Here is a 54,333-nt window from a genome sequence, read left to right on the forward strand (position 1 = left end):
AGCCGAAGCTGGTGCTGGCCGATACCGAGGTGCTCGACACGCTGCCGATCCGCGAATTCCGCGCCGGCTATGCCGAGCTTGCCAAATATGGGCTCATCGACCGGCCGGGGTTTTTCACCTGGCTGGAAGAGAACTGGTCCCACGTGTTCGCCGGCGGGCCGGAGAGGGCGCAGGCCGTTGCCGAGGCCTGCCGCGCCAAGGCCGATGTGGTTGCTCGCGACGAGTTCGAGACCGGCGACCGTGCGCTGCTCAATCTCGGCCACACTTTCGGCCACGCGCTGGAAGCCGCCACCCAGTATGACGGAACCCGGCTCGTCCATGGCGAGGGTGTCGCCATCGGCATGGCGCTGGCGCACCGGTTCTCGTCGCGGCTCAACCTCGCCAGCCCCGACGATGCGGCACGCGTCGAGGCGCATCTGCGCGCCGTCGGGCTGCCGTGGCGGATGGCCGATATTCCTGGTGATTTGCCCGATGCCGAGGCGCTGCTTTCCTTCATTGCCCAGGACAAGAAGGTGTCGCGCGGTGCGCTGACCTTCATCCTGACGCGCGGTATCGGCCAGGCCTTCATCGCCAAGGATGTGCCGGCTTCGGAAGTGCTGTCGTTCCTGAAGGAGAGCCATCCGGGCGAGCAGGAAAGCCGGCCGGGCCAGCAGAAGATGCGGCCGAGCCAGCAGAAGAGCCGGCCGAGATGACCAACGAGACCGGCTGGATCGTCGTCGCTGTCCTTGCCGTCCTCGTCCTGCTGGCCGTTGCGTTGCGTGCGCGCCTGCTTGCCGCTTTCGGCTACGAATTATCGCGCATCGGGCCGCAGCGCTCGAGTGAGGCCGAGTTGCGCGGCGCGGTCGACGATTTCCGCCGCGACGGGCAGGTGGTGCGCGAGGATCGCGATCGCGTCGGCGGCCTGTTCGATCTCGCCGAGCTCGAAGTGTCGGATATCATGGTCCACCGTACCAACATGCGCTCGGTCAATGCCGACAATGCGCCGGAGGCGGTGGTCCGCGAGATACTGCAGAGCCCGCACACCCGCATGCCGTTGTGGAAGGGCTCGCTCGACAACATTGTCGGCGTGCTGCACGCCAAGGACCTGCTGCGGGCGCTCAACGACGTCGGCAACGACTTTTCCAAGATCGACGTGATGAAGATCGCCTCGAAACCCTGGTTCGTGCCGGACACCACGACCTTGCAGGAACAGCTCAACGCCTTCCTGCGCCGCAAGGCGCATTTCGCCGTTGTCGTCGACGAATATGGCGAGGTCGAAGGGCTGGTGACGCTGGAGGACATCATCGAGGAGATCGTCGGCGAGATCGCCGACGAGCACGACGTCGACATCCAGGGCGTCAAGCAGGAGGCCGACGGTTCCGTCGTCGTCGATGGCACGGTGCCGATCCGCGACCTGAACCGGGCGCTCGACTGGAACCTGCCGGATGAGGAGGCCACCACCATTGCCGGTCTCGTCATCCATGAGACGCAGTCTATCCCCGAGGAAAAACAGGCTTTCACGTTCCACGGCAAACGCTTCGTCGTAATGAAGCGCGACAAGAACCGGATCGCAAGGTTGAGAATACGGCCAGCCGGCGACGCTTAGAACAGTTCACCGTTTCACGGAAACGGCGAACGGCTCTAACTCTTTGTTTCGACGCAATTCCGGACGGAAAACCGTTTCCCACTTTCCTGGAATTGCTCCAGGGCGTGTCGCGTTGAAACGAATTCAGGCGACGTGCTTCAAGCCCCTGTTTTGATGCATGTCGCCCAAGACCGGCGCGCACTTTTTGACGCCATGAGAACCAGCGCAACTGCGCAGCTTCATTCTGTGATCTGGCTCGTCGAGCGTTCGTGGATCGTTGCCCCCGTTTCAGCGTCGACGGCGGCCAAGCTGACCTCATAACCCCAAAGCCTGCGGATGTGACGAAGCGTGGCGTCGCGGCTGGCATCCTCGAGAAGGACGCCGTCATTGACCTTGTGCTGCAGTCGCAAATGCCGGTCGCCGAGCAGATCGACATCCACCACCTGGATGTCCGGTCGCTTCGCGCCAACGTCGTAGCTGTGAGCGAGCGCGGCGCGTATCTTGGCATAGCCGCGCTCGTTGTGAATCGAGGCGACCTGGCAATGCGGTTGGTCGGCGACGTCGCCGAGCACAAAGAACCGCCATTTTCGGATCAAGGTCGGACTGAGGTACTGGCGGATAAAGGATTCGTCGCGGTGATCCGCCCAGGCGTCGAGCAGGATCTCGCGCCAGTTGCCGCGGCCGGCAATGTCGGGAAACCAGTCCCGGTCCTCGGCCGTCGGCTCTGTCGACATACGCTGGATGTCCTGCATCATGTCGAGGCCGAGAGCGTAGGGGTTGATGCCGGAAAAGCGTGGATCGTCGAACGCCGGCTGGAAGACCACGTTGGAATGATTGCGCAGGATTTCGAGCATGGCGCCTTCGCTAATCAGGCCGCGATCGAACAGCATGTTCATCAGAGTATAGTGCACGAAAGTGGCGCAGCCCTCGTTCATCACCTGTGTCTGCCCCTGCGGATAAAAATACTGTGCTATGACACGAACGATCCGGACGATCTCCCGCTGCCAAGGCTCCAGGACCAGGCTGTTCTTTTCCAGGAAATAAAGCAGGTTTTCCTCGGGCAGGTTGAGCGATTTCTTCCGCTCCGGCTCTTGCTCCTTATCGCTGACCCTTTGCTGAGAAGGCGGCAGCGTGCGCCACAGATCGTTGTAGGAGCGCTCCTCGTATTCGAGCCGCTCGCGAAGCCCTTCGCGCTGCCGCTCCGACGACAGCTTCGGCGGCCGGTGATAGCGGAACACGCCCTGCGCCATCAGCGCGTGGGCGGAATCAAGAACAGCCTCGACGGCGGTGAGGCCGTGCCGCTCCTCGCAACGGGCAATGTAGCCTTTGGCGAAGTCCAGGTAGCCGAGGATCGCCCCGGCGTCCGTCCACTGCTTGAACAACTGATTGTTCTTGAAGAAATGGTTGTGCCCGAGCGCAGCATGGGCCGTCACCAAGGCCTGCAGGGCCATGGTGTTTTCCTCCATCAGATAGACGATGCAGGGATTGGAATTGATGACCAGTTCATAGGCAAGCCCTCGCGCGCCTTTGCGATAGAGCAGATCCTGGTAGAGGAAATGTTTGCCGAAAGACCAGTGACGGTACATCAGCGGCATGCCGACCGACGAATAGGCGTCGAGCATCTGTTGGGAGGAGATGATCTCCATCTGCACGGGGTAGGTATCGAGATGAAGCTCTTCGACCGCGATTGCCTCGATCGCGTCATAGGCCCGCGACAATGTCTTGAAATCCCAGTCGGACCCTGAAAAAAGCAGGCTGGATTTACTGGCTTGTCTGGCCATCGTACCCTTCACGCTCTCTTAAGGGGAGCCAGCTGTCTGCCGAAGAGCTGGCGAAAGACCGGGTAGATATCGGCGGGCGTGGCGATGCGGCTCATCTGGAAGTTCGGCCATCTCAGGTCGATTTCGCTGTAGGCACGCCATAGCGATGTCCCGTTTTCGGTTGTGCGGAAGATATGGGCCTCACGCTCGTCGATGATCTCCACATAGGCAAAATACTGGCACAGCCGCATGAGCTTGCCGTTGAGCAAGGCTTTGCATCGCTCGGAATCGCCGGCGAAATTGTCGCCGTCCGAGGCCTGGGCGGCATAGATATTCCATTCGCGGGCCGGGTAACGTTCTTCAATAATGCGATGCATTTCCTCCAGCGCGGTGGAAACGACAGTGCCGCCGCTTTGCGTGTTGTAGAAGAATGTGTCCTCATCGACCTCCTGTGCCAAGTGCGTGTGGCGGATGAAGACGATCTCGATGCGGTCGTAGCGCCGTTTCAAGAACAGGTGCAGCAGCACGAAGAAGCGCTTGGCCAGATCCTTTTCGCGCTCGCCCATCGAGCCGGACACATCCATCAGGCAGAACATGACGGCGTTGGCGTTCGGCACAGGCTGGGGATCGAAGCGGTTGAAGCGGATGTCGACCGGATCGACATAGGCAATTCGCCGGCGGCGGCGTTCCAGCCGGTCGAGATCCTCGCGCAATGCCGCAATGCGCTGGCTTGCCGCTGCGCTGGATGGCACCAACTCAAGCGTAGCGATTTCCTGGAGGACCGCGTCCAGTTCCGCCTGCTTGGGACGCCTCAGCGCAATGCGGCGGCCATGGCTGTTGCGCATTGTGCGCCCAACATTGATGTTGGTCGGTGAACCGGTAGCGGCGAAACCAGCCCGGCGTGGTTTGAAGGCAAGGATTTCCTTGAGGTTGAGCTTGACCATGTCCGGAAGTTCGAGATCCTCGAAAAAAAGATCGAGCACCTCTTCGCGTGACAGCACGAAACGAAAGTCGTCTTCAGACGCCGTGTTTCCGGGGGACGACGCTCCCGCGCCGCCACCCTGGGCGGGCTTGGGGATCAGGTCTCCAGGGGAGAAATGCTTGTTGCCCGGCAGGATGTGCTGGCGCCTGCCGCTGTTGCGTGCGTTGTTGAAGCTCGGCTCGGCTGTGCCTCTTTCGGGCATGGGCACGGTGTGCTCGGCATCCGCGTCTGCGATCCTGCCAGCGCGGATCTGATCTCGTATGCTCCGCTTCAGTTCCTCGCGGGCACGCTTGAGGAAGCGCTGGCGATTGCCGAGGCTCTTGTCCTTTGGATTCAGGCGACGGTCGATGAAGATCGGCATGGAACCATCGGGCTCCCTCAGCCCGCCTTGTTCACCCGCATGTACCAGTCCACCAGGCGGCGCACCTGCCGCTGGGTGTAGCCGCGCTCGACCATGCGTTGAACGAATTCGTTGTGCCGTTTTTCCGTAACGCTGTCCTGCTTGGAGCCGAAGCTGATGACCGGCAAGAGGTCCTCGACCTGACCGAACATCCGCTTCTCGATGACCTCGCGGAGCTTTTCATAACTCGTCCATGACGGGTTGCGGTCGTGGTTCCTTGCGCGCGCGCGCAGCGTGAACTTCACCACCTCGTTGCGGAAGTCCTTGGGATTGGCGATGCCGGCCGGCTTTTCGACCTGCGACAATTCATTTTCCAAAACCTCGCGTTTCAAGATCTGGCCGGTGTCGGGGTCCTTGTAGTCCTGATCCTCGATCCAGGCATCGGCATAAGCGATGTAACGGTCGAAAAGATTCTGGCCATATTCGCTATAGGATTCGAGATAGGCTTTCTGGATCTCGTGGCCGATGAACTCGGCATACCGCGTGGCGATCTCCGACTTGATGAAATCGAGATAGGCTGCTTCCGATTCCTTGGGAAACTGCTCGCGCTTGATCGCCTCCTCCAGAATGTACATCAGGTGCACAGGATCGGCAGCCACTTCCTTGGTGTCGTAGTTGAAGGTCTGCGACAGGATCTTGAAGGCGAAGCGCGTGCTGACGCCCCTCATGCCCTCATCGACCCCGGCGGCATCGCGATATTCCTGGACCGACTTCGCCTTGGGGTCGACGTCCTTCAGGTTCTCGCCGTCATAGGCACGCATCTTGGTGTAGAGTGGCGAATTGTCATGCTCGGCCAGGCGGGTCGAGACGGTGAACCGGCTGAGAATGTCCAGCACCTCGGGCGCGCACGGGCTGGCGGCCAATTCGCTCTCTCGCAGCAGCTTTTCGTAGATCTGCCTCTCTTCGGTGATCCGCAGACAATAAGGCACCTTGACCACGAGGATGCGGTCGAGAAAGGCCTCATTGTTCTTGTTGTTCTTGAACTGCTGCCACTCCGACTCGTTGGAATGGGCCACGATGATCCCCTGGTAGGGAAAGGCGCCGAAATTTTCGGTACCGTTGTAGCTGCCCTCCTGGGTGGCGGTCAGCAGCGGATGCAGGACCTTGATGGGCGCCTTGAACATTTCCACGAATTCAAGCAGGCCCTGGGTGGTCCGGTTCAGTCCGCCGCTATAGGAATAGGCGTCCGGATCGGACTGGCTGAAATTTTCCAATAGCCGGATGTCGACCTTGCCGACCAGGGCCGAGACGTCCTGATTGTTCTCATCGCCCGGCTCGGTCTTGGCGATGCCGATCTGGCGCAACCGCGAAGGCATCAGCTTGACGACGCTGAACTTGGAAATGTCGCCAGAGAGTTCGTCGAGGCGCTTGGCCGCCCATGGCGAGATGAGCCCGTTCAGCCGGCGTCGGGCTATGCCGTATTTATCCTGCAGCAGGTCGCCCATGCGATCGGGATGGAAGAGGCCAAGCGGCGATTCGAAAACCGGGCTGACCTGGTTGCCGACCTTCAGCGTGTAGATCGGGCGCTGCTCCATCAATTTCTTCAGCCGTTCGGCAAGCGAGGATTTGCCGCCGCCAACCGGGCCAAGGAGATAAAGGATCTGCTTGCGCTCCTCGAGCCCCTGGGAAGCGTAGCGAAAATAGCCAGCAATGCGTTCGATCGTGTCCTCCATTCCGTAGAAATCGGAGAAGGAGGGATAGATCTTAACGGTGCGGTTCGAGAAAATGCGACCGAGCCGTTCGTCCTTGCTGGTGTCGACCAGGTTCGGCTCGCCGATAGCCTCGACCATCCGTTCAGGTGCCGAGGCATACATCGATCTGTCCTCTCGGCAGGCAAGGAGATATTGCTGGAGGCTGATTTCTTCCTGAGCCGCGTTCGCATAAATCTCCGAAAACAGGTCGAAGACGTCGGATTGATTCTCGCGCATGATACTCTGCCCTCAGAGCCGTTTTGGCCGCCTGCCGGCTCATCATGTATTCAACTGCCGGAATGCATTGTGGTTCCCTTCACACGAAGGAGAGCGCGTGCATCTGGCATTGAAACCCGGGACACCACCCATGTGGCAAAAATGCTTGCCAAATACTTAGGTGGTGATGGCCAGATGAGACCGTCAAGGGGCAGATATTGATTTCGTGAGCTGAACTGCAAGACAGTGCATTTGATACGGCCTGATGCTGCGACATTTGCGACCCGATGCGAGTTCGGCAAAGCCGGTGGATCCGGCCCCTCTACAGCGGATGAGCCCCCAAAAACTCGAGTGCCGTTCGAGATTCGGATCGATGATAGCGCGCCGACCCAGACCACTCGGGTATTAACAATCCTTAACTGGACGCTCGCTGCGCCTGCGGGCACTGTTGGCCTACACGGTCGGGAGACCATGATGATCGATAGACGAAGCCTCATTCTGGCCTCCGTGGCGGCGATGCTGCCATTGGGAGCATCGGCCGCGCGGCGCCCGCGCCAACCCGCGCCAAAAACCTTCGACTACGGGCCGGCCAAGCTCGATATCTATGCGCCTGACGGTGCAACCGGCCTGCCGGTCGTCTTTTTCGTCCATGGGGGCACCTGGCAGTTCGGCAAACGCAGCCAGGTCAACGCCAAGCCGGCCTTCCTGCTGGCCAATGGGTTCTGCTTCGTCTCCATCGACTATCGCATGTTGCCCGAGGCCGACGTCGCCACCCAGGCCGGCGACGTCGAAAAGGCCTATGCCTATGTGCGCGCCAATATCGCGCAGCATGGCGGCGATCCCGATCGCATTGTCGGCATGGGCCACTCGGCCGGCTGCCATCTGATTGCGCTGACCGGTATGCGCGGTGGCCTGCCTGGCGTCGCGGCACTCATCCTCGACGATACCAGGGCCTATGATCTTGCAGCGCTTTCCAGCAATGGCGGCATGGTCCGGGCCTATGCCCGCGTCTTTTCCGACCCCACGCAATGGGCCGCGCTGTCGCCCGCCAGCTATGTCGACGGCCACAAGCATCCGCCGACCTTCATCGCCTATTCAAGCGCCGCGGGCCGTGGCGAGGCCTCGAAGGCCTTCGCCGCGCGCCTGCGGGCGACCGGCACCAAGGTCACTGTGTTCGACGGCAGTGCCTATACGCACATGTCGATCAATCGCGATTTCGGCGAGGATGGCGACGCGCTGACCGCCGCCGCGCTGGAATTTCTGAAATCGACCGTCAGCTGACCCCAACGCGGCACAGGCATCGGAGGGACTGGATCAGATCAAAAGTGCCGACGGGATATTGCTGCGCGGGCGTTTGCCGGTGCAACTGCTCTCTTCGATCGTCAAGCGGGAGAGAATTCCATGAACGGCGCCGATGTCCTGTGTGATGTGCTTCTGGCCAATGATGTGACGGTCTGCTTCGCCAACCCCGGCACATCCGAAATGCATTTCGTCGCAGCGCTCGACCGGAAACCTCAGATGCGTTGCGTGCTCGGCCTGTTCGAGGGCGTGGTGACCGGTGCCGCCGACGGCTATGCCCGGATGACCGATCGGCCGGCCGCGACGCTGCTGCATACCGGTCCGGGTTTGGCCAACGGCCTGGCCAACATGCACAATGCGCGGCGCGCGCTGAGCCCGATGATCAACATTGTCGGCGACCATGCAGCCTACCATCTGCCGCTCGATGCTCCGCTGACCAGCGATATCGAGAGCCTTGCCAAGCCGATGTCGAACTGGGTGCGCCGCATCGCCGGCCCAGACGATGTCGCGCCGGCGACCGAGGCCGCCTTCCGCGCCTCGCTGACGCCTCCCGGCGTAACCACCCTGATCCTGCCCGCGGATGCCGCCTGGAGCGAAGTTGGCGCGGCCTCAGTCGGCAAGGCGACGCTGGCGCCGCAGCCCGCCGTCGACATGGGCGCCGTGCGCACGGTCGCCGCGGCCATCCGTGCCGCTCCGGGTCGGGCCGGCATCATCGTTCGCGGACAGGCGGCAAGAGCCGATGCGCTTGCTGTCGCCGGGCAGATCTCGACGGGCAGCGATGTCCGTGTGTTCAGCGACGTGCTGATCGCCCGGATGCAGCGCGGGCGCGGGCGTGTCGCGCCGACGCGCATCCCCTATCCGATCGATGCGGCGACGGCACTGCTCAGGGATATCGATGTTCTGGTGCTGGTCGGCGCGCGGGAGCCGGTTGCCTTCTTCGCCTATCCGGGAAAGCCGGGGCGGCTTGTGCGGGAAGGCTGCCAGGTGCTGACGCTGGCCGCGCATGGCGAGGATCTCAATGCGGCTCTGGAAGCGCTCCGCGACGAACTCGGCGTCAAGCCGTCGCAACAGACGGTGTTCGCAACCGCCTTTCCCGACGAGGCGACGCCGAGCGGCCAACTCACGGAGGATGCGATCGCGCTGTCGGTGGCGCGCAAGCTGCCGGCCGATGCGATCGTCTGCGACGAGGCGGTGACCTCGGCACGGCGTTTCTTCGCGCTGTCGGCCTTTGCCGCTCCGCACGATTACATGATGACCACAGGCGGATCGATCGGTGGAGGCATTCCGCTTGCAACCGGGGCGGCGATCGCCTGTCCCGACCGCAAGGTGATCAATCTGGAGGCTGACGGCAGCGGAATGTACACGGTGCAGGGGCTGTGGACGCAGGCCAGGGAAAATCTCGACGTGGTGACGATCGTCTTTTCCAACCGGACCTATGCGATCCTGCATGGCGAGATGCGCAATGTCGGCGTCGGCGCGATCGGCGAGAACGCCAGGCGCATGCTCGACCTCGACCAGCCGTCGCTGGACTGGGTTTGCCTGGCGAAAGGCATGGGCGTGGAGGCGGCCCGCGCCGATACCTGCGAGCGGTTCGACGCGCTGCTGGAGAGCGCCTTGTCGCGGCGCGGACCGTTCCTCATCGAAGCGGTGCTCTGAGCACAGCGAAGGCGGAACCGGCCTACCAGCGGGTCTTTTCGCCGGGAGCCGCCGGTTCGATCGCCAGCGCATGCACGCCGGCCTTCAGTTCGTCGGCAAGCAATTCGTTGACGGCGCGGTGGCGGTCGATGCGGCTCATGCCAGCAAAGGCCGAAGAGACGACGCGGACGCGAAAATGCGTCTCGCCGGTGCCGTCATAGGCGCCGTGATGGTCGGAGCCGTGATGGTGATGGCCGGCATGGAGATGGCTTTCGTTGATGATGACCAGCCGGTCCGGCGAAAAGGCCTTGTTGAGCTTGTCTTCCATGGTTGCCTGTATGGACATCGCCGTCTCCCTTCACCACATATGGCTGGCGCAGCAGCCGGCAAAACCAAAATCGGGCTCGCAAAGGCCGCTGCCGCGCAACAAAATCCGCCATTCGCCTGCTTTATGCCGCGATTCAGCGGTTAGGGCGATCATCGCGAAAATGTCAATTCTTGTTTCGCATTTGCGAACGCCCCATAAATGGGTGAGATGAAGCCGTATCCCAAATATTTCGAGAAGATTCGCATCCGCCCTGAGAAGGATGCGGAGCTGAAGTCGCACTCGCCGATCTGCCAGTGGGACGGCTGCAAGGAAGCGGGCACCCATCGTGCGCCGGTCGGGCGCATGAAGGAGGGCGAGTATTTCCGCTTCTGCTTCGACCATGTGCGCGAGTACAACAAGGGCTTCAACTATTTCTCCGGTGTGCCGGACACCGAGGTCGCGCGCTTCCAGAAGGAAGCCATGACCGGCCACCGGCCGACCTGGAAGATGGGCGTCAACGGCGCCTCGACGCGTTCGTCGCCGGATGTGGCCCAGATGCGCTCCGGCCGCGCCGGCTACTATAATCGCATGCGCGACCCGTTCGACCTGTTCAAGGGGCCAAAGGATCCGCGCGAGGCGCGCGAGCGCAAGGCCAAGCCGCTTGAGGCCAAGGCGCTGGAAACGCTTGGCCTTGATACAAAGGCGACTGGCAAGGAGATCAAGGCGCGCTATAAGGAACTGGTGAAGCGTCACCATCCGGATGCGAATGGTGGCGACCGAGGTTCGGAAGACCGGTTCCGCGATGTGCTGCAGGCCTATCGCGTGCTCAAACAGGCGGGCCTGTGCTGAGCGACCATACGATTCGTGTCGTTTTCCAACTTTCATAAGGTTGGAAAAGGCTCTAAGACCGCCCCCGGACAAAATCGATTGCCGGCGAAATCAGGCTTTTCGCCCGTGGAGACGTTGAGAGATATGAACAAGGTCGATCGCGACATCGCCAACCTACCCGACACGACGGTGTCGGTGAAGGAGAAATTCGGGTTCGAGTCCAAGATGGTGGTGCCGGCCTATTCGGTGACCAGCGAGCATGTACCCGACATCGATCCGGACTATCTGTTCGACAAGAACACGACGATGGCGATCCTTGCAGGCTTTGCCTACAACCGCCGCGTCATGGTGTCGGGCTATCACGGCACCGGCAAGTCGACCCATATCGAGCAGGTCGCCGCCCGCCTCAACTGGCCTTGCGTGCGCGTCAACCTCGACAGCCATGTCAGCCGTATCGATCTCGTCGGCAAGGACGCGATCGTCGTCAAGGACGGGCTGCAGATCACCGAGTTCCGCGACGGCATCCTGCCCTGGGCCTACCAGCACAATGTCGCGCTCTGCTTCGACGAGTATGATGCCGGCCGTCCGGACGTGATGTTCGTCATCCAGCGCGTGCTGGAATCGTCGGGCCGGCTGACGCTGCTCGACCAGAGCCGGGTCATCCGTCCGCATCCGGCCTTCCGGCTGTTCTCGACCGCCAACACAGTGGGCCTGGGCGACACCACCGGCCTCTATCACGGCACCCAGCAGATCAACCAGGCGCAGATGGACCGCTGGTCGATCGTCACCACGCTGAACTATCTGCCGCACGACAATGAAGTGAACATCGTGCTGGCCAAGGCCAAGCATTATCGCGACGGCAAGGGCAAGGACATCGTCAACAAGATGGTGCGAGTCGCCGACATGACGCGCTCGGCCTTCATCAATGGCGATCTGTCGACCGTGATGAGCCCACGTACGGTCATCACCTGGGCCGAGAATGCCGAGATCTTCGGCAATATCGGCATGGCGTTCCGGCTGACCTTCCTCAACAAGTGCGACGAGCTGGAGCGTTCGGTGGTAGCCGAGTTCTACCAGCGCGCCTTCGGCGAGGATTTGCCGGAATCAGCTGCCAATGTGGTGCTGGGCTAAGCAGAGTCTCGATGGCGGGTCCGGGCGACAATACGCGCAACAAGTCGAAGACGGGGTCTGAAGCCGACAGCTTCAAGCGTGCCGTCACCGTCTGCATGCGCGCCATCGCCGGCGACAAGGAGCTTGAAGTCGGCTTTGCCAAGGATAGGCCGGCACTTGCCGGCAGCCGCGCCCGGCTGCCCGAACTGCCGAAGAAGGCGTCGAAGGCCGACATCGCCATCACGCGAGGCCTCGGCGATTCCATGGCGCTGAAGCGCGCCTGCCATGACGTGCGCATCCACACCAAGCTCGCGCCAGAGGGCAAACAGGCCCGCGCCGTCTACGACGCGGTCGAGCAGGCCCGCGTCGAGGCGATCGGCAGCCGCGCCATGCAAGGCGTCGCCGACAATATCGGCTCGATGCTGGAGGACAAATACGCCAAGGCCAATCTCGTCGACGTCAAGGACAAGGCCGACGCGCCGATCGAGGAAGCACTGGCGCTGATGGTGCGCGAGAAGCTGACCGGCCGTCCGATCCCGAAGAGCGGCGAGCGCCTGGTCGAGCTGTGGCGGCCCTGGGTCGAGGAAAAGGCCAGCGCCGATCTCGACGGTCTCTCGGCCAAGCTCGACGATCAGCAGGCATTCGCCCGCGTCGTGCGCGAGATGCTTGCCTCCATGGAAATGGCCGAGGAACTCGGCGACGACCAAGAGACCGAAGACTCCGAGGACAATGACGACAACCAGCCGCAAGGCGAGGAACAGAGCGAGGAGGGCGGCGAAGAGGATTCCGGCTCCGAGCAGTCACAGTCCGAGGATGCCGAGGCGTCCGCCGATGACGAGCAATCGGCCGAGACCGAAGCCTCCGACGCTACCGCCGACGACCTGTCCGACGATGACGATGCGGATGCCGAGACGCCCGGCGAGGCACGCCGCAACGACAATCCCTTCACCAATCTGCCGAAGGAAATCGACTACAAGGTCTTCACCACCGCTTTCGACGAGACGGTCGGCGCCGAGGAGCTTTGCGAAGAGGAAGAGCTCGACCGGCTGCGCGCCTTCCTCGACAAGCAGCTTGCCAATCTGTCCGGCGTCGTCGGGCGGCTGGCCAACCGGCTGCAGCGGCGGCTCATGGCGCAGCAGAACCGGTCGTGGGATTTCGACCTGGAAGAAGGCTACCTCGACCCGGCGCGCCTGGTGCGCGTCGTCATCGACCCGATGCAGCCATTGTCCTTCAAGCAGGAACGCGACACCAAGTTCCGCGACACGGTGGTGACGCTGGTGCTCGACAATTCCGGCTCGATGCGCGGCCGGCCGATCACGGTCGCCGCCACCTGCGCCGACATCCTGGCGCGCACGCTGGAACGCTGCGGCGTCTCGGTCGAGATCCTCGGCTTTACCACCCGAGCCTGGAAAGGCGGCCAGGCGCGCGAGAAATGGCTGAAGGACGGCAAGCCGCCGAACCCCGGCCGGCTCAACGATTTGCGCCACATCATCTACAAATCCGCCGATCATCCGTGGCGGCGGGCACGGAGCAATCTCGGCCTGATGATGCGTGAGGGCCTGCTCAAGGAAAACATCGACGGCGAGGCGCTGCTGTGGGCGCACAACCGGCTGATCGCGCGGCCTGAACAGCGCAAGATCCTGATGATGATCTCGGACGGCGCGCCGGTCGACGATTCGACGCTGTCGGTCAATCCGGGCAATTATCTCGAGCGCCATCTGCGCGCCGTCATCGAACTGATCGAGACGCGCTCGCCTGTGGAGTTGCTGGCCATCGGCATCGGCCATGACGTCACCCGCTATTACAGGCGCGCCGTGACGATCGTCGACGCCGAGGAGCTGGCCGGCGCCATGACCGAGCAACTGGCCTCGCTGTTCGCCGAGGAAAGCGCGCGCGACACGCGGCGCGGCGGCATGCGGCGCGCCGGATGATCTTTTCGCGCGGCGGCTTCCAGCAGACGCTTTTCGCCGCCATCGCACTATTTGCCGGCGCGGCTCCAGTGCTGGCCGGTTCGCCCGACTCGACCTCAGTTGAATCGGTCGAAATCTCGGCTCGCCCGATCACCGAATTCCAAATCGGCCGCGCCGACAAACAGTTTGGCCCATTCGAATTCGTCGGCGGCCTGGAAATGACCTCGCCGACACGCGATTTCGGGGCACTGTCGGCCTTCCGCTTTCTCAAAGGCGGCAGCGATTTCATCGGCGTCGCCGACACTGGCTTCTGGTTCTTCGGAACGGTGGTCCGCGACGCCGACAAGCGGCCGTCCGGCATCCAGAATTTCCATATCCAGCAGATGGTCGACGAAGCGGGGCGGGCGATCGACGAGAAGTGGGAGGTCGACGCCGAAGGCCTCGCCGTCAAGGACGGCATCGCCACTGTCGGCTTCGAGCGCAGCCACCATGTCGCCCAGTTTAAGATCGACCCCAACGATATGAAGGCGCCGTTCAAGCAGCTGGATTTTCTGGTGCCGGCCCGGGAACTGCGCCAGAACCGCGGTTTCGAGACCGTCACCCACGCCAATGCCAACGGCCAGCATGAGGGCGGGCTGGTGGTGGTCTCCGAAAAGAGCCTCGACAAGGCCGGCAACATCTATGCCGCCATCATCGAAGGGCCGCACAAGGGCGTGTTTACCGTCAAGCGCAACGGCGACTTCGACATCACCGACGGCGCCTTCCTGCCGGATGGTGACCTGCTGTTGCTGGAGCGCAGCTTCTCGATGGCCCGCGGCGTCAAGATGCGGCTGCGGCGCATTTATGGCGAAAGCGTCGAGAAGGGCGCCGTCGCCGACGGGCCGGTGCTGCTGGAGGCCGACATGGGCTACCAGATCGACAATATGGAAGGGCTCGACGTCTGGACCCGCGACGACGGCGCGCTGATGGTGTCGCTGGTCTCCGACGACAACCACTCGATCCTGCAGCGCAATCTCTATCTGGAATTTATTCTCCATCAGGATTGAGCAACGCCTCACAAGCTGACAGTCGCCATTAATTTTCGATGACGCGACTGACCTGCTCCGCATTTTCCCTACCAAGTCATTGACATTGAACGGTTTTCTAGCCACTCGGTCGCGCCTCAAAATACTTTAGTCGAGACTTGACAATTGATGACGCCGCCGCAATACTCAAGTCCATGCTTAACTATTCCGAGATCGACAGCATCTTGCGGGCTCTGGTCGAGCCCACCCGCCGCCAGATCCTGGAAAAATTGAGCCGCGGACCAGCCACCGTCAGCCAGCTGGCGGAGCCGTTCGGCATGACGTTCGCCGCCGTGCTGCAACATCTGCAGGTGCTGGAAGCCTGCGGGCTGATCCGCAGCGAAAAGATCGGACGGGTACGCACCTGCCGGATCGAACCGGGCGGGCTTGCCCCGCTCGCCGACTGGATTGCTGAACGCCGCATACCGGCGGAACGTCAGCTCGACCGACTTGGCCAGATCCTGGCCGACACAGATCAATCGCCCCCGAAAGTTCAAGATCAGGAAAAGGACGAACAGACATGAACCAAATCGCCCCCGTGAAAGACGAGCATTCCGTCATCCACTCCACGTTCACCATCGAGAGGACCTATCCGCAATCGCCGCCCCAAGTCTTCCATGCCTTCGCCGACAAGGCGACTGTGCGGCGCTGGCGGATCGATGGCGATGGTTTTGCCATCGCCGAATTTAGCTTCGACTTCCGCGTCGGCGGTGGCGAGGTGTCGCGATTCAGCTATGCCGGCGGTCCGGAGATCAGGCTCGACGCGCAGTTCCAGGACATCGTTGTCGATCAGCGCATCGTGTTCTCCTACAGGATGGCGATCGGGCCCCAGCCAATGTCGGCATCCCTCACCACCGTCGAGCTGACCCCCTCGGGCAGTGGCACGCGGCTGACCTATACCGAGCAGGGCGCGTTTTTCGACGGTGTCGATTCCGCGAAAGGGCGGGAAGAGGGGACACGCGGGCTGTTGGAAGCCCTTGCCGCGGAACTCCAGAAGTCGAGGTAGACCGGACCGCGGCCCGGCTCTCGCTCAGGATCGTGGGCCGTTGGCGGCCATCCAGATGACATGGCGCGCGCCGCGCTTGCCGTTGGCGCGCGTGTTGATCTCCTCGACCGCAAAGCCAGCCTGCTTCAGGCGCCGCGTGAAGCCGCCGTCGGGGCCTTGCGACCACACCGCCAGGACACCGCCCGGCTTGAGGGCGGTGCGCGCGGCTCCCAGCCCCTGCAGGCTGTAAAGCGCGTCGTTGGACTTGTGGACGATGCCTTGCGGGCCGTTGTCGACATCGAGCAGGATGGCGTCCCAGGCTGCCGGCTCGGACCGTATCAACTGGCCGACGTTGGTTTCCTCGACCGTGACGCGCGGATCGTCAAGGCAGCCGCCAAACACCTCGGCCATTTGGCCGCGTGCCCAGGCGACGACCGTCGGCACCAGCTCCGCAACGACGATGCTGGCATCATTGCCGAGTTCGGCGAGGGCGGCGCGCAAGGTAAAACCCATGCCGAGCCCGCCGATCAGCATTCTCGGCCGCCGATGGTCGGCAATCCTTTGGCAAGACAGTTTTGCCAGCGCTTGCTCGGAGCCGCTGAGGCGGCTGTTCATCAGCTCATTGGTGCCGAGCATGATCGAGAATTCGGAACCGCGCCGCTTGAGGCGAAGTTCTTGTTGGCCGTCTGGTGTCTTTGCCGAATCGAGCTGGACCCAGGGGATCACGGGCTTTCTTTCTGTTTGGCGTGATCTTATCCGAAACGGCCTAGACCGCGACAGCCGGCTGGCTCCAGCGGGCGGCGAGCAGCCGGTAGGGGATGAGCGCCACAATGGCGATGATCAGCTTCACACTGAGGTCGCCGAGCGCCCAGGAGATCCAGCGCATAGCGTCGACATGGAACACACCCATCAGCGGTGCGGTTTCGAGCGCGAAACTGTCGTTGGGACCAGCAAAGGCGAAAGCGGCAGAGAAAGCGACGGTAAAGAACACGGCGGTGTCGAACACCGAGCCGACCAGCGTGCCGACGATCGGCGCCCGCCACCAGCTTTGCCGGCGCAGCCGGTTGAACACGGTGACGTCAAGCAATTGCGCGCAGAGGAACGCAGCACCTGACGCCGCGGCGATGCGCACCAGCCGGTCGGCCGCGGTCTCGAATTCGATCAGGCCGTGGCGGAACAGGAAGGGCGGGACGAGGATCGAGCAGATGACGGCAGTCATGAAGCCGACAAAGACGATCCTGCGCGCCACGGCAGGCCCGTAGCGGCGGTTGGCGAGATCGGTGACCAGGAACGAGAAGGGATAGGTGAAGGCGCCCCAGGTCAAAAGGTCGGCCAGCGACAGGCCGCCGATCTGCCCTTGCATCGGGAACTGCACGAGAATGTTCGATGCCACGACGACAAGCGCCATGGCGGCCACGAAGGGCAGGTATCGCGAGAAGGAACTCATTTTTTTATCCTGGGTAATGGAACCAGCGGAGCGTTATTCCGAAACCGAATCACGCTCGCTTTGTTTGAGCATCGGAAGCCACTTTGAAAGGCTTGGATCCGATGCCCAAGGCGGTCGTCCCCCGCCTTTAAACGATGTTAGGCAGCAGGCTGATCGGCAAGCTTCTTGGCGATCTGCTTCTTCAACAGACGCGCGCGCTGCGACAGTTCCTTGACGTCGGCCTTGGCCAGGAAGGCATCCAGACCGCCGCGATGTTCGACCGAACGCAGGGCGTTGGCGGAAATGCGCAGGCGCACGTTCTGGTTCAGCGCTTCCGAGATCAGCGTCACATTGACGAGGTTCGGCAGGAAGCGACGCTTGGTCTTGTTGTTGGCGTGGCTCACATTGTTGCCGGACATGACTGCCTTGGCAGTGAGTTCGCAGGTGCGGGACATAGTTCTAACCTTCAGTTCTCGGGTCTGCCAAACCTTTATGCCCACGCCGGGTGGCGCGCGGTTCTGGTCAGGCGGCCTTATGGAAAAAGTTGGCGTTCCATAGTTGCATTTCACCGGTGCGTCAAGCTCCGGCATGCCCACGGACGCGCCCGGCATTTCATATTAAGGCCGGAATTCATCCTATAAGCGGTCTGACAGGGACATGCCAGCCCGGAGTTGCCCGCCTCCGGCCAAGAATCAAGGACCCGATGCCGCCATGCTTCGTTCCTCTCACGCCCTTGCTGCCATGCTCGCCATCGCCTTGCCGTCCGCCGCCACAGCTGCCTCGCCGCAGTCGTTTAAGGGCGAGTACATCGTGTCATTTTTTGGTCTTTCGATAGCGAAATCAACGTTTTCCAGCCACTATGAGAACGGCGCCTACGCGATCGAAGGCAGCGTCAGAGCTGCCGGTCTCGCCAAGCTGTTCGACGATACCCAGGGCACGGTCTCGTCCAAAGGCACGATCTCGGGCAAGAAGATGGTGCCGCAGGCGTTTCGTGCCGATTACACCTCCGGCAAGAAGGCATCGGTGGTCGATATCCGCTTTGCCAATGGCACGGTCACCTCGACGCAGGTCATCCCGGCGCCGGACAAGCGCGATCCCAAGAGCTGGGTGCCGATTGGCACCGGCGACCTGGCATCGGTGCTCGATCCGATGGCCGCCACGGTCATCCACGCCGACAGCCTAGACCAGGTCTGCGGCCGCACGGTGAAATTCTATGATGGCGAGATGCGCGCCGACCTGACGCTGACCTACGCGTCGAAAGGCACGATCTCGGTGCCCGGTTACAAGGGCGATACCATCACCTGCCGGATGGGCTTCGACCCGGTGGCGGGCTACCGCAAGGGCCGCAAGGCGCTCAACTACCTGAAGGACCGCAGCCGCATGATGGTGACGTTTGCGCCGCTCGGCCAAACCGGCGTATATGCGCCGATCCACGCCACGGTCGGAACGCAGATCGGCACCTTGACCATCAGCGCCAGGCGTTTCGAAGCGGTACAATAGGTCAGGCGCGCCACTGAGGACAGAATGGGGCGCACCACTGGAGACAGAATGGGGCGCGCTACACTCATCGGTTTTTCGGCGGTCGCCATGTGGGCGCTGCTGGCGCTGCTTACGGATGCCTCCGGCCAAGTGCCGCCGTTCCTGTTGTCGGCAATCACGTTTTCGATCGGCACCGGGGTCGGGCTTGTCGCGCGGCTGGTCATGCCGGCCCCCGACAAGAGCCAGAAGATACCGCCGCAGGTTTGGCTGATCGGCATTGCCGGCCTGTTCGGCTACCACTTCTTCTACTTCACCGCGCTGCGCAATGCGCCGGCGGTGGAGGCGAGCCTGATCGCCTATCTGTGGCCGCTGCTGATCGTGCTTGGCTCGGCGCTGATGCCGGGCGAGCGCCTGGCCTGGAACCATGTCGTCGGCGCGCTGCTCGGCCTTGCCGGCACCGTGCTGATCGTCACCAAAGGGGGCGGCCTCGCCTTCGATGCCCGCTACGCCTTCGGCTATGCCATGGCCGCCGTCTGTGCGGTGCTGTGGTCGTCCTATTCGCTTCTGTCGCGGCGCTTCCCGTCGGTGCCGACCAGCATCGTCACCTGGTTCTGCGCCGCCACCGCGGTGCTGTCGCTCGGTTGCCACCTGGCGCTGGAACAAACCGTGCTGCCGAACGGTGCCGGCCAGTGGCTGGCCGTGCTCGGGCTCGGCCTGATGCCGGTCGGCGCGGCCTTCTACGCCTGGGATATCGGCGTCAAGCGCGGCAACATCCAGGTGCTCGGCGCGGCAAGCTATGCGGCGCCGCTGTTGTCGACGCTGGTGCTGATCGCGGCCGGCGTCGCCGAGCCGTCGCTGCGCATCCTCGCCGCCTGCGTGCTCATCACCGGCGGGGCGGCGCTGGCGGCAAAATCGCTGTTTCTGCGGAAGCCGGTCGTGACCGAAAGCGGAGCCAAGGCATGACGATGCCGTTTGCAGGCGGCATCGACGCCAATGCGAATGCTACGTTGATCTTTTCGCTGGTGGCGGCGGTGATCTACGCCTTCATATCAGGCATGCCGCCGACGCTCGCCCGCTCGGCGGCAAAGACACTCGCCGTGGCGATGCTTGCCGTGCTGGCGGCGCTGCAAGGCGGCCCGCTGCTGCTGGTCATCGCCCTTGCGCTCAGCGCCGCTGGCGATGCCTTCCTGTCGCGCGACGGCGAAAGGGCCTTTCTCGGCGGGTTGGCCAGTTTTCTCGTCGCCCACATCGTCTATGTCGCGCTGTTCCTGCGCAGTGGGGGCGGCCTGGAGTTGCTTGGCGCCGAGTCGTGGCGCGGGGCGATCGCGCTGGCGATGGCGGTGTTCGCGATCGTCATGCTGGCGGCGCTCTGGCGGCGTGTCGGTCCGGGCTTGCGCGTTCCGATCATCGTCTATATCGCGGCCATCCTCGCCATGGGCGTTTCGGCGCTGACGACAGGCAGCGTCTCGATTGTCGGCGGCGCGCTGCTGTTCATGGCATCGGACGGGCTGCTCGCCACGGAAAAATTCCTGGTGGCCGCCATATCGCCACACCGCGTCTGGATGCGTTTGGCCGTCTGGGGTCTCTACTACGCCGCCCAACTGGCGATCACCCTAGGATTCCTGCTGAGCTAGGGGTTCTTGCTGAGTTGGGGTTGTTTCGGCTGCCAGCCGGGCTCGGCCAGCTCGAAGGTGGCGAACTCAAAGCCCGGTGCGACGGTGCAGCCGACCAGGGTCCATTCGCCCAGGCTGCGCGCCGATTGCCACCAGCCTGCCGGCACGACGATCTGCGGCCGCTCGCCCGCCGCCAGGTCGATGCCGAGCACCTGCTCGAACACGGCGCCATCTTCCTCACTCATCGACAACGCCAGCGGGGCGCCGGCGTGGAAATGCCAGACCTCGGTGGCGTCCTTGACCCGGTGCCAGGCCGAAACCTGGTGCTGCTCCAAAAGGAAATAGATCGCGGTCGAATGGCCGCGCGCGCCGCCGGCGCCGTCGCGAAAGGTCTCCGCATACCAGCCGCCCTCCGGATGCGGCTTCAGACCGAGGATCGCGATGATTTCGGCTGCGCTGGTCATGGGTTCCAGACCATCCTGTCTTTGTTTAGAAATTATCCTTGCGCTTGCGGATTTCTGCGAACACCTCGGCGTCCGAAGCTTTCTCCAGCCCAAGATGCTTGCGGATCGCTGGGTCGTGCCAGCGCAGGAACGGATTGGTCGACAGTTCCTCGCCGATCGTCGTCGGCAGCGTCGGCTTGTTTTCGGCCCGCAACGCCTCGATCTTGGCGGCACGCTCCTTCAAGGCCGAATTGGTCGGGTCGACGGTCAGCGCGAAACGCGCGTTGGAGAGCGTGTATTCATGGCCGCAATAGATGACGGTCGCGGCGGGCAGCGCTGCAAGCTTTTTCAGCGACTCGTACATCACCGGCGGCTTGCATTCGAACAGCCGCCCGCAACCCAGCGCAAACAACGTGTCGGCGGTGAACGCCACCTTCGATGCCGGCAAGTGATAGGAGACGTGGCCGGCGGTGTGGCCAGGCGTGGCGATCACCTCGATCCGTTCATCGCCGAGATGAACGACGGAACCTTCTTCGACGGTTTCGTCGATGCCGGGAATCTTCGCCTTTTCCGCTTCCGGGCCGATGATGCGCAGCTTGAAGCGCTCCTTCAGCGCCAGATTGGCCTCGACATGATCGACATGGTGATGCGTGGTCAGGATCATCGTCGGCGTCCAGCCGGTGCGCTTGAGCGCGGCCAGGATCGGCGCTTCCTCGGGTGCATCGATGATCGCGGTCTGGCCGCTTTTGGGGTCATGCACCAGCACGCCGAAATTGTCGCTGCGGCACATGAACTGTTCGATTTCGACCGGCATCGCATCTCTCCATTGTCGCCGCAGACATAGGGCGCCAAGGCGCCGATGTCATCCCGGAATGTCGAATGACATCCCAGGGAGATGACAAGTGTCACTCGGGAATGTCGACCTCGTCGAGGCCTTTTGTTGAAACCCGCCGATATCACGGCTACATCCCTCGCATGCATTCCGACATCGTCGATCTTCGCTCATTCTATTCGACAACGCTCGGCCGGTTCGCCGAGCGCTCGATCACCATGGCGCTGTCGTCGATCTGGGCAGCCGTGCCCAATGAACGGCTGGTCGGCCTCGGCTACACCTTGCCGTGGCTGGAGCGCTTCGGCGCCGATGCCGAGCGGGTCTTCGCCTTCATGCCGGCAACGCAAGGCGCCGTGGTGTGGCCGGCGACGGGGCCGACGGCGACGGCATTGGTCTTCGACGAGGAGCTGCCGCTGGTCGATTCCTGCATCGACCGCATGCTGCTCGTCCATTCGCTCGAACATGTCGAAAATCCGCGCGAAACGCTGAACGAGATCTGGCGGGTGCTGTCGCCGGCTGGCCGCGTCGTCATCGTCGTGCCCAACCGGCGCGGCGTCTGGGCGCGCTTCGAGCACACGCCGTTCGGCAATGGCCGGCCTTTCTCGCGCGGCCAGCTTACCGAACTGCTGCGCGAGACGAATTTCACGCCGGCCGCCTGGTCCGATGCGCTGTTCTTCCCGCCATCGCGGCGTCGCTTCATGATGCGCTTCCAGAACGTGCTGGAACGCGCCGGCCGGCGGCTGTGGCCGATCTTTTCCGGCGTCATCGTCGTCGAGGCGCAGAAGCGGCTCTATCAAGGCGTTCCGGTCGCCCAGCGCGCCTCGCGTCGCGTCTTCGTGCCGGTGCTGTCGCCGCATGGCGCCACGCGGCTCGGCCGTCAGAAGGAGGCCGGGGATGCCAAGCCATCGGCTGCGGGGGTGACGGCTTCGTGATCGCGACAAGAACGCCAGGGGCCTTGTCCCACCCTATCTGTCGCAAGGGGGCTCGCAGCCCATCTGAACGACGGATGCGATCAAGTCTCTCCATCCGGTTTCAGCACTGAACGCAAGGACCTCAGCCATGGCTGATCAACTGGACAATGCAGCCACCGTTCAGCCGGCTGCCGTGGCGGTCGAAGCCAGCAGCCTGGGCGATCAGGTGGCGACGATCAGGCAAGCGCTGACGGGATCGCCGGTTCGCGGCTGGTTGCTCTGGACATCGGTCGGCATCATGGCCGTCATCATCGCAACGTCGATCGGCCAGGTCCTGCTCAACCGCTGGAACCAGCCTTTCTACGATGCGCTTGCGCGCCGCGACATGGCGGCCTTCCTGCACCAGCTTCTCGTCTTTGCGGCAATCGCCGGCGGACTTCTGGTGCTCAACATCGGCCAGACCTGGCTCAACCAGATGATCAGGCTGAAGCTGCGCGAGGCGCTGACGCTGGATCTGATCGACCAGTGGATGCGGCCGGCGCGGGCCTTCCGTCTGGCCAATGCCGGCGCCATCGGCGTCAATCCCGACCAGCGCATGCAGCAGGACGCCGCGCATCTGTCGGACCTGTCGACCGACCTCGGCGTCGGCTTGCTGCAGTCGTGTATCCTGCTCGTATCCTTCGTCGGCGTGTTGTGGGAACTGTCCTCGGGCTTCGTGTTTCATGTTGGCGGCACCGCGCTGGCCATACCGGGCTACATGGTCTGGGCCGCCATCCTCTATGCCGGCACCGCCTCCTGGCTGAGCTGGCTGGTCGGGCGACCGCTGATCCGCCTCAACAGCGACCGCTACACACGCGAAGCCGAGCTTCGCTCGTCGATGGTGCGCGTCAACGAGAATGTCGATGCCATCGCGCTGTACCATGGCGAGGCCGACGCCAGGCGACGGCTCGGACTCGACCTCGGTACGGTCCTGGGCGCCATGCGCCGCATCTACACCGCCCAGATCAACCTGTCCTGGGTGACCGACACCTATGGCTGGATCACCGTCGTGGCACCCATCCTGGTCGCCTCGCCGGTCTATTTCTCCGGCGATATCAGCTTTGGCGGGCTGATGATGGCGGTCGGCGCCTTCAACCAGGTTCACTCTTCGTTGCGCTGGTTCATCAACAATATCGGCAGCATCGCCGACTGGCGCGCCACGTTGATGCGCGTCGCCGACTTCCGCATCGCGCTCAATGAGACCGATGTGCTGCACGACAAGGAAAGGCGCATTGCCTTCGGCGAGAACGCCAATGGCAGCCTGACTTTCGAGAAGCTCGAAGTGGCCTCGCGGGACGGCTGCACCAAGCTTGCCGACGAGCATGTCGAAATCCGTCCCGGCGAGCGCGTCATGATCACCGGCGACCCCGGCGCCGGCAAGACGTTGTTCTTCCGCGCCATTGCCGGCCTGTGGCCATGGGGGAGTGGGCGGATCGGCCTGCCTGCGGGAGAAAACCCCATATTCGTGCCGCGCGTGCCGTATTTCCCGACCGGTACGCTGCGCGAGGTCCTCGATCACCCGAACGGACCTGCGCCGGCGAGCGACGCCGACATTTCGGCGGTGCTTGCCGAAGTCGGGCTTGGACGGCTGTCATCCTCACTCGACCGCAGCGCGCGCTGGGAGCATGAGCTGGGCGATGACGAACAGCGTTCGCTGGCCTTCGCCAGGCTCGCCTTGCGGCAGCCGAAATGGGTGATCATCGACGAAGCCCTGGACGCGTTCGACGGGCCCTCGCTGCGGCGCGTGCTTTCGACATTGGATAAGCGCTTGCCCGAGACGGCGATCCTCAACATCGGACGCGGGCTGCACAACAATCAGTTCTTTCCCCGCGCGTTGACGATCGTCAAGGATACCGGTGCGCAGGCGCTGAAACCTGTCCGCGTCAGGGCCGGTGCGATCGACCCGCCGCCGGCGGCCGCCCGCCGCAAGAAATAGGCTGTTTTCCCCGGTTACGGGCTCCAAGCTTTATTTTGCCGCGATCGCGAAGGAAGATTTCGCGAAGAAACAACTCTGGCGTCGGCCATGCTTGATGCTTTACGCCTGCTTGCCTGTCTTGCCTGTGCCCAGGCTACTCCGACCGCCCCGCCGCCGGATGCGCTGGCGGTCGATGTCGAGCTGGTGCTGGCGGTCGACATTTCGCTGTCGATGGACGAGAAGGAGTTTGCCCTGCAGCGCGCCGGTTATGTCGAGGCGCTGCGGCATCCCGATTTCATCCAGGCTGTCCGCGCCGGCAAGACGGGCCGCATCGCGCTCGCCTATTTCGAATGGGCCGGCACGGTGCGCGACGATGCGATCATCGACTGGCAAATCATCGACAGCGCCGAGAGCGCCAACAGCTTTGCCGACAAGGTCGCGGCCCGGCCGTTCCGCAGCTTCCGCGGCACTTCGATTTCCACTGCACTGGCTTTCGGCACCGAGATTTTCGATCGCACTTCTTTCGAGGGCGAACGCAGCGTCATCGATATATCAGGCGATGGTCCCAACAATATCGGGCCGCCGGTCACCGCGACGCGCGATGCGGCAACTGCCAAAGGCATCGTCATCAACGGCCTGCCGATTCTGATCAATCCGTCACCAACCTTCAGCCATCTCGACCAGTACTATGCGCAGTGCGTGACCGGAGGGCCTGGTTCCTTTGTGCTGCCGATTTACGCTGCCGCCGAATTTTCTACGGCCATCCGGCGCAAGCTGGTCCTCGAAGTGAGCGGCATTCAAGATGGGACGAGGGTCATCCCCGTCGACACTGCTGCGCCTGTCGACTGCTTGAAAGGCGAGCGGGACAGACGGTTTTATTCGGACCCGTATTTTCCGGAGCTCGACCGATAGCTTCGTCGTAGTGACAGCAGTCAGGCCGGACGGGCGTCGAACTTCTGCCGAAACTCGTGGTGAAGGTCGCGACGCCAGCGCCGGCCATAGACATAGCCATTGATCAGTTCGGGCAGCGAGTAGCCGAGATCTTTCGACGAGCGGTTGGCCATGTAGCCCGAGAAGGCTTCCGGAATCCGGCACTTCAGAATATCGGAAATGATCTGCCGCGTGATCATGTAGGGCGGGATATGCGGGTAGGAGCGGGCAATATTCGGGTGTTTGCGCATCAGATTCGCATAGGCTTCGACATAGCCGTCGCGACGTCGCGAAATCGAATTCTCCGAATTGTGCTTCGTCCAGTCGATGTCCTGAGACAATTGCGCGCCGAAGCGCCGGGCAAGCCGCAGCAGCAATTCCCGATCCTGCATCCTGGCGATGTCGCTGTCATAGCCGCCGATGGCCAGCAACGCCTCGCGGCGGGCTGTTATCGCCGATCCCGCGATCAAGATTGTCTCCGCGACCAGCGTTCGTTCCAGCGTGGCAGAGTTTAGGAATGCATCGCGATTGATGCAATCGGTGGCGCGTCCGCCCTTCAGGGAGACATAAGAGCTGATCAGCACTTCGAGCGCCGGATTGGCATCGAACCAGGTCAGGGTCCGTTCGAGCCTGTGCGGCAGATAGACGTCGTCGGAATCGAGGAACGTCACGACGGGTGCCTGCGCGCGCTCGATGCCTGCATTGCGGGCGGCATTGGCGCCTCGCCATTTCGCGCCGACATAGATCAGTCGCGGATCACGAATGCTGGCCAGTGCCGCCGCGGTTCCGTCCGTCGAGCCATCGTCGACGACAATATGCTCGAACCTCGGCATGCTCTGGGAAATTACACTTTCCACGGCGCGCAATACCGCCTCGCGCCTGTTGTGAGTCGGCGTGATGACCGTGATGAGAGGAGCGTGCTCTGTCTTCCGGGTCATACTGCGTCAGCCATTTCCAGCGTAAAAAATACGCTTCCTGCCAGGTCTTTCGATCTTCAGGACGGTCAAATGGATCGGCCTTCCATATCCCCCGTATTGGCCACGACGCTACAAAAAACAGCCGTACCTGTCACCCCACCGGGATGCTGCTCAATGCGCGTGAAACGACGAATTCCACTATCTAGCGCTTCAACTGCAACACCATTGCCGCGCCCTATGCTTGCGAATCGCCCTTGCGATGAATGACGCGTCTATAATCTGGATGCATTCCACTACGTCAGACGTAATCGCATCGCGGCAGGTGTTTGGGCAGATTGCCGTCGCGAGGCCGGCTGCTCGGCTTCGGTTCCAGAGGGAGTACTGTCATGACTGCTTACGCCGTTGCCCATATGCGCCAAGCCCGGATGGGTCCGCAGATCGTCGAATATCTGCAGAAGATCGATGCCACGCTGGCCCCTTTCGGCGGTCGTTTTCTGGTCCATGGCGGCGAGGTCGAGGTCATCGAAAACGATTGGCAGGGCCACCTGATCATCATCGAATTTCCCGACAGGCAACACGTGCGCGGATGGTACAACTCGGCCGCCTATCAGGCGATACTGACGTTGCGGACCGACAACTCGGAAGCCGACGTGATCTTCGTTGATGGCGTTGAGCATCCGCATAAGGCCACGGATGTCCTTGACCAGGCGTGAAGTCGACAATGGTGCGGCGGGATTACCGTTTCAGCAAGAACACCGCCTGCTGGCCGAAGAAGTTCCAGAACCACCATGGCATCGACAGGCCGATCTTCTGGCCATTGGCGTCGAGCGCGGTTGCTTTTTCCACGGTAGCGCCAAGCTCGTCGCACAGATTGACGAAGTCGCGGATGGTGCAGAAATGGATGTTGGGCGTGTCGTACCAGGAATAGGGCAGGTCCGTGGTCACCGGCATGCGGCCATTGAGGAACAGCGACATGCGGACCCGCCAATGGCCGAAATTGGGGAAGGACACGATGGCGCGATTGCCGATCCTGAGCAGTTCCTTGAGAACCAGCTTCGGGTTGCGGGTGGCCTGCAGGGTCTGCGACAGGACGACGAAGTCAAAGCCCTTGTCGGGATAGAACTCGAGATCCTTGTCGGCATCGCCCTGGATGACGCTCAAGCCGCGCGCCACGCATTCGTTGACGCCACGCTGCGAGAGTTCAAGGCCGCGGCCGTCGACCTGCTTGGTGTCCTGCAGCAATTCGAGCAGCGAGCCATCGCCTGAACCGACGTCGAGCACGCGCGACTGTGGCGGAATGAGGTTAGCGACGACTTCGAGGTCGACGCGCTGGTTGCGGGTGACGTTCATGATGCGAGTCCTCGCGCCCGTGCCGCGGAGCCGATGAAGCCATTGATGGCGGCAAACAGTTCCGGCTCGTCGAGCAGGAAGGCGTCGTGGCCGCGATCGGTCTCGATCTCGACAAAGGATACCGACGCGCCGGCGGCGTTGAGCGCATGAACGATCGAGCGGCTCTCTTCGGTCGGGAACAGCCAATCCGAGGTGAAGGACACCAGGCAGAAGCGGGTTTTCGTGCCGGCGAACGCATCCGCCAGCCGGCCGCCATGGTCGGCGGCGAGGTCGAAATAATCCATCGACCGCGTCATGTAGAGATAGGAATTGGCATCGAAGCGATCGACGAAGGTCATGCCCTGGTGGCGCAGATAGCTCTCGATCTGGAAGTCGGCGTCGAAGCCGAAGGTGAGCGCCTCGCGATCCTGCAGATTGCGGCCGAACTTCCGATGCAGGGCAGCTTCCGACAGATAGGTGATATGGGCGGCCATGCGCGCCACCGCCAAGCCCTTTTCCGGGCGCTTGCCGTGCTCGAAATATTTGCCGCCATGCCAGTCCGGATCCGCCATCACGGCCTGCCGGCCGACCTCATGGAAGGCGATGTTCTGCGAGGAATGGCGCGCGCCGGTGGCGATCGGCAGCGCCGAGAAGACGCGCTCCGGATAGCTCGACGCCCATTCCAGTACCTGCATGCCGCCCATCGAGCCACCGAGGACGCAAAACAGTTTTTCGATGCCGAAATGGTCGATCAGCATCTGCTGGGCGCGCACCATGTCTCGAATGGTGATGATCGGCAGGTCGAGCCCATAGGGCTTGCCGGTGGCGGGATTGGTCGAGGCCGGGCCGGTGGAGCCCAGACAACCGCCGATGACGTTGGAGCAGATGACGAAGAAACGGTTGGTATCGATGATCTTGCCGGGGCCGATCAGCACTTCCCACCAGCCCGGCTTGCCGGTCACCGGATTGGTGCTGCCGACATGCTGGTCGCCCGTCAGCGCATGGCAGACGAGGATGGCGTTGGAACGGGCGTCGTTCAGCGTGCCGTAGGTCTGGTAGGCGATCTGGAACGGCGACAGCAGGGTGCCGGCATCGAGCTTTAGCGGCTTGTCGGGCCCAAAGCGCAGCACCGGGCTCGACGGCTGGTCAGCCTCGTTGTTGGTTTTTCCAGCGCGTAGAGCGGCCATTGCATCCATCTCACACTTTGAATCCGCACGGTGCTTTCGAAATTCGAGGCCGATGCGGTGTCCGGCCGGCGCGGACAACAAAAAACCGGCATTGCAGTCGCAAAGCCGGTTACAGGATGCAAACGGCCCTTTAGCAAGTTGTTTAACGTGGCTGCAAGCCGACCGGCCAAATCACCACGGAATTTCGTACCTCTTCTAGGACTGTGGCGCGCCCGCGTCAACGGCCAGCCGCGGTCCGGAGGTTGCCACCTCTCGACATTGCGGGCCGTGGCTTGTATTTCCGCTTCGGCTTCCAGACGGAAGCGTTCTCGACGGATTTTGCGACATGAGCCAGACACCGGACAAGGCACGTCCAACCCCGCGCGCGGGCATCATGGACATCGACGCCTATGTGCCGGGCAAGAGCACCGCGCCCGCCGGCGTCGCCAAGGTCTACAAGCTGTCGTCGAACGAGAATCCGCTGGGTCCGTCGCCGAAGGCGATCGAGGCCGCGCGGGAGATTGCTGCGAAGCTCGACGTCTATCCCGATGGCACCGCCAGGCGGCTGCGTGAGGCGATCGCCGAGGTGCATGGTCTCAACGCGCAGAACATCATCTGTTCCAACGGCTCCGACGAAATTCTCGGCCTTCTGGCGCAAACCTATCTCGCTCCCGGCGACGAGGCGATTTTCACCGAACACGCCTTCATGGTCTACAAAATCTACATCCAGTCGGCCGGCGCAACTCCGGTCGCGGTCAAGGAGACCGATGAGCGTGCCGACATCGATGCGATGCTGGCCGCCGTCACGCCGCGCACGAAAATCGTATTCCTTGCCAATCCCAACAACCCGACCGGCACCTATGTGCCGTTCCAGGAAGTGCGCCGCCTGCATGCCGGCTTGCCCGGAAATGTGCTTCTGGTGCTCGACGCGGCTTACGCCGAATATGTTCGCCGCAACGACTATGAAGCCGGCATCGAACTGGTCGGCGGGGCCGAGAACGTGGTGATGACCCGCACCTTCTCCAAGATCGGCCTCGGCGGGGCTCGGATCGGCTGGATGTACGCACCGATGCACATCGTCGATGCCATCAACCGTGTGCGTGGCCCCTTCAACGTCAATGCGACGGCGATCGAGGCCGGCATCGCCGCGATCCGTGACCGCGACCACGTCCAACGCAGCGTGATGCACAACGAAACGTGGCTTACATGGTTGAGCGAGGAGTTCGGCAAGCTTGGGCTGCGGGTGACGCCAAGCGTCGGCAATTTCATCCTGATCCATTTTCCCGACGACCAGAACCATTCGGCCGCCGCGGCGGACGATTATCTGACGGCGCGCGGCTATATTCTGCGGCGCGTTTCCGGCTACGGCTTTCCCAACGCGCTGCGCATGACCGTCGGCACCGAAGAGGCCAATCGCGGCGTGGTCGCCGCTCTCACGACATTCCTGAAAAGCTAGAACACCATGACATCACCGATGTTTGAAAAGATCGCGCTGGTCGGCATCGGCCTGATCGGCTCGTCACTGGCCCGCGTCATCCGTCGCGAGGGCCTCGCCCGTCACGTCGCCATCTCGACCCGCAGTGCCGCGACATTGGCGCGGGCGCAAGAGCTTGGGCTCGGCTCCTCCTACTCCAGCGATGCGAAGGAAGCGGTCCGCGATGCTGATCTGGTCATCGTCTCGGTGCCGGTCGGCTCGTCCGGCGCTGTGGCCGAGGAAATCGCGCCGGCGCTGAAGCAGGGTGCGATCCTCACCGATGTCGGCTCGACCAAGGCATCGGTGATTGCGCAGATGCAGCCCTATGTGCCCGATGGCGTGCATTTCATTCCCGGCCACCCACTGGCGGGCACGGAAAAATCCGGCCCAGATGCCGGTTTCGCCGACCTGTTCGACAATCGCTGGTGCATCTTCACCCCGCTGCCCGACACCGACCCGGATGCACTGGAGAGGCTGTCGGAATTCTGGCGCCGTTGCGGCGCCAACATCGACACGATGGACCCGCAGCATCACGACATGACGCTGGCCATCGTCTCGCACCTGCCGCATATCATCGCCTACAACATCGTCGGCACCGCCGACGATCTGCAGTCGGTGACCAAATCCGAAGTGATCAAATATTCGGCTTCAGGTTTTCGCGATTTCACCCGTCTCGCCGCCTCGGATCCGACCATGTGGCGCGACGTCTGCCTGCACAACAAGGACGCCATCCTCGAAATGCTGGCACGGTTCTCGGAAGATCTGGCGTCGCTGCAGCGGGCGATCCGCTGGGGCGACGGCGAAAAGCTGTTCGATCTGTTCACCCGCACCCGTGCGGTGCGCCGCTCGATCATCGAGGCCGGCCAGGACATCGACGTCCCCGATTTCGGCCGTCAGGCGGTCGAGCACCCGGCGAAGGCGTAGGTCGCTTCTTCAGCCTGCTGGCCAGTGGCTTTTCATCATCGCCAGCGTCTCGGCCCGGTCCGGCGCGCCTAGCCGGCCGCCGAAGCGCAGGCATTTGAGCGCGGCGGCCGCACTGGCAAAGCGTAAGGCCTGCTCGACCGGCATGGCTTCCGCCAGTCCGACGGCGAAGGCGCCGTGAAAGACATCGCCGGCGGCCAGCGTGTCGACCGCATTGATTTTCGGCGCCGCGACATGTCGCGATGATCCCGTCGCGCGATCGAACCACCAGGTGCCAGCCGCGCCGCCGGTAACCGCGACAAACGCATCGCCGCGCCGGGCGAGTGCCTCACAGGCCTGGCGCGAATCCAGTTCCGCGCCGCACAGTACGCGCGCCGCCGGCTCGGAAGCCACGATATGGGATGCCAGGGGCAGCAGCAGTTCCAGCACGTCCCTCGACGCGGTATCGGCATCAAGGATCGCCGGCCGGCCGATGGCGTGCGCCGCCTCCAGGGCAAGCGCTGCGGCACCGGGCCAGCGGACATCGGCCAGCACGGCATCGAATGCCGAGAGGTCTGCGAGCGGCAGAGCCTCGGGATCGGCCTGGGCCTGGCTGTCGTAGAACGGCACGATGATGCGCTCGCCATGCGCGTCGACCAGGATCGAGGCCAGCGCCGAGCGGGCGCCACTGACGCGGCGCACGAAGCTGCAATCGACGCCTTCTGCTTGGATCCCGGCGATCAGCTGATCGCCGACTGAATCGTCGCCCGTGCTCGCCCACAACGAAACATCGGCGCCCAGGCGATGTGCAGCGCAGGCCGCGCTCGTCGCCATGCCCGAAGCGATCTGGACGCCGTCGGAGGCGATGAACTTGCCTTGGTGGCCGGGCAGCGTCTCGACACGCAAGATCGTATCCAGCGTCAGCGCGCCGACACTCAGCAGTCTCACGGGTTTTGCCATCGATGCGCTATTCCACCGGCTTGATCTTGCCCAGCGGAATGAAGCCGAGCGAGGCCTTGCCCTTGACCACCTTGAGCGGCATCGACGGCTGGTTGCCGAGCAGCGCCAGGCCAGCAAAGCCCTGCTCGATCTGCGTTTTTTGCTCGGGGATGGCACCGCCGAGGATCGCCGCCACGGCCTTCGGATCCTTCAGCGTGATCGTCAGGTCGGCGTCGATGAGACCATCGGCATCGACCGACAGCGGTCCGGAAACGGTGACGCGCGCCGTGCCTGACGACAGGTCGAGGTTGTGGATCTCGATCGCCTGGCCGCGCAGGCTCTTCACTTGCCTGCCGATCAGCGCGACGCCATTCTTCAGCGTCACGTCGCCGCTGGCATCGAGCGCCGGCAGCACCCGTCCGCCGATCGCCTCGGCATCGATCTCGAGATCGCTGAAATTACCGAGATAGTTGATATCCCCACCTTTCGGCTGCAATTGGCTGTCCGCCTTGCCGGCACTGAACAGTTCGACCGGATCGGTGTCATCAGCGGGATCGGTCTGGCCGGACAGGCCCTCGGCCTGCAGCGAAATCCGCCGTGGCAGCGGCCATGACAGTTTGACGTTGGCTTGCAAATTGTCCCAGTCGATCCACAGCGGCATCATGCCTGGAACGGAGGTCCTGAGCGGACCGCGCAGATCGGCCACCGGCGACAGCGGCTGGATGATCTGGGCGACGGCATTGAAGCTGCCGGCCGAGGCGGCGATGTTCCTGGCATCGTCCTCATAAGCGAGATTGTCGCAGGAGACGGCAAAGCTCAGCGGATAGCCGCTGACCTGGAGATTGGCACAGCCGGCCTCGACGCCACTCTTGTTGAGCGAGGCAACCGCCTTGTCGGCTTCACTTCGGACCCGGTCAGCCAGGTAGAACCAGCCAGCGCTGTAAATGGCGAACAGCACGACAATGAACGCGGCAAGCCAGAACAGGAGGCGTCGGCGCTTCGGTTGGCGTTCGTCACTTGACGTCATGCTTTGGCTCTCGTTAACGCATGGGTGTTGTAGGCGGACTCGCGATTCCGACAACAACAGGTAGACAGAGGCGGACGGAAAAAACACCGATTCCGGTGTGGTGCTGCCATTCTTTTACAATCAGGCGCGGCGATATGGGCGATTTTTGGGTGTTTGGCTATGGGTCGCTGATCTGGCGGCCGGGTTTCGCGCATGTCGAAACGCAGCGCGCCCGCCTGCACGGCTACCGGCGCTCGCTGTGCGTCTATTCCTTCGTGCATCGCGGCACGCGTCAGCGGCCGGGGCTGGTGCTCGGTCTCGACCGTGGTGGCTCCTGCGTCGGTTTGGCGTTCCGCGTGCCCGGCGAATTGCGCGACGAGGTCATCGCCTATCTGCGCGAGCGCGAGCTGGTCACCAACGTCTATCTCGAACGGACGCTCAAGATTCGCCTTGACGGCGGCCGGACGGTCGAAGCCGTAGCCTACATCGTCGACCGCCAGCATGAGCAATATGCCGGCGCGCTCGACGCGGCGCATGCAGCGGCCGTGGTGCGCGGCGCGGTCGGCCAGTCCGGCAACAATGAGGACTATGTGATCAGCACGCTGGAACACCTTGAGGCGCTGGGCATAAGCGACCACTGGCTGGAGGATGTCGCGCGCCGGGTAGCACCTTTGTGAAGCGCTGGCTCTGCGGAAAAGGCCGCCAGGCCTTTGACCTCGATAAGGGAAGACCTAGGTTAGGTCCCGAACCTCAGCCAGGGCTGCATTCACTGGCCCCCAATCATCCCGGAGATACGCCTTGCAGAAACGCCGCCTTGGTCGCACCGACCTTTCCATCGCGCCGCTGGTTCTGGGCGGCAATGTCTTTGGCTGGACCGCCGACGAGAAAACCTCGTTCGATCTGCTAGACCGCTTCGTCGGGGCCGGTCTCAACGCCATCGACACGGCGGACGCCTATTCGCGCTGGGTGCCAGGCCACAAGGGCGGCGAATCGGAAACCATCATCGGCAAGTGGATGAAGGACCGTGGCAATCGCGATCACGTCGTGGTGGTCACCAAGGTTGGCTCGGATATGGGGCAGGGCCACAAGGACTTGTCCGCGGCCTATATCGAAAAGGCCGTCGACGCGTCGCTGAAGCGGCTGCAGACGGACGTCATCGACCTCTATCTGTCGCACTGGCCGGATCCGACCACACCCTATGAGGAAACCCTTGGCGCCTACGAGAGGCTGCTCGCCAAGGGCAAGATCCGCTATGCCGGCTGCTCGAACCTCGACGCCGGCCAGTTACGCGCGGCACTCGATGTGGCGAGCCTGCGCAGCCTGCCGCGCTACGAGGTGCTGCAGCCGGAATACAATCTCTACGATCGCTCCTCCTTCGACGGGCCGTTGCGCGATCTGTGCGTGGCCGAGGACATCGGCGTCATCACCTATTTCAGCCTGGCCAAGGGCTTCCTCAGCGGCAAATACCGCAGTGAGGCCGATCTTGGCCAAAGCCCGCGTGGCGGCGGGGTGAAAGACTACCTCAACGCGCGCGGCACGCGCATTCTCGCGGCACTCGATGCGGTGTCGGCCAGGCATTCGGCCAAGCAGGCGGAAGTGGCGCTTTCCTGGGTTATCGCACGGCCAGGCGTCACCGCGCCGATCGCCAGCGCCACCAGGCCTGAGCAGATGGAGAGCCTGATCAAGGCCGCGTCGCTGAAATTGACCGCCGACGACATGGCCGAGCTCGACAAGGCAAGCGGCTGAAACTTCCGGCGGCGCCGCACGCACGAACGTCCAAGACCACGCACCTGTCTTGCCATACCGTCCTTCGCACGGGGCAAGGCAGAGGGTGAGATGACTGAGCCGCTTCTTTCGCAACCGGATCTTTGGCGCCAGTTGGTCGCGCTGGTGCTTGCCGCCACCGTCGTCATGGGCAGCCCAGGGCCGGCAACGATAAGCGTCACCGCCGTCGGCGCTGCCTTCGGCTTGCGTGATTCATTGCGGTACGCCTGGGGGATCGTCCTGGGCACGATTGCAGTGCTGCTGGTGGTAGCTACCGGGGTCATGGCGGTGCTCACGTCGATGCCGAAGCTGGGGCCGCTGCTGGCTTTCGCGTCCGGCGCCTATATCCTCTATCTCGCGTTCAAGATCGCCACGGCTCCACCATTGGTAGCGCGCGCGGCCGAGGCTTCGCGCCCAACATGGCTGGCCGGGTTTCTGCTGGCTGTCGCCAACCCAAAAGCCTATGTGGCGATCGCCGCCGTGTTCGCCGGCGCGTCGTCGAGCCAAGGCGCCGGCGATATCGGCATATGGCTCAAGCTGACCGTCCTCGCGCTGATGATCGTTGCCATCCACGCTTTGTGGCTCGTTGCAGGGGCGTCTTTCGCCCGCTTCCTCCGCAGGCCGGCCGCTTCGCGGATCATCAATCTGATCTTTGCCACGACGCTGGTGTTGACCACCGCGCTGGCCGTGTTCGGCTGAGTGTCGGCTCGGAGCTTTTCAGACTTTCGCGCCGAGTTCCCGCAACCGCTTCACCGCGGTTGACGGCAATGCCGGCGGGTTGGGCGTGCGGGATGCCTCGATGAGAAGCTGGTCACAGGCAGCCTCGGTTTCACCGATCAGCCGGGCCATGAATTCGTCCTTGCCCAAGCCCGGCGGAATCGGCGGCAGGAACCGCGCCTTGATCGTGCCGGGGAAGCGCAGGAATTTGCGGCGCGGCCAGTAGAGACCGGCGACATGGGCGACCGGCACCACCGGAACGCCAAGCTGCGAATAGATTTCGACGATGCCATATTTGTAGGCCGGCTCGTCGCCCGGCGCGCGGCGCGTCCCCTCGGGATAGATGATCAGCTGGCGTGGGTTGCGCGCCATTTCCTGCCTGGTGGCGGCGACCACCGCCTTCAACGCTTTCGAGCGGCTGCCGCGGTCGACCGGGATCATGCGCATCTTCATGATGTACCAGCCGAAGAACGGGATCCAGGTCAGTTCGCGCTTGAGGATGTAGAGCGGATCCTGGAGGAACGGGAAGAAGGCGATCGCGTCCCAGAACGATTGATGCTTGGGCGCCAGGATGAAGGAACCCTCGGGCAGGTTTTCCAGGCCGGTGATGTCGCTCTTGGTCCCGGCAATCTTGTCATAGAGCCACATGCACGTGCGTGACCAGAATTTCGGCACGAACCAGGCGCGGTGCCGGGGCGACAGGAAATAATAGGGGGTCCAGAGGATCATCTGGACGATCAGATTGACGTAGAAGACGAAATTGAACGCCAGCGATCGGACATACAGCATGGAGGGAGGCCCGGTGAGAGGTGTGCGTTGGTTACACCAAGCGCGGCGAAAAAGGAAATGGCCGCGAGCCGCTCTGACGAGCGAAGGAGAACGATGGTCGGGCGGCCCGTTTCAGCTACGTCAATCGCGCCAGCCGCTCCTTCAGACGCGGGGCAGCGAAATCGAGAAAGGCGCGCAGCTTGACCGGCAGCAGGCCGTGGCCGGCATGTACCAGGCTTACCGGCCATGGTTCAGGCTCGAACTCCTGCAGCAGGATGCGCAGCGCGCCTGACCGCAGTGCGGCTTCGATCTGGTAGGAAAGCACTTTTGTCACCCCGATGCCGGCAATCGCGGCGTCGATGGCCGCCTCGGCGGTGTTGACCTGAAGCCGCGAGCGGACCTGAACCGGGACTTCCGTCCTGCCCTGGGCGAAGCTCCAGGTGGYGGCGGAAGCAAGTCCCTCGAAGGTGATGCAACTGTGTGTTTCCAGATCCTGTGGGGTCATCGGCGTGCCATGCTCGGCCAGATAGGCCGGGCTCGCACAAGCGACGCGGCGGATCGAGCCGACAGCAATGGCGACCAGGCTCGAATCAGGCAACTGGCCGATGCGAATGGCGAGATCGAAATGGTCCTCAACCAGCTGGGTTATACGGTCGGCTAGCGTCAGGCGAATGTTCACGTCGGGATAGGCCGCGAGAAAACCGGTGACGACCGGCAGCACGTGCAGGCGGCCAAAGACGACCGGCGCGGTGATGGCCAGTTCGCCGGTCGGAGCGCTGTATTCGCCGGCCGCCGTGCGTTCGGCCTCACCGACATCGTCGAGGATGCGGCGGCAGGCGGCAAGATAGGCCTGGCCGGCGTCGGTCGGCGTCAGCCGGCGCGTCGAGCGGTTCAACAGGCGTGTGTTCAGATGTCGTTCGAGATCGGAAACCTTGCGGCTGACCGTCGCCAGCGGAACGCCGAAACGGCGGGCCGCGGCGGAAAGGCTGCCGGCCTCCACCGCAGCGACAAAGAGCGACATGGCTTCGAGACGATCCATAGCTTCTTCCAGAAAATGGAAGGACGGATTGCGAATATGTCATCTGCATTTGAAGGATGGAAGGCTTTATATCACATTGCTGGCCTGCCTATAGCATGGCCTCAACGAGCAAGGAGTCATCATGTCCGAAAGCCGGCCGCCGCTGCCGCCGTTCACAGCCGAGACCGCCGCGCAGAAGGCGCGCATGGCCGAGGATGCCTGGAATTCACGCGATCCGGCCCGAGTGGCGCTTGCCTACACGACGGATAGCCGCTGGCGCAATCGCGCCGAATTCCTGCAAGGCCGCGATGCCATCCAGGCGTTCCTGACGCGCAAATGGAGCCGCGAACTCGACTACCGGCTGATCAAGGAGGTCTGGGCCTTCCACGGCAACCGCATCGCCGTGCGCTTCGCCTATGAATGGCACGACGACAGCGGCTCATGGTTCCGCAGCTACGGCAACGAGAACTGGGAATTCGACGAACACGGGCTGATGCGCCTGCGCATCGCCAGCATCAACGACCTGCCGATCGGCGCGGCCGATCGCAAATATCACTGGCCGCTCGGCCGGCGCCCGGACGACCACCCGTCATTATCGGAGCTTGGGCTCTAGGGTCGCCCGGGCAAGGAGGCTTTCATGAATGCTCATGCTTTCACCAGCGACGTCGCCTTCACGCGGACCGTCAAGGCGATCCAGGCCCGCAAGGGCTCACGCCAGTCCTATGCCCGCGTCGAGGAGCGTGGCGGCTGGCAGGCCGATATCACGCCCGACCTTGCCGCCTTCATCGAGATGCAGACCAGCGTCTTCCTGTCGACGGCCAATGGCGATGGCCAGCCCTACATCCAGCATCGCGGTGGACCCGCCGGGTTTCTCAAGGTGCTGGATCAACACACGATCGGCTTTGCGGATTTTGCCGGCAACAGGCAGTTCATCACGCAGGGCAACCTGGCCGACAATCCGCAGGCCTTCCTGTTCCTGATCGATTATGCCCACCGGCAGCGCATCAAGATCTGGGGCACGGCCCGCGTCGTCGAGAACGATGCCGAGCTGATGGCGAGGTTGATGCCGCAGGACTACAAGGCGCGTCCCGAGCAGGTCATCCTGTTCACGGTCTCGGCCTGGGACTCCAATTGCCCGCAACACATCCCGCAGCGGTTCGAGGCGGCTGACGTGGCAGCGGCGCTTGGCGAACGGGACAAGCGTATCGAGGGCCTCGAACAGGAGATAGCGCGTCTCAAGGGGATTTCAGGCGCTGCGGCCGGGGCAGGTGCCACAGCCGAGGAATGAGGTTCAGCCGCCGGCCGCGGTCTCGGCCAGCGCGATACCGTCCGGCGTCGGCTTCATCGGCACGATGCCGCGCGCCAGCGCCAGCAGATACTTATTGTATTCGGTGAACAGCACGCGCAATGCGCGGGGCTTGGTCAGCCAGCTGCCATTGTCGAGGTTGGTGTTGACCACCGGATACGGTTCGAGCTTGGCGCCATGCAGCAGCCGGCCCATTTCCAGCAGGCTGCGCGGCATATGATAGTTGTTGGTGACCAGGATCACCGTGCCATAGGCATGGCTCTCCACCCATTTTGCACTCTCCTCGGCATTGCCGATCGTGTCCAGCGCGGCGCGGTCGATGTCGACGCAGCAGGAGAACAAGCGCTTGTCGCCACCGATCGCCGCCTGCAGCTGGCGGCGGCTGGCGGAAGGATGCACGCCGCTGATCAGCAGCCGCTCGCCCTTGCCCGACGCCAGCAGATCCATGGCGGCGTCAAGGCGGGACTGGCCGCCGGTCAAAACGATGATCGCGTCGGCCTTGGCCGGATTGGCGGGCGTCGTCAGGTGGCTGACCTTGTTGGCGAACCAGCCAAAGCCGCCGGCAAACAGAGTTGCGAGGATGAGCAGGGAAAGCGCGGACAGGCGCAGAGCAGCTTTTAGGCGGCTGACCTTGCCGTGGTCGCGCGAATGGGCAACCACCACTGGCATCTGCCCAGCCGTCCCGGTCGTTTGCCGCGCGTCCATCGCCATATGGTTAATCCCCAAATGTGGCTTTGGGTAGTAGAAAGACGCACTTTGCGTTACGCCAATTCTCCATCCGTGATCATCCTGTTTCTATCGATGTCATTGTCCTGGAATGGTTTCTGCTCCCAAGTGACGTGAATTAGCCGGCATCCGGCTGGCGAACCTCGATGTCGCTGAGATAGGCGACGACGGTGGCGTGCGAGGTTGCCGCCGTCAGTGCGCCGATCACCAGCACCATGAGAAAGACGCCGAGATAGCCTGCCGAGCCGATGGCGAAATTGCCGAACAGCGCGGTCGCCTGGTCGGCCTGCGGCGTCGCCATGTTGCGCGACGACCACCAGGAAAAGACGATGAACACGAGCACAGCCGCGGCTCCGCCGGCGGCGGCACCCTTCATGCCGGTAACCAGGAAATGCCGGCGGAATTCACGCGCGATGAAGCTCGCCTCGGCGCCGACAAAATGCAGAACCTCGATGATGTGGCCATTGCCCGCCATGGCGCCGCGCGTCGCGAACACCACGGTCAGCACGGTCGCCGACAGCATCAGCGCCAGCACGGCGATGCCGATGGTCACCGTGGTGCGGGCCATGGCCACCAGCCGGTCGACCCAGGTGCGGTGATCGTCGAGCGATGCGCTTGGCAATTTCGGCGTGATCGCGGCGCGCATGGCGGCGAAATCGGGCGGGCTGCTCTCGTCGATGGTGACGATGATCAGGCGCGGCACCGGCAGCTCGTCGATGTTGAGGCCGGAGCCCAGCCACGGCTCCAGGAGCCTCGCGGTCGCGTCGCGATCGATGATCCGGGTCGCCTTCACGCCGGGAAACTCGCTGGCCATTTGCGAGGCCTCCACAAGGGCGGCCTCCATGTCTAGGCCGTCGACAGGCTTGATCTGGATCGTCGCCTCGCGCGAGATCTGGTTCTCCCAGACCGAGGCGGTGTCACGCACCAGCGTCACCGCGCCGAAGGTCAGGCAGGACAGGAAGGTCATGATGGCAATGACCAGCACCAGTGCCCGGCCGGCGATATTCTGCGCCGGCACGATCGGCGCCATCCGGCGCTGGGCACGCGGCCTCGCCTCGGCGTCCTCGGCGTCCTGCTCCTGCTGTTCAAGATGTTCGGCGGACAGCTCAGTCATAGATGTCCAGCCTTCCGCCGGCCAGGATCATGCGGCGCGCGTCGACCTGTTCCATCAGGCCAAGGTCATGGGTCGCGATCACCACGGCGGTGCCGAGACGGTTGAGCTCGATGAACAGCCGCAGCAGGCGTCGCGCCAGCGGCGGATCGACATTGCCGGTCGGCTCGTCGGCCAGCAGGATCTCCGGCTGCTCGATCAGCGCACGGGCGATCGCCGCACGCTGCTTCTCGCCGCCGGACAGAACTGGCGGCAGCACATGCATGCGCTCGCCCAGGCCGACCCATTTCAACAGCTCGGTGACATCGGTGCGGTAGCTCGCCTCCTCGCGTCCGCGCACGCGCAGCGGCAAGGCCACGTTCTCGTAGGTGGTCATATGGTCGAGCAAGCGAAAGTCCTGGAACACCACACCGATACGACGCCTCAGATGCGGCAGTTCGGCGCGCGAGATGCGCGAGCGGTCCTTGCCGAAAATGGTGATCAGCCCGCGCGTCGGCTTCAACGACATGAACAGCAGGCGCAGCAACGTCGTCTTGCCGGCACCCGAAGGCCCGCTCAGGAACTGGAAGGAGCGCTCCGGAATGTGCAGGGAGATGTCACGGAGGATTTCCGGACCCATGCCATAGCGGAGGCCGACATTTTCGAAGCGAATCAATTTCGGCGACCTGAAATTCGCGGCGGCAGCGAGCCAGCCTGTTCTGGGTAATGACCATCGGCCGGCATGGTTAACCGGCGGTTAATTCTTGGGCTTTTTCGGCTCTTCACTCGGGCTCCGGTGGGGAAGCGTTAACCATTTGTGTTTACTCAAAAGAAACGAAAAGCGAACACGTGCTGCAATGCTGGGGCCATGATGGCTGACGATAGAACCGCGCGCCCGGTTTCCGGCGAAATCATGACCGATCCGGCGGCAATTGCCGCAACGGACCGGTTCATGCGCGCTCCAGCGGCCGACATCGTCGATGCCGACTACGTGGTGATGTCGCGCCTTGTCCCCGCCGCGGAAAGCGTTTCGCAGCTGCCACGCGCGATCGTCACGCCGCCCATCGAGGGCATGGACATGCTGCGCAAGCCCGAGGCCCCGGCGGAGCGGCCACCGGCTTCACGCGGCGGGCCGATCTTCTGGATCGCCGGCATTGGCGCCGCGTTCGCCGCTTTCTGGGTCTCCGGAGGGCATGCGCTGGTGCGCCAGGCGCCGTTCCTGTCCAGTGCGCAGGCGTCGGCGCTGAGCATTTCAGGCGTCACGTCACGCGTCGACGCCTCCGGGCCGAACCCCGTGCTGTTCGTCGATGGCGAGGCCGCCAATGACGGCGCGAAACCGGCGCCGCTGCCGCCGCTCGAAATCCGGGTGACCGGCAATGACGGGCGCACGACCCGCTATTCGTTGGGGACATCCGGTCGTTCGCTGGCGTCGGGCGAAAGATTCGGCTTTGCCAGCCGGCTCGACGTGCCTAAGAACGGCGTAAGAACCGTTTTGGTCACTTTCGCCCAATAGGCGATCACCGAGGAAGACCACCAATGCCAAACGTACGCGGCAAGGACATCGAGGTCCTGTTTTCGGCATCGGCGATCGCACGGCGCAATCTTGAACTCGCCAAGGAGATCGCCGGCCACGATTATCACGATTTGCTGGTGATTTCGGTGCTGAAGGGCTCGTTCATCTTCGCCGCCGACCTGATCCGCGCCATGCATGATGTCGGGCTGTCGCCGGAGGTCGAATTCATCTTTATTTCCAGCTACGGCGCCGGCACCACAAGCGGCGAGGTGAGGGTGCTGCGCGATATCGACAATGAGGTGGCCGGCCGTGACGTGCTGTTGATCGACGACATTCTCGAATCGGGCAAGACGCTGAGCTTCACCCGCGACCTGATGCTGTCGCGTGGCGCCAAGAGCTGCGCCATCGCCGTGCTGCTCGACAAGCGCATGCGCCGCCAGACCTCACTCAACGCCGACTATGTCGGCTTCGACTGTCCAGACTATTTCGTCGTCGGCTACGGCATGGACGTTGCGCATGCCTTTCGCGAATTGCCGTTTGTCGGTGTCGTCAAAGGCGACGTGTAAGCGACGTTCAAAAAGGCTTGTTAGCCTCCTGCGCCTTCAGAAAAAGTCAACTTTTCGCAGCCAAACATGGCCGCCATGGCAAAGCTTCTGATCGTCGAGGACGATGAGTCCGTCCGCACCCTGGCCGCCCGCGCGCTTGAACGCGCCGGACACACAATCGATATCGCCGCGGACGGCGCGCAAGGCCTTTCGCTGATCCGAGCCGCAAATGGCGGTTATGATCTCGTCGTCTCCGACATCCGCATGCCAGAGATGGACGGCATCGAGATGGCGATTGCGGCGGCAGCGCTCTTCCCCTCGATGAAGATCATGCTGATGACGGGCTATGCCGACCAGCGCGAGCGCGCCGAGGAGCTGAACGGCGTTATCCTCGATGTCGTACAGAAGCCCTTTACGCTGGCCGAAATCCGCTCCCGCGTCGAACGGGCGCTGATCTGCTTCGCCTGATCAGGCTGGATCGGCTGCAGCGAGCACGGGCGGAGCACTCTTGCGGCGTTCGAAGTTGAGCGCCAGCAGGCCGGCGCCGATGATGAGCGCCGCGCCGATCACGGTCGTTGACCGTGGCACCTCGGCGAAGAACAGGAAACCCCACAGCGGCGACCACAGGATGCCGGTGTATTCGAAGGTGGCAACGCGGTTGGCCGGTGCCATCCGGTAGGCCTGCGACAGCAGGACCATGCCGGCGGAGGCGACGAAACCGCAGGCCGCCATCTTGAGAAAATCAGGCAATGTCGGCGAGCGCCAGGGCCGCACCAGGAATTCGAGGCTTGGGTGGACGGCGTGGGTGATGCCGGCCAGGTGAAACGTACCGGCAACCACGGCGGCGCCGACCAGATAGGCGCCGTTCTGGTAGAAGGCCATGACGGTGGACGATTCGGTATCGCCCATCTTGCGGGCCATCAGCTGCGAAAAGCCGTAGAGCGCCGCCGAGCCCAGCGACAGCAGCGCCGCCCAGTCGAACAGACCGGCGCCCGGGCGCAGCATCACGAGGACGCCGAACAGCCCGATCAGCACGGTCGCCAGCGTCTGCCAGGGGACGCGCTCGCCAAGATAAGGCCCGGCCAGCACCATGATGAACAGCGGCGCCATGAAATAGAGCGCCACGGCGTCGGCCAGCGGCAAGGCGGCGATAGCCAGATAGTACACCGTATAGGAGGTGAACTGGATGAAGGCGCGCATCGTCAGCATGCCGAATCGGCTCGACAGGATCGCTGGCAAGCCGACATCGACATGGACGAGAACAATCAGGATCGGCAAGGCGACAATCGAGCGGATCGCCATCACCTCGGTCACCGGATAGCCGCTCGACACGGCTTTGACGAGCGGGTCCTGCAGCGAGAAGACCAGCACGCCAAGGCACAGGCTCAGGATGCCAAGGACCATCCGGTTCTGCATGTGCCTTCGGGGCTCCCTGCAAGCGAAAAAGAACCCGCCACCGTTTCGGGCAGCGGGCATGAGTGAGGACTCTTCGAATTGGTCCGCGGCCGATTTCGCAGCCGCATATCCAATGGGTGAGGCGACTATCGTTCGGCGTTTGACATGTTGCAAACGAATTGGAATGATATCAGTGATCAAAATTCCTTATGGCGGATTTCATGCGACCGACCCTCGACAGCGACCTTCTGCGCACCTTCGTGGCTATTGCCGAAGCGGGCAATTTCACCAGGGCGGCGGAGCAGGCAGGCCGTACCCAGTCGGCGGTGTCGATGCAGATGAAGAAGCTCGAGGACCTGATCGGCGACACCCTGTTCGAGCGTGGTTCACGCGGCGTCGTGTTGACGCGGCGCGGCGGCGAACTCATCGTCAATGCTCGCCGCATCGTCTCGCTGCTCGACGAGACGGCGGCATCGATGGCGGCGGCACCGCTTGGCGGGCCGGTGCGCATCGGCATTCCGGAGGAGTATGGCCACGCGATCCTATCGCGCGCGCTCGGCGCCTTTTCGAAGCGCCACACCCAGGTCGAGGTCACCGTGCGCTATGCGCATTCGGGGGCGCAGGTGGCGGCGCTCGCCGCCGGCGAACTCGATCTGTGCGTGGTTTTCGAATGGCAGGATCCTGCCGGCGGCGAAGTGCTGATGCACGATCCGACCGTATGGGTGACATCGACCCTGCATCACATGCATGAGGAGCGGCCGGTGCCGATCGCGCTCTACAACCGGGCCGGCTGGTGCAAGGATTTTGCCGTCAAATCACTGGAGCAGCGCGGTCTTGCCTATCGCGTCGCCTATACCAGTGACACGACTGGCGGCCTAAAGCTCGCCGTCACCTCCGGGCTGGCGATCGCGCCGATCTCGCGCAGCAACATTCCGGCCGGCTGCCGCGAACTGACGTCGGCGGACGGGTTCGGCGACATCGATTCCTCGAATGTGGTGATGCACCGCAACCCGAATGCCTCGGGTGAGGCGATCGACGGCATGCAGGAGGCAATCCGCGAAGCGTTCGTCAACAGGCAGATCTAGTGCCTGTCGTCCAAGCTGTGCAGCGGTCTTGGGATAACGACATGCACAAACAAAGACTCAAGCGGCCGCTTCCTCGTGGAAATGCAGCCGGTTGCCGAACGGATCGGCGACCGATATTTCGCGGGATTTCCACGGCGTTTCCTCCAGACCCGGCCTGGCGAAGCGGTAATTTTTTCCGATCAGCTCGCGATGAAGTGCCGCGATGTCCTCGACCTTGATGCGCACGGCAATGCCAGGCGCGCCGTCGCCGTGATGTTCGCTCAGATGCAGCACGCAGCCGTCTCGGCCGACCGCCATGTAGAGCGGCGCGTTGTCGTCGAAGCGATGCTCCCATTGCACCTCGAAACCAAGGAAGCCGACATAGAACTCACGTGCCTTGGCAATGTCGAAGATGCGCAGGATGGGCGTGACGGCGCCAAGTTTCGGCATGGTGTTGCAACCGTTCGAGTGTCTTCGGGTGAGGTTGGAAGCGGGGCGGCGATCCCTATTTCAGCTCGAGCAGCCGTTCCAGATAGCTGCGTTCGATGTCGGGGCTGAGCGCATTGCCGAGCCGCTTGCGGATCGCTTCCAGAATCTGGCGGGCGCGCTGCACGTCGATCTCGTCGGGCACTTTCACCGAATCGCCGAAATCAGGGCCCTGGCTGGCGCGCGGACGGCCCAGCGGGTCACGGTCGGCGTTCTGCTGGCGGCCACCTTCCTCGCTGCCGCCCTGATCGCCCTGCATGGCCTGCATCTGCTTCATCATGTCCTTGGCGCCCTTGCGCAGCGCTTCCAGCGCCCGGCCCTGGTGGCCGACCGCCTGATCGCCGTCGCCTTCGCCGAGCGCCTGTTCGGCATTGCCCATGGATTTGCCGGCCTCGCCAAATCCCTCGTTGGGCTCCATGCCCATGCCTTCGAGCCCCTTCTTCAGCTGCTCGAGGTCGCTTTTCAGCTGGCCCTGGCCCTGCTGCAGCTGCTTCAGCGCATCGGCGAATTCCTGCGGTGTCATCGGCTTCTGCTGGCCATCCTCGCCGGGCTTGCCGTTTTCGCCCGATTGACCTTGCTCACCGTCCTGGCCCAGCTGCTCTTCACGGTTCTGTCCGCGCTGGCGCTCGCCGCGCTGCATCTGGTCCATGCGGAATGTGTCGTTCATCATCTCCTGCTGGCGCCGCAGGATTTCGCCGAGCTTGTCCATCTGCTGGCGCATCTCGCTGTCCTGCTGGCCGCCTTGCTGCTGACGGCCGGCCTGGAGATTGTTCATCATATCCTGCAGTTGCGACAGCAATTGCTGCGCCTTGTCGCGATCGCCCGACTTCGCCAAGTTCTCGATCTGGTCCATCATGCGGTCGATATCGCTCTGGCGCAGTTCCTGGCCGTTCTGCTGCATCTGCGGCGCGTTGGGATTCTGCTTGGCGCGTTCGGCGAATTCCTGCAGGAACTGGTTCATCGCCTCGCGCAGTTCCTTCATCGCCTTTTCGATTTCCGCGTCGCTGGCGCCGTTCTTGATGGCGTCCTGCAGCGCCTGCTGCGCCTGGCGCAGCCGCTTTTCGGCGGCCGAGAGATTGCCTTCCTCGATGCCGAGCGCGATTTCCCAGAGATAGGACACCTCGCTGCGCAGCTGGTCGTCATTGACGGCCATCTTCAGCCGGCTGCGGGCGCTCATGATGGCGAGGTAGTGGGACATGTTGTCGAACGTGTCCTCGGGCCGCAGCGTGATTGCGTCCATCAAGTCGAGCACGTGAGGCTTGGCGTTGGCGTCGAGCGCCAGCAGGCGGCGCTGCTCGAGCACCGCGCGCGCCAGCGGGTTGGCGAATGGCCGCTGCGGCATAACCAGCGTCTTGGTCTCGCTCGACGCGGTGTGCCCGGCATCGTCGGTGGCGACCAGCGTCAGCTTGATGCTGCTGCCCGCCCAGACATGCTCGGTCAGGTCCTTAGTCGTCCGGGCGGCATTCGACTTGCCGCCGCGACGCGGCAGCGACAGCGGCATTTCAGGCGGACCATAGAGCGGATGTGCATTGGGCGCCTGCGGATCGGCGAGCGCGAAAACCGCCTTGGCATTGGCGGCGCCATAGTCGTCGTCGATCTGGTAGTTGAGCTCGAAGGCGCCGTTGGCGGCGCGCTTCGGCTCGCCGACGAAACGGATCTGCGGCGGCTTGTCCGGCATGACCGCGAAGGCCCAGCGGCCGAGCTGATCCTCGCCCGACGTCAGCGTCAGGGTGCCGTCGCCGGTCAGCTTGCCGGTGAACTGGCGCACCTTGGATGGCGTTGCCGGGCTCGCCGCCGGCTTGGCCGTGGCGGCAGCCTGCGGGCCGGCCGGGTCGATGGCGCGGGAATTGCCGTTCTTGTCGGCATAGGCGAGCGTTTCCTCGCCCGAACCGCCGGTGACGCGCAGCGAGACGTCGCTGCCTTCGGGGATGATGAAGGTCGGCGTCGCCTGGTTGACGTCGGCGGTCAGGAAGATCGGCGGCTTGCCGGTATAGGCCGGCGGCGTCACCCAGGCGTCGATGCGCGGTGGTATGGCATCGTGGACGCCATGGGCACTGAACCCGTCGACAATCCTGCCGCCGCTCGGTCCGAAGGAGAAGGCAAAGGCGGTCACCAGCAAAAGTGCGGCCACCGCGCGCAGACCCCAGCGGTCGCGCTCCGGCACGCGCGTGCGAGGCAGGTCGGCGCCAAGGCTGTCGAGCTTTCCGGCCATGCGCTTCTGGTGTTCGCGCCACAGTGCCTGCGAGAAGCTGCTTTCTCGGCCGCTCGGCCGCTCGGTCTGCACCAGCACCGGGCTGTGCAGCAATTGATTGGCCGCTTCGATCCTGCGGTCGATTTCGGCGGCGCCCGGCAAGCGGAAGAAACGCAGCGGATAGAGTGCCGCAAGTGCTGCCACACCGAATGCGGCGAGCAGGCCGATGCGCGCCACGTCCGGCAGGCGCGAGAAGATGCCGAGCCAGGAGACGCTGAGGAACAGGCTGGCGACGATGACGAGCGGAAGCAGCAACGGCCAGCCACGCTCGACCATCATCGAGACCCGCGTCGCCAGCCGGCTCAAGGCAAGGCGCCGGGCCAGACCGCGATGGCTGCTGAAGGTGGGTCGTTGCGTCATCGGCCCTTCCATGGGCGGGCAGGATAGCCCGATCCTCACGACTCGAAGAATACCAGCAAACACGGCAAAGGCGAGGCAGTTTGAGAAAACGTGAAGCTGCCGGACTGGTTGCTGTCAGAACGTGGCGGGGTTGGCGTTGGCACCGCAGACCAGTATGGCGACCCTTTCGCCGGGCGCGGGCTCATACCGCCCGGACAGCACGGCCGCGAAGGCGGTGGCACCGCCCGGTTCCGAGATGATGCGCACCCGGTCCCACAGCGCCTTCTGGGCAGCGACGATGTCGTCGTCGCTGACCAGGATCGAGCGTTCGACAAAGGCCTCGGCGATCGGGAACATCATTTCGCCGACGCGCTTGGGCGCCAGCGAATCCGCGGCGATGCCCTCGGCCGGCGCGTCGACGGGGCGGCCGGCCTCGAAGGCGCGGTAAAGCGTTGGCGCCCCTTCCGGCTCGATGGCGATGATGCGGATGCGGCCGGCGAACCAGGCGGCGATGCCGCCAATCAGGCCGCCGCCACCGACGGCGACCAGCAGCGTGTCGATCTCAGGCAAATCGCTCTCTATTTCCAGCCCGAGCGTGCCTTGGCCGACCAGCGTCTCCTCCTGGTTGAAGGCATGGATCTGCAAGGCACCGGTTTCCTCGGCGAAGCGCTCGCTGGCAGCCAGCGCCTCGGCGTAGCGGGCGCCGCCGACGATGAGCTCAGCGCCGTAGCTGCGGATCCGCTCCAGCTTTGCCGGCGGGCTCACCTCGGGAACGAAGATGGTCGCCTTGTGGCCAAGCCGCATGGCGGCGTAGGCGACCGCTGCGCCATGGTTGCCACCTGATGCGGCGACGACGCCGGCCTTTGGAACCGTTCTCTCCAGGAGGTTGGTGAAAGCGCCGCGCGCCTTGAACGAGCCGGAATGCTGCAGGCACTCGAGCTTCAGGTCGATGGTCAGCGGCGGGCGGTCGAAGTCGGCCATGTCGACGCGCAGCACCGGCGTGTGGCGCACATGCGGCCGAATGCGCGGTTCCATCGCGGCAATGCGTTCGCGTGTGACGGTGTTGCCGTTGCTCATGGACGTCTCCCTGGGATTGACAGTAATTAGTAACTTGGCAAAATAGCTAAATGCAAGAGGTTGATGTCTTCAAGGCGATCGCCAACGAACGCAGGCTGCAGATTCTCGACTGGCTGAAGGACCCGCGCGCGCATTTCCCGCGCCAAGCCGATGGCGATCTGGTCGAGGACGGCGTTTGCGCCCTGCTGATCGCCGAGAAGCTCGGCATCACACAGGCGACGCTCAGCGAACACATGCGCGTGCTCACGCAGGCCGGCCTGCTGCGGGCCAAGCGCATCAAGCAATGGACGTTCTACCGCCGCGACGAGGACAGGATCGCCGACACAAGGGCACTCATCCAGAACCGGTTGTAGCGCCGCCGGCGCAGCGTTTCGGACGGAGCAGCGTCTACCTTAGCCAGTCGGGTACCGAATCCAGCCCGATCAGGTCGTCATAGGTCAGGCGCGGGCGCACGATGTGGAACCGATCGCCGTCGACCAGAACCTCGGGCACCAGCAGGCGGGTGTTGTAGGTGCCGGCCTGCACCGCGCCATAGGCGCCGGCGGTGGAAACGGCAATCAGGTCGCTAGCCTTCAGCCTGGGCAGGTCACGGTCGAGGCCGAGATAGTCGCCGGTCTCGCAGACCGGGCCGACGACATCGACCATCATGCGCGGCGTGTCGGCCGGCGGCTGCACCACCGGCTTTATGTCATGGAAGGCGTCGTAGAGCGTCGGCCGGATCAGGTCGTTCATGGCGGCGTCGACGACGAGGAAATTCTTGGCGTCGCCTTCCTTCACGAAGATCACTTCCGAGACGAGGATGCCGGCATTGCCGACGATCAGCCGGCCGGGTTCGAACATCACCTTGAGCCCGAGCTTGGTGACATGCTTCCTGACGATCTGGGCATAGGCGTCCGGCAAGGGTGGCGGGTTGTTGTCGACACGGTAGGGGATGCCGAGGCCGCCGCCGAGATCGATATGCTCGATGGCATGGCCGTCGGCGCGCAGCGCGCCGACCAGATCGACAAGCAGGGCGAAGGCGTCGTCGAAGGGCTGCAGCTCGGTGATCTGGCTGCCGATATGGGTGTCGATGCCGGTGACCTTGAGGCCTGGCAGCTGTGCGGCACGGGCATAGACCTGACGCGCCCGTTGCCACGGAATGCCGAACTTGTTCTCGGCCTTGCCGGTGGAAATCTTCTTGTGGGTCTTGGCGTCGACGTCGGGATTGATGCGCAGCGAGATCGGCGCCACCTTGCCAAGGGCGGCGGCACGGGCCGACAACAGTTCCAGTTCCGGCTCGGATTCAACATTGAAACAAAGGATGCCGGCGGCGAGGGCAAAGTCCATTTCGCGTGCGGTCTTGCCGACGCCCGAAAACAGGATCTTGCTTGCCGGGATGCCGGCCGCCAGCGCTCGCCGCAATTCGCCTTCCGACACCACGTCGGCACCGGCCTCGAGCCTGGCCAACGTCCGCAGCACCGCCTGGTTGGAATTAGCCTTCATGGCATAGCAGACCAGCGCGTCGAGTCCGGCAAAGGCCTGGGCAAACACCCGGTAGTGCCTGGTCAAGGTGGCCGTCGAATAGCAATAGAATGGCGTGCCGACCTGTGCAGCGATATCAGGGATCGCCACGTCTTCGGCATGCAGCACGCCGTCGCGGTAGTCGAAATGGTTCACGAGAGTGGTTCCGGAAGTTGGAGCACGATGAGACCGGGTTCAAAAGACCAACCCGGTGTCATCGGCACTAGATCAGCGGGTCGAGGAAGAACTTCTTGTCCTTGACCGGTTTTTCCGGCTCCGGCGGCACGGGCTGGTGCGCCTTAGAGGCATCCTTGCGCGCCTGGACGGCTGCCTCATAGGGCGAGTCGAGGGCGCCCCTCCGGCCGCAGGCCGAGACGGCCGCAATCGCCACCAGCAGCGTCAGCGTCACCAAAATCCTGCTTCCGGTCATCGATCCATCCGTCCGAAACTTTTTCCAGCCGCCGCTTTTAGCCGAGTTCTCAGAGCATTGCACCCCGGATATTGCTGGTCGCAGTATCCGGGATCATGCCTTGGCGATGCGCTTTTTCCAGCCGCGGATCTGCCTTCTGACTTCCGACGGCGCGGTGCCACCGAAACTGGTGCGGCTCTTCACCGAGTTCTGCACCGCCAGCACCGAAAAAATATCCGCCGTGATGCCGGGATTGATCGACTGCAGGTCTTCCAGCGAAAGCTTCTCCAGCCCCACTTTCTTGTCTTCGGCCAGCGCCACCGCCCGGCCGGTGACATGATGCGCCTCGCGGAATGGCAAGCCGAGCGTGCGCACCAGCCAGTCGGCAAGATCGGTGGCGGTCGCGTAGCCCGAGCCGGCGGCCTTTTTCATCGCCGCTGCGTTGATCGTCATGTCCGAGACCATGCCGGTCATCGCCGCCAGCATCAGGTCGAGCGTCTCGGCGGCATCGAACACCGATTCCTTGTCTTCCTGCATGTCCTTGCCATAGGTCAGCGGCATGCCCTTCATCACCGTCAGCAGGCCGACCAGATGGCCGGTGACGCGGCCGGTCTTGCCGCGCACCAGTTCGGCGGCGTCGGGGTTCTTCTTCTGCGGCATGATCGACGAGCCGGTGGAAAAGCTGTCCGACAGCCTGACGAAGCCGAATTGCGGCGTCGACCAGATGATGATCTCCTCGGCGAGCCGCGACAAATGCGTGGCGCAGATCGCCGCCAGGGCGAGGAACTCCAGCGCGAAATCGCGATCCGAAACGCTGTCCAGCGAATTGCGCATCGGCTCGCGGAAGCCGAGTGCCTTGGCGGTTCTGTGGCGGTCGATCGGGAAGCTGGTGCCGGCAAGGGCCGCGGCACCGAGCGGGCTCTCGTCCATTCGTTCGATCGCGTCGCGAACCCGCGACAGGTCACGCGCAAACATCTCGACATAGGCCATGCAGTGATGGCCGAAGGTCACCGGCTGCGCCGCCTGCATATGGGTGAAGCCCGGCATCACCGTCGCCGCATGCTCCTCGGCGCGTGCCAGAAGCGCTTCGATCAGCCCTTTCAACGCTCCGGCGAGGCGAAGGCACTCGTCCTTGACCCACAGCCTCAGGTCGACCGCGACCTGGTCATTGCGCGAGCGGGCGGTGTGCAGGCGGCCGGCCGCCGGTCCGATCAGGTCGGCGAGGCGAGCCTCGACATTCATGTGAATGTCTTCCAGCCGGGTCGAGAACTCGAACGTGCCGGCCTCGATCTCTTTCAGAATCGTGTTCAGCCCGTGAGCGATTTTTTCTTGATCGGCAGCCGAAATAATGCCCGTTTGCGTCAGCATCTCGCTATGGGCGATCGAGCCTCGGATGTCTTGCGCATAGAGCTTGCGGTCGAACGAGATCGACGCGTTGATCGCTTCCATGATCGCGGCCGGACCCGAGGCAAAACGTCCGCCCCACATCTGGTTGCTGGTCTTCTTGTCGCTCATGGCTATAACCCGTGCTTCGGAGCAGTTTTGAGAAAATGGCAGACGGTAATAGATTCTTCCCGGCCCCGCGCCTGATCCTCGCCGCTTTGGTGGCGGGCGCGCTGGCCGGCGCGGTCGCGGTATATGTCAGCGAGAGCCGGTCTGGCAACAACGCCGAGCACCAAGCGGCCATCGGCGACAGCAAGGACGATGTCGCCTGCGCCGCCAAGGGCGAGCGCGCCAAGAAGGTGGCGGCAGCGGCCACCGGCGAGGTCGCGGCATTGTTGCCAGCCGATCCGCCGCAATCGTTGAAGAGCCTTGCCTTCAATGGGCCGGACGGCAAGCCGATGACGCTCGCCGACCATGCCGGCAAGACGGTGCTGCTCAATCTGTGGGCGACATGGTGCGCGCCGTGCCGTGCCGAAATGCCGGCTCTCGATGCGCTGCAGAAGGAAAAGGGCAACGACGCCTTTGAGGTGGTCGCCGTCAATGTCGATGCCGGCGACGATGTGAAGCCGAAGAAGTTCCTCAGCGAGACAGGCGTCGAGACGCTCGGCTACTACCGGGATTCGACAATGGCCGTGTTCAACGATCTCAAGACGCGCGGCCTGGCGCTCGGCCTTCCCGCCACCATGCTGATCGACGGTGAAGGCTGCCTGATCGCCCACATGAACGGCCCTGCCGAATGGTCGGGCCCGGACGCAAAGCGGCTGGTCGAGGCCGCGCTCCAGCCCGAAAGCTAGGCTCTGTCCACACTCAGTGCAGGCGCGGGTGCGAAGGCCAGGACGCTTCTGTTGCGCTGGCCGGCGGCGTCGTTGCTGACCGTGGCTGCGTCGACACCGGTCAGTTCGCCGAACTCCTCGATAAGGCCAGGCCTGCCGATATAGTAACCCTGGCCGATCTCGCAGGCTTCGGCATCCAGGAATTTCAGCTCGCCGAGCGTCTCGACACCCTCCGCCAGAACCGGCAGGTCGAGGCCGCGCCCGAGCCCCAGAACGACGCGCACGATTGCCGCGACCTGGCCGTTCTTGTCGACGGATTTGATGAAGGAGCCGTCGATCTTGATCTTGTCGAAGGGAAAGGCGCGAAGGTTGGAAAGCGAGGAATAGCCGGTTCCGAAATCGTCCATGGCCACCCGCACGCCCAGCGCCTTGACCTGCCGCAAGGTCGCCAGCGCGCGCGGCATGTCTTTCACAAGCGCCGTCTCGGTGATCTCAAGTTCCAGCCTGCCGGGCGCAAGACCGGAATTCAGCAGTGTTTCGTGGACCTTGCGGCTGAAATTCGGATTGTGAAGCTGCACCGCCGAAACGTTGACGGCCACCGTCAGCGGATTTTCCCAGCGGGCGGCTTCCTCGCAGGCCGCCGTCAGCACCCATTCGCCAATCTGGCCAATGGCTCCACTGTCTTCGGCGATCGGGATGAAAATGGTCGGGGGCACGTCGCCGCGCGTCGGATGCCGGAGCGCGCCATGCCTTCGTCGACCTCGGACAGCAGCACGACGTCCGGGAGACTGGCCGATAAGCGTGGCCGCGACGGCATCGCCGTGGCCGAGCCGATCGACGTTCCAGGCCACCACGGTGAGCGTCTCGCCGGCGCTTTCGCGTGTGGCCCTGCCGCCGATTTCGATCTGACCCAGTGCGGGAGTGGCGGCAGCGAGGCGCAGATGGGTGGCGCTATCACGCGGCCCGTCGCGCATGGCCTCGCGGTCGGCGATCGGCACATGTCAGCTGCGAGACAAGCATTTCGTCTATCCATTTTTAGCCGGTTAACGACCTGGGCCTTTACGCCAGTTTTCGACGCC

General features: G+C 63.4%; 56 protein-coding genes, 1 pseudogene and 1 riboswitch (1 of these 58 cut by a window edge). Of the genes and pseudogenes, 30 read left to right on the forward strand and 27 right to left on the reverse strand.

The window, feature by feature from the left end:
• A protein-coding gene (gene aroB, locus AC1DYW_RS28260; protein WP_477228392.1) for a 3-dehydroquinate synthase crosses the window boundary here: on the forward strand, nt 1-692 show its 3' portion. It extends 493 nt beyond the left edge of the window; 692 of the gene's 1,185 nt are visible here — the last part of the coding sequence; its start codon lies off the left edge, out of view; its stop codon occupies nt 690-692.
• Nucleotides 689-1,585 carry an HlyC/CorC family transporter gene (locus tag AC1DYW_RS28265; protein WP_457154045.1) on the forward strand — a complete coding sequence of 299 codons (897 nt, stop codon included), beginning with the start codon at nt 689-691 and terminating at the stop codon, nt 1,583-1,585. The genes aroB and AC1DYW_RS28265 overlap by 4 nt, the downstream gene beginning before the upstream one ends.
• Before the next feature lie 218 nt (nt 1,586-1,803).
• On the opposite strand, the gene AC1DYW_RS28270 is transcribed toward AC1DYW_RS28265, so the two are convergent.
• From AC1DYW_RS28270 to AC1DYW_RS28280, 3 genes are read right to left on the reverse strand one after another with little or no spacing between them, the layout of a single operon-like run.
• Nucleotides 1,804-3,345, reverse strand: a complete 1,542-nt coding sequence (locus AC1DYW_RS28270; protein WP_457154724.1) for a SpoVR family protein — start codon at nt 3,343-3,345, stop codon at nt 1,804-1,806.
• Nucleotides 3,346-3,353: 8 nt separating this feature from the next.
• Nucleotides 3,354-4,667, reverse strand: coding sequence for a YeaH/YhbH family protein (locus AC1DYW_RS28275; RefSeq protein WP_457154723.1), 1,314 nt, complete (start codon nt 4,665-4,667; stop codon nt 3,354-3,356).
• A 17-nt stretch (nt 4,668-4,684) separates the two neighbouring features.
• Nucleotides 4,685-6,634, reverse strand: coding sequence for a PrkA family serine protein kinase (locus AC1DYW_RS28280; protein ID WP_095084916.1), 1,950 nt, complete (start codon nt 6,632-6,634; stop codon nt 4,685-4,687).
• Nucleotides 6,635-7,087: 453 nt separating this feature from the next.
• On the opposite strand from AC1DYW_RS28280, the gene AC1DYW_RS28285 reads away from it, so the two are divergent.
• Together AC1DYW_RS28285 and AC1DYW_RS28290 are read left to right on the forward strand one after the other, a co-directional pair.
• Nucleotides 7,088-7,894 carry an alpha/beta hydrolase gene (locus tag AC1DYW_RS28285; protein ID WP_457154357.1) on the forward strand — a complete coding sequence of 269 codons (807 nt, stop codon included), beginning with the start codon at nt 7,088-7,090 and terminating at the stop codon, nt 7,892-7,894.
• 120 nt (nt 7,895-8,014) lie between these two features.
• Nucleotides 8,015-9,568: an acetolactate synthase large subunit gene (locus tag AC1DYW_RS28290; RefSeq protein WP_457154358.1), complete on the forward strand. Its 1,554-nt coding sequence runs from the start codon at nt 8,015-8,017 to the stop codon at nt 9,566-9,568.
• A 22-nt stretch (nt 9,569-9,590) separates the two neighbouring features.
• Here AC1DYW_RS28290 and AC1DYW_RS28295 read toward each other — a convergent pair whose 3' ends face one another.
• Nucleotides 9,591-9,893 carry a BolA family protein gene (locus AC1DYW_RS28295; RefSeq protein ID WP_095084914.1) on the reverse strand — a complete coding sequence of 101 codons (303 nt, stop codon included), beginning with the start codon at nt 9,891-9,893 and terminating at the stop codon, nt 9,591-9,593.
• Between the two features lie 180 nt (nt 9,894-10,073).
• On the opposite strand from AC1DYW_RS28295, the gene AC1DYW_RS28300 reads away from it, so the two are divergent.
• The 6 genes from AC1DYW_RS28300 to AC1DYW_RS28325 all read left to right on the forward strand — a co-directional run bounded on the left by AC1DYW_RS28300 (nt 10,074) and on the right by AC1DYW_RS28325 (nt 15,772).
• On the forward strand, nt 10,074-10,703 hold the full coding sequence (locus AC1DYW_RS28300; protein WP_184876143.1) for a J domain-containing protein: 630 nt from the start codon (nt 10,074-10,076) through the stop codon (nt 10,701-10,703).
• A 123-nt stretch (nt 10,704-10,826) separates the two neighbouring features.
• Complete coding sequence (gene cobS / locus AC1DYW_RS28305; RefSeq protein WP_095084912.1) at nt 10,827-11,813, forward strand: cobaltochelatase subunit CobS; 987 nt, start codon at nt 10,827-10,829, stop codon at nt 11,811-11,813.
• 11 nt (nt 11,814-11,824) lie between these two features.
• Complete coding sequence (gene cobT, locus AC1DYW_RS28310; protein WP_457152077.1) at nt 11,825-13,723, forward strand: cobaltochelatase subunit CobT; 1,899 nt, start codon at nt 11,825-11,827, stop codon at nt 13,721-13,723.
• On the forward strand, nt 13,720-14,748 hold the full coding sequence (locus tag AC1DYW_RS28315) for an esterase-like activity of phytase family protein (protein ID WP_457152076.1): 1,029 nt from the start codon (nt 13,720-13,722) through the stop codon (nt 14,746-14,748). The genes cobT and AC1DYW_RS28315 overlap by 4 nt, the downstream gene beginning before the upstream one ends.
• A gap of 173 nt (nt 14,749-14,921) precedes the next feature.
• On the forward strand, nt 14,922-15,290 hold the full coding sequence (locus AC1DYW_RS28320; protein ID WP_457152079.1) for an ArsR/SmtB family transcription factor: 369 nt from the start codon (nt 14,922-14,924) through the stop codon (nt 15,288-15,290).
• Nucleotides 15,287-15,772, forward strand: a complete 486-nt coding sequence (locus AC1DYW_RS28325; protein ID WP_457152075.1) for an SRPBCC family protein — start codon at nt 15,287-15,289, stop codon at nt 15,770-15,772. The genes AC1DYW_RS28320 and AC1DYW_RS28325 overlap by 4 nt, the downstream gene beginning before the upstream one ends.
• A gap of 24 nt (nt 15,773-15,796) precedes the next feature.
• Here the strand turns inward: AC1DYW_RS28325 and AC1DYW_RS28330 are convergent, their stop codons facing one another.
• The 3 genes from AC1DYW_RS28330 to rpmB form a co-directional block, all read right to left on the reverse strand.
• Nucleotides 15,797-16,477, reverse strand: a complete 681-nt coding sequence (locus AC1DYW_RS28330) for a spermidine synthase (protein ID WP_457152074.1) — start codon at nt 16,475-16,477, stop codon at nt 15,797-15,799.
• A 40-nt stretch (nt 16,478-16,517) separates the two neighbouring features.
• Nucleotides 16,518-17,198, reverse strand: a complete 681-nt coding sequence (locus AC1DYW_RS28335) for a queuosine precursor transporter (protein ID WP_095084906.1) — start codon at nt 17,196-17,198, stop codon at nt 16,518-16,520.
• A 137-nt stretch (nt 17,199-17,335) separates the two neighbouring features.
• Nucleotides 17,336-17,632, reverse strand: a complete 297-nt coding sequence (gene rpmB / locus AC1DYW_RS28340) for a 50S ribosomal protein L28 (protein WP_091585249.1) — start codon at nt 17,630-17,632, stop codon at nt 17,336-17,338.
• A gap of 256 nt (nt 17,633-17,888) precedes the next feature.
• On the opposite strand from rpmB, the gene AC1DYW_RS28345 reads away from it, so the two are divergent.
• From AC1DYW_RS28345 to AC1DYW_RS28355, 3 genes are read left to right on the forward strand one after another with little or no spacing between them, the layout of a single operon-like run.
• On the forward strand, nt 17,889-18,677 hold the full coding sequence (locus AC1DYW_RS28345; protein ID WP_457152073.1) for a DUF3108 domain-containing protein: 789 nt from the start codon (nt 17,889-17,891) through the stop codon (nt 18,675-18,677).
• A 48-nt stretch (nt 18,678-18,725) separates the two neighbouring features.
• On the forward strand, nt 18,726-19,619 hold the full coding sequence (yddG, locus tag AC1DYW_RS28350; protein WP_477228393.1) for an aromatic amino acid exporter YddG: 894 nt from the start codon (nt 18,726-18,728) through the stop codon (nt 19,617-19,619).
• Nucleotides 19,616-20,290 (forward strand): lysoplasmalogenase, encoded by a 675-nt coding sequence (locus AC1DYW_RS28355; protein ID WP_457152071.1) that lies wholly within the window; start codon nt 19,616-19,618, stop codon nt 20,288-20,290. Before yddG ends, AC1DYW_RS28355 begins: the two co-directional genes overlap by 4 nt.
• Here AC1DYW_RS28355 and AC1DYW_RS28360 read toward each other — a convergent pair.
• Together AC1DYW_RS28360 and gloB are read right to left on the reverse strand one after the other, a co-directional pair.
• Nucleotides 20,287-20,733: a cupin domain-containing protein gene (locus AC1DYW_RS28360; RefSeq protein ID WP_095084901.1), complete on the reverse strand. Its 447-nt coding sequence runs from the start codon at nt 20,731-20,733 to the stop codon at nt 20,287-20,289. The two genes, AC1DYW_RS28355 and AC1DYW_RS28360, sit on opposite strands and share 4 nt — an antisense overlap.
• A 25-nt stretch (nt 20,734-20,758) precedes the next feature.
• Nucleotides 20,759-21,526, reverse strand: a complete 768-nt coding sequence (gene gloB / locus AC1DYW_RS28365; RefSeq protein ID WP_477228394.1) for a hydroxyacylglutathione hydrolase — start codon at nt 21,524-21,526, stop codon at nt 20,759-20,761.
• A 161-nt stretch (nt 21,527-21,687) separates the two neighbouring features.
• Here gloB and AC1DYW_RS28370 point away from each other — a divergent pair, with 161 nt between their 5' ends.
• The 3 genes from AC1DYW_RS28370 (at nt 21,688) to AC1DYW_RS28380 (ending at nt 25,321) form a co-directional block, all read left to right on the forward strand.
• Nucleotides 21,688-22,476 (forward strand): class I SAM-dependent methyltransferase, encoded by a 789-nt coding sequence (locus AC1DYW_RS28370; RefSeq protein ID WP_457152069.1) that lies wholly within the window; start codon nt 21,688-21,690, stop codon nt 22,474-22,476.
• Nucleotides 22,477-22,603: 127 nt separating this feature from the next.
• Nucleotides 22,604-24,430 (forward strand): ABC transporter ATP-binding protein/permease, encoded by a 1,827-nt coding sequence (locus AC1DYW_RS28375; RefSeq protein WP_457152068.1) that lies wholly within the window; start codon nt 22,604-22,606, stop codon nt 24,428-24,430.
• 87 nt (nt 24,431-24,517) lie between these two features.
• Nucleotides 24,518-25,321 (forward strand): DUF1194 domain-containing protein, encoded by an 804-nt coding sequence (locus AC1DYW_RS28380; protein WP_477228395.1) that lies wholly within the window; start codon nt 24,518-24,520, stop codon nt 25,319-25,321.
• Nucleotides 25,322-25,341: 20 nt separating this feature from the next.
• Here AC1DYW_RS28380 and AC1DYW_RS28385 read toward each other — a convergent pair whose 3' ends face one another.
• On the reverse strand, nt 25,342-26,277 hold the full coding sequence (locus tag AC1DYW_RS28385; protein WP_457153177.1) for a glycosyltransferase family 2 protein: 936 nt from the start codon (nt 26,275-26,277) through the stop codon (nt 25,342-25,344).
• Between the two features lie 365 nt (nt 26,278-26,642).
• On the opposite strand from AC1DYW_RS28385, the gene AC1DYW_RS28390 reads away from it, so the two are divergent.
• Nucleotides 26,643-26,969 carry a DUF1330 domain-containing protein gene (locus tag AC1DYW_RS28390; protein ID WP_457153178.1) on the forward strand — a complete coding sequence of 109 codons (327 nt, stop codon included), beginning with the start codon at nt 26,643-26,645 and terminating at the stop codon, nt 26,967-26,969.
• Nucleotides 26,970-26,991: 22 nt separating this feature from the next.
• Here the strand turns inward: AC1DYW_RS28390 and metW are convergent, their stop codons facing one another.
• Both metW and metX read right to left on the reverse strand, forming a co-directional pair.
• A complete protein-coding gene (gene metW / locus AC1DYW_RS28395) occupies nt 26,992-27,606 on the reverse strand; it encodes a methionine biosynthesis protein MetW (protein ID WP_095084894.1) in 615 nt (204 codons plus the stop codon).
• The gene (metX, locus tag AC1DYW_RS28400) at nt 27,603-28,772 is read right to left on the reverse strand and encodes a homoserine O-acetyltransferase MetX (protein ID WP_457153179.1); all 1,170 of its coding nucleotides are present in this window, start codon (nt 28,770-28,772) and stop codon (nt 27,603-27,605) included. Before metX ends, metW begins: the two co-directional genes overlap by 4 nt.
• Nucleotides 28,773-28,882: 110 nt before the next feature.
• Nucleotides 28,883-28,960: riboswitch (SAM riboswitch) on the reverse strand.
• Between the two features lie 137 nt (nt 28,961-29,097).
• Between metX and hisC the strand changes: the two genes are divergently transcribed.
• Nucleotides 29,098-30,207: a histidinol-phosphate transaminase gene (gene hisC / locus AC1DYW_RS28405; protein WP_457153180.1), complete on the forward strand. Its 1,110-nt coding sequence runs from the start codon at nt 29,098-29,100 to the stop codon at nt 30,205-30,207.
• A gap of 6 nt (nt 30,208-30,213) precedes the next feature.
• Nucleotides 30,214-31,149: a prephenate/arogenate dehydrogenase family protein gene (locus AC1DYW_RS28410; RefSeq protein ID WP_457153181.1), complete on the forward strand. Its 936-nt coding sequence runs from the start codon at nt 30,214-30,216 to the stop codon at nt 31,147-31,149.
• A 9-nt stretch (nt 31,150-31,158) separates the two neighbouring features.
• Here AC1DYW_RS28410 and AC1DYW_RS28415 read toward each other — a convergent pair whose 3' ends face one another.
• Together AC1DYW_RS28415 and AC1DYW_RS28420 are read right to left on the reverse strand one after the other, a co-directional pair.
• A complete protein-coding gene (locus AC1DYW_RS28415; protein WP_457153182.1) occupies nt 31,159-32,085 on the reverse strand; it encodes a sugar kinase in 927 nt (308 codons plus the stop codon).
• A gap of 7 nt (nt 32,086-32,092) precedes the next feature.
• Nucleotides 32,093-33,091, reverse strand: coding sequence for a DUF2125 domain-containing protein (locus AC1DYW_RS28420; protein WP_457153183.1), 999 nt, complete (start codon nt 33,089-33,091; stop codon nt 32,093-32,095).
• Nucleotides 33,092-33,225: 134 nt separating this feature from the next.
• Here AC1DYW_RS28420 and AC1DYW_RS28425 point away from each other — a divergent pair, with 134 nt between their 5' ends.
• The 3 genes from AC1DYW_RS28425 to AC1DYW_RS28435 all read left to right on the forward strand — a co-directional run bounded on the left by AC1DYW_RS28425 (nt 33,226) and on the right by AC1DYW_RS28435 (nt 35,533).
• A complete protein-coding gene (locus tag AC1DYW_RS28425; RefSeq protein WP_457152227.1) occupies nt 33,226-33,747 on the forward strand; it encodes a gamma-glutamylcyclotransferase in 522 nt (173 codons plus the stop codon).
• A 121-nt stretch (nt 33,748-33,868) separates the two neighbouring features.
• Entirely contained in the window at nt 33,869-34,816 is a 948-nt protein-coding gene (locus tag AC1DYW_RS28430; RefSeq protein ID WP_457152226.1) for an aldo/keto reductase, read from the forward strand.
• A 90-nt stretch (nt 34,817-34,906) separates the two neighbouring features.
• Complete coding sequence (locus AC1DYW_RS28435; protein WP_457152225.1) at nt 34,907-35,533, forward strand: LysE family translocator; 627 nt, start codon at nt 34,907-34,909, stop codon at nt 35,531-35,533.
• Nucleotides 35,534-35,551: 18 nt separating this feature from the next.
• Here the strand turns inward: AC1DYW_RS28435 and AC1DYW_RS28440 are convergent, their stop codons facing one another.
• Nucleotides 35,552-36,340 carry a lysophospholipid acyltransferase family protein gene (locus tag AC1DYW_RS28440; RefSeq protein WP_457152224.1) on the reverse strand — a complete coding sequence of 263 codons (789 nt, stop codon included), beginning with the start codon at nt 36,338-36,340 and terminating at the stop codon, nt 35,552-35,554.
• Between the two features lie 115 nt (nt 36,341-36,455).
• Nucleotides 36,456-37,358, reverse strand: a complete 903-nt coding sequence (locus AC1DYW_RS28445; RefSeq protein WP_477228396.1) for a LysR family transcriptional regulator — start codon at nt 37,356-37,358, stop codon at nt 36,456-36,458.
• 121 nt (nt 37,359-37,479) lie between these two features.
• Here AC1DYW_RS28445 and AC1DYW_RS28450 point away from each other — a divergent pair, with 121 nt between their 5' ends.
• Nucleotides 37,480-37,950: a nuclear transport factor 2 family protein gene (locus tag AC1DYW_RS28450; protein WP_111544521.1), complete on the forward strand. Its 471-nt coding sequence runs from the start codon at nt 37,480-37,482 to the stop codon at nt 37,948-37,950.
• Nucleotides 37,951-37,974: 24 nt separating this feature from the next.
• Entirely contained in the window at nt 37,975-38,625 is a 651-nt protein-coding gene (locus AC1DYW_RS28455; RefSeq protein WP_457152222.1) for a pyridoxamine 5'-phosphate oxidase family protein, read from the forward strand.
• 3 nt (nt 38,626-38,628) lie between these two features.
• Here the strand turns inward: AC1DYW_RS28455 and AC1DYW_RS28460 are convergent, their stop codons facing one another.
• From AC1DYW_RS28460 to ftsE, 3 genes are all read right to left on the reverse strand, one after another.
• The gene (locus tag AC1DYW_RS28460; protein WP_457152221.1) at nt 38,629-39,354 is read right to left on the reverse strand and encodes a YdcF family protein; all 726 of its coding nucleotides are present in this window, start codon (nt 39,352-39,354) and stop codon (nt 38,629-38,631) included.
• Nucleotides 39,355-39,487: 133 nt separating this feature from the next.
• Complete coding sequence (locus AC1DYW_RS28465) at nt 39,488-40,483, reverse strand: cell division protein FtsX (protein ID WP_457152220.1); 996 nt, start codon at nt 40,481-40,483, stop codon at nt 39,488-39,490.
• Nucleotides 40,476-41,135 (reverse strand): cell division ATP-binding protein FtsE, encoded by a 660-nt coding sequence (ftsE, locus tag AC1DYW_RS28470; RefSeq protein WP_027023302.1) that lies wholly within the window; start codon nt 41,133-41,135, stop codon nt 40,476-40,478. Before ftsE ends, AC1DYW_RS28465 begins: the two co-directional genes overlap by 8 nt.
• A 192-nt stretch (nt 41,136-41,327) precedes the next feature.
• Here ftsE and AC1DYW_RS28475 point away from each other — a divergent pair, with 192 nt between their 5' ends.
• The 3 genes from AC1DYW_RS28475 (at nt 41,328) to AC1DYW_RS28485 (ending at nt 42,985) form a co-directional block, all read left to right on the forward strand.
• Complete coding sequence (locus tag AC1DYW_RS28475; protein WP_457152219.1) at nt 41,328-41,972, forward strand: hypothetical protein; 645 nt, start codon at nt 41,328-41,330, stop codon at nt 41,970-41,972.
• A 23-nt stretch (nt 41,973-41,995) separates the two neighbouring features.
• The gene (gene hpt, locus AC1DYW_RS28480) at nt 41,996-42,538 is read left to right on the forward strand and encodes a hypoxanthine phosphoribosyltransferase (protein WP_477228397.1); all 543 of its coding nucleotides are present in this window, start codon (nt 41,996-41,998) and stop codon (nt 42,536-42,538) included.
• A 75-nt stretch (nt 42,539-42,613) separates the two neighbouring features.
• Nucleotides 42,614-42,985, forward strand: a complete 372-nt coding sequence (locus AC1DYW_RS28485) for a response regulator (protein WP_477228458.1) — start codon at nt 42,614-42,616, stop codon at nt 42,983-42,985.
• Here AC1DYW_RS28485 and AC1DYW_RS28490 read toward each other — a convergent pair whose 3' ends face one another.
• Nucleotides 42,986-43,933 (reverse strand): DMT family transporter, encoded by a 948-nt coding sequence (locus tag AC1DYW_RS28490; RefSeq protein ID WP_477228398.1) that lies wholly within the window; start codon nt 43,931-43,933, stop codon nt 42,986-42,988.
• 200 nt (nt 43,934-44,133) lie between these two features.
• On the opposite strand from AC1DYW_RS28490, the gene AC1DYW_RS28495 reads away from it, so the two are divergent.
• On the forward strand, nt 44,134-44,997 hold the full coding sequence (locus tag AC1DYW_RS28495) for a LysR family transcriptional regulator (RefSeq protein WP_095085020.1): 864 nt from the start codon (nt 44,134-44,136) through the stop codon (nt 44,995-44,997).
• Nucleotides 44,998-45,054: 57 nt separating this feature from the next.
• Here AC1DYW_RS28495 and AC1DYW_RS28500 read toward each other — a convergent pair whose 3' ends face one another.
• The 3 genes from AC1DYW_RS28500 to AC1DYW_RS28510 form a co-directional block, all read right to left on the reverse strand.
• Nucleotides 45,055-45,426 (reverse strand): glyoxalase superfamily protein, encoded by a 372-nt coding sequence (locus AC1DYW_RS28500; RefSeq protein ID WP_095084877.1) that lies wholly within the window; start codon nt 45,424-45,426, stop codon nt 45,055-45,057.
• A 55-nt stretch (nt 45,427-45,481) separates the two neighbouring features.
• On the reverse strand, nt 45,482-48,073 hold the full coding sequence (locus tag AC1DYW_RS28505; protein WP_477228399.1) for a TIGR02302 family protein: 2,592 nt from the start codon (nt 48,071-48,073) through the stop codon (nt 45,482-45,484).
• 114 nt (nt 48,074-48,187) lie between these two features.
• Entirely contained in the window at nt 48,188-49,129 is a 942-nt protein-coding gene (locus tag AC1DYW_RS28510) for a threonine/serine dehydratase (protein WP_477228400.1), read from the reverse strand.
• A gap of 50 nt (nt 49,130-49,179) precedes the next feature.
• On the opposite strand from AC1DYW_RS28510, the gene AC1DYW_RS28515 reads away from it, so the two are divergent.
• On the forward strand, nt 49,180-49,482 hold the full coding sequence (locus AC1DYW_RS28515; RefSeq protein ID WP_095084875.1) for an ArsR/SmtB family transcription factor: 303 nt from the start codon (nt 49,180-49,182) through the stop codon (nt 49,480-49,482).
• Between the two features lie 34 nt (nt 49,483-49,516).
• Here AC1DYW_RS28515 and lysA read toward each other — a convergent pair whose 3' ends face one another.
• The 3 genes from lysA to argH form a co-directional block, all read right to left on the reverse strand.
• Entirely contained in the window at nt 49,517-50,785 is a 1,269-nt protein-coding gene (lysA, locus tag AC1DYW_RS28520) for a diaminopimelate decarboxylase (RefSeq protein WP_477228401.1), read from the reverse strand.
• Between the two features lie 67 nt (nt 50,786-50,852).
• A complete protein-coding gene (locus AC1DYW_RS28525) occupies nt 50,853-51,059 on the reverse strand; it encodes a lipoprotein (RefSeq protein WP_111544266.1) in 207 nt (68 codons plus the stop codon).
• 93 nt (nt 51,060-51,152) lie between these two features.
• Nucleotides 51,153-52,553, reverse strand: a complete 1,401-nt coding sequence (gene argH / locus AC1DYW_RS28530; protein ID WP_477228402.1) for an argininosuccinate lyase — start codon at nt 52,551-52,553, stop codon at nt 51,153-51,155.
• Between the two features lie 35 nt (nt 52,554-52,588).
• Between argH and tlpA the strand changes: the two genes are divergently transcribed.
• Nucleotides 52,589-53,275, forward strand: coding sequence for a thiol:disulfide interchange protein TlpA (gene tlpA / locus AC1DYW_RS28535; protein ID WP_477228403.1), 687 nt, complete (start codon nt 52,589-52,591; stop codon nt 53,273-53,275).
• Here tlpA and AC1DYW_RS28540 read toward each other — a convergent pair.
• Nucleotides 53,272-53,991, reverse strand: a pseudogene (locus tag AC1DYW_RS28540) (EAL domain-containing protein); the annotation flags it as partial. The gene tlpA and the pseudogene AC1DYW_RS28540 overlap by 4 nt on opposite strands.
• Nucleotides 53,992-54,333: the final 342 nt, after the last annotated feature.

Source organism: Mesorhizobium sp. P2_D5 (genome assembly GCF_056404355.1).

Excerpts from the sequence above, each read along its gene's own strand:
- AC1DYW_RS28435 (WP_457152225.1), top strand. The coding sequence starts at position 34,907 with ATGACTGAGCCGCTTCTTTCGCAACCGGATCTTTGGCGCCAGTTGGTC.
- AC1DYW_RS28285 (WP_457154357.1), top strand. The coding sequence starts at position 7,088 with ATGATCGATAGACGAAGCCTCATTCTGGCCTCCGTGGCGGCGATGCTG.
- AC1DYW_RS28300 (WP_184876143.1), top strand. The coding sequence starts at position 10,074 with ATGGGTGAGATGAAGCCGTATCCCAAATATTTCGAGAAGATTCGCATC.
- AC1DYW_RS28370 (WP_457152069.1), top strand. The coding sequence starts at position 21,688 with ATGCATTCCGACATCGTCGATCTTCGCTCATTCTATTCGACAACGCTC.
- AC1DYW_RS28280 (WP_095084916.1), bottom strand. The coding sequence starts at position 6,634 with ATGCGCGAGAATCAATCCGACGTCTTCGACCTGTTTTCGGAGATTTAT.
- AC1DYW_RS28460 (WP_457152221.1), bottom strand. The coding sequence starts at position 39,354 with ATGGCGATGGACGCGCGGCAAACGACCGGGACGGCTGGGCAGATGCCA.
- AC1DYW_RS28335 (WP_095084906.1), bottom strand. The coding sequence starts at position 17,198 with ATGAGTTCCTTCTCGCGATACCTGCCCTTCGTGGCCGCCATGGCGCTT.
- yddG (WP_477228393.1), top strand. The coding sequence starts at position 18,726 with ATGGGGCGCGCTACACTCATCGGTTTTTCGGCGGTCGCCATGTGGGCG.
- hisC (WP_457153180.1), top strand. The coding sequence starts at position 29,098 with ATGAGCCAGACACCGGACAAGGCACGTCCAACCCCGCGCGCGGGCATC.
- AC1DYW_RS28450 (WP_111544521.1), top strand. The coding sequence starts at position 37,480 with ATGTCCGAAAGCCGGCCGCCGCTGCCGCCGTTCACAGCCGAGACCGCC.
- AC1DYW_RS28355 (WP_457152071.1), top strand. The coding sequence starts at position 19,616 with ATGACGATGCCGTTTGCAGGCGGCATCGACGCCAATGCGAATGCTACG.
- AC1DYW_RS28270 (WP_457154724.1), bottom strand. The coding sequence starts at position 3,345 with ATGGCCAGACAAGCCAGTAAATCCAGCCTGCTTTTTTCAGGGTCCGAC.
- AC1DYW_RS28375 (WP_457152068.1), top strand. The coding sequence starts at position 22,604 with ATGGCTGATCAACTGGACAATGCAGCCACCGTTCAGCCGGCTGCCGTG.
- AC1DYW_RS28380 (WP_477228395.1), top strand. The coding sequence starts at position 24,518 with ATGCTTGATGCTTTACGCCTGCTTGCCTGTCTTGCCTGTGCCCAGGCT.
- AC1DYW_RS28290 (WP_457154358.1), top strand. The coding sequence starts at position 8,015 with ATGAACGGCGCCGATGTCCTGTGTGATGTGCTTCTGGCCAATGATGTG.
- AC1DYW_RS28345 (WP_457152073.1), top strand. The coding sequence starts at position 17,889 with ATGCTTCGTTCCTCTCACGCCCTTGCTGCCATGCTCGCCATCGCCTTG.
- tlpA (WP_477228403.1), top strand. The coding sequence starts at position 52,589 with ATGGCAGACGGTAATAGATTCTTCCCGGCCCCGCGCCTGATCCTCGCC.
- AC1DYW_RS28295 (WP_095084914.1), bottom strand. The coding sequence starts at position 9,893 with ATGTCCATACAGGCAACCATGGAAGACAAGCTCAACAAGGCCTTTTCG.
- AC1DYW_RS28415 (WP_457153182.1), bottom strand. The coding sequence starts at position 32,085 with ATGGCAAAACCCGTGAGACTGCTGAGTGTCGGCGCGCTGACGCTGGAT.
- AC1DYW_RS28275 (WP_457154723.1), bottom strand. The coding sequence starts at position 4,667 with ATGCCGATCTTCATCGACCGTCGCCTGAATCCAAAGGACAAGAGCCTC.
- AC1DYW_RS28500 (WP_095084877.1), bottom strand. The coding sequence starts at position 45,426 with ATGCCGAAACTTGGCGCCGTCACGCCCATCCTGCGCATCTTCGACATT.
- gloB (WP_477228394.1), bottom strand. The coding sequence starts at position 21,526 with ATGCCGGTCGAAATCGAACAGTTCATGTGCCGCAGCGACAATTTCGGC.
- AC1DYW_RS28525 (WP_111544266.1), bottom strand. The coding sequence starts at position 51,059 with ATGACCGGAAGCAGGATTTTGGTGACGCTGACGCTGCTGGTGGCGATT.
- AC1DYW_RS28465 (WP_457152220.1), bottom strand. The coding sequence starts at position 40,483 with ATGACTGAGCTGTCCGCCGAACATCTTGAACAGCAGGAGCAGGACGCC.
- cobS (WP_095084912.1), top strand. The coding sequence starts at position 10,827 with ATGAACAAGGTCGATCGCGACATCGCCAACCTACCCGACACGACGGTG.
- AC1DYW_RS28265 (WP_457154045.1), top strand. The coding sequence starts at position 689 with ATGACCAACGAGACCGGCTGGATCGTCGTCGCTGTCCTTGCCGTCCTC.
- AC1DYW_RS28455 (WP_457152222.1), top strand. The coding sequence starts at position 37,975 with ATGAATGCTCATGCTTTCACCAGCGACGTCGCCTTCACGCGGACCGTC.
- AC1DYW_RS28360 (WP_095084901.1), bottom strand. The coding sequence starts at position 20,733 with ATGACCAGCGCAGCCGAAATCATCGCGATCCTCGGTCTGAAGCCGCAT.
- AC1DYW_RS28425 (WP_457152227.1), top strand. The coding sequence starts at position 33,226 with ATGGGCGATTTTTGGGTGTTTGGCTATGGGTCGCTGATCTGGCGGCCG.
- argH (WP_477228402.1), bottom strand. The coding sequence starts at position 52,553 with ATGAGCGACAAGAAGACCAGCAACCAGATGTGGGGCGGACGTTTTGCC.
- AC1DYW_RS28495 (WP_095085020.1), top strand. The coding sequence starts at position 44,134 with ATGCGACCGACCCTCGACAGCGACCTTCTGCGCACCTTCGTGGCTATT.
- AC1DYW_RS28505 (WP_477228399.1), bottom strand. The coding sequence starts at position 48,073 with ATGACGCAACGACCCACCTTCAGCAGCCATCGCGGTCTGGCCCGGCGC.
- AC1DYW_RS28440 (WP_457152224.1), bottom strand. The coding sequence starts at position 36,340 with ATGCTGTATGTCCGATCGCTGGCGTTCAATTTCGTCTTCTACGTCAAT.
- AC1DYW_RS28510 (WP_477228400.1), bottom strand. The coding sequence starts at position 49,129 with ATGAGCAACGGCAACACCGTCACACGCGAACGCATTGCCGCGATGGAA.
- AC1DYW_RS28320 (WP_457152079.1), top strand. The coding sequence starts at position 14,922 with ATGCTTAACTATTCCGAGATCGACAGCATCTTGCGGGCTCTGGTCGAG.
- AC1DYW_RS28390 (WP_457153178.1), top strand. The coding sequence starts at position 26,643 with ATGACTGCTTACGCCGTTGCCCATATGCGCCAAGCCCGGATGGGTCCG.
- AC1DYW_RS28385 (WP_457153177.1), bottom strand. The coding sequence starts at position 26,277 with ATGACCCGGAAGACAGAGCACGCTCCTCTCATCACGGTCATCACGCCG.
- AC1DYW_RS28410 (WP_457153181.1), top strand. The coding sequence starts at position 30,214 with ATGACATCACCGATGTTTGAAAAGATCGCGCTGGTCGGCATCGGCCTG.
- hpt (WP_477228397.1), top strand. The coding sequence starts at position 41,996 with ATGCCAAACGTACGCGGCAAGGACATCGAGGTCCTGTTTTCGGCATCG.
- AC1DYW_RS28420 (WP_457153183.1), bottom strand. The coding sequence starts at position 33,091 with ATGACGTCAAGTGACGAACGCCAACCGAAGCGCCGACGCCTCCTGTTC.
- AC1DYW_RS28475 (WP_457152219.1), top strand. The coding sequence starts at position 41,328 with ATGATGGCTGACGATAGAACCGCGCGCCCGGTTTCCGGCGAAATCATG.
- cobT (WP_457152077.1), top strand. The coding sequence starts at position 11,825 with ATGGCGGGTCCGGGCGACAATACGCGCAACAAGTCGAAGACGGGGTCT.
- rpmB (WP_091585249.1), bottom strand. The coding sequence starts at position 17,632 with ATGTCCCGCACCTGCGAACTCACTGCCAAGGCAGTCATGTCCGGCAAC.
- AC1DYW_RS28490 (WP_477228398.1), bottom strand. The coding sequence starts at position 43,933 with ATGCAGAACCGGATGGTCCTTGGCATCCTGAGCCTGTGCCTTGGCGTG.
- AC1DYW_RS28315 (WP_457152076.1), top strand. The coding sequence starts at position 13,720 with ATGATCTTTTCGCGCGGCGGCTTCCAGCAGACGCTTTTCGCCGCCATC.
- AC1DYW_RS28325 (WP_457152075.1), top strand. The coding sequence starts at position 15,287 with ATGAACCAAATCGCCCCCGTGAAAGACGAGCATTCCGTCATCCACTCC.
- metW (WP_095084894.1), bottom strand. The coding sequence starts at position 27,606 with ATGAACGTCACCCGCAACCAGCGCGTCGACCTCGAAGTCGTCGCTAAC.
- AC1DYW_RS28485 (WP_477228458.1), top strand. The coding sequence starts at position 42,614 with ATGGCAAAGCTTCTGATCGTCGAGGACGATGAGTCCGTCCGCACCCTG.
- metX (WP_457153179.1), bottom strand. The coding sequence starts at position 28,772 with ATGGCCGCTCTACGCGCTGGAAAAACCAACAACGAGGCTGACCAGCCG.
- AC1DYW_RS28515 (WP_095084875.1), top strand. The coding sequence starts at position 49,180 with ATGCAAGAGGTTGATGTCTTCAAGGCGATCGCCAACGAACGCAGGCTG.